Origin of the sequence: Nitratireductor kimnyeongensis (assembly GCF_019891395.1) — a bacterium.
GTDB lineage: Bacteria > Pseudomonadota > Alphaproteobacteria > Rhizobiales > Rhizobiaceae > Nitratireductor > Nitratireductor kimnyeongensis.
Window position 1 is genome coordinate 1,602,283 of the sequence record NZ_CP078143.1, and the last position, 55,416, is coordinate 1,657,698.

58 protein-coding genes, 1 tRNA gene and 1 pseudogene (2 of these 60 cut by a window edge) are annotated in these 55,416 nt (G+C 60.1%); 24 read left to right on the forward strand and 36 right to left on the reverse strand.

Annotated features, from left to right (window positions below; genetic code table 11):
* The 3 genes from KW403_RS07545 to KW403_RS07555 all read right to left on the reverse strand — a co-directional run.
* Positions 1-838 carry the 5' portion of a sugar ABC transporter ATP-binding protein gene (locus tag KW403_RS07545; protein ID WP_223022098.1) on the reverse strand. The gene continues 683 nt to the left of window position 1, outside the view, so 838 of the gene's 1,521 nt are visible here — the first part of the coding sequence; it begins with the start codon at positions 836-838; the stop codon falls past the left edge of the window.
* Positions 839-1,065: 227 nt separating this feature from the next.
* A complete protein-coding gene (locus KW403_RS07550) occupies positions 1,066-3,156 on the reverse strand; it encodes an oxidoreductase (RefSeq protein ID WP_223022099.1) in 2,091 nt (696 codons plus the stop codon).
* Between the two features lie 4 nt (positions 3,157-3,160).
* Positions 3,161-4,171 (reverse strand): Gfo/Idh/MocA family protein, encoded by a 1,011-nt coding sequence (locus tag KW403_RS07555; RefSeq protein ID WP_223022100.1) that lies wholly within the window; start codon positions 4,169-4,171, stop codon positions 3,161-3,163.
* 267 nt (positions 4,172-4,438) lie between these two features.
* Between KW403_RS07555 and KW403_RS07560 the strand changes: the two genes are divergently transcribed.
* Positions 4,439-5,275 carry a sugar phosphate isomerase/epimerase family protein gene (locus tag KW403_RS07560; RefSeq protein WP_223022101.1) on the forward strand — a complete coding sequence of 279 codons (837 nt, stop codon included), beginning with the start codon at positions 4,439-4,441 and terminating at the stop codon, positions 5,273-5,275.
* A 51-nt stretch (positions 5,276-5,326) separates the two neighbouring features.
* Here KW403_RS07560 and KW403_RS07565 read toward each other — a convergent pair whose 3' ends face one another.
* The 6 genes from KW403_RS07565 to KW403_RS07590 are packed head-to-tail and all read right to left on the reverse strand — an operon-like array spanning position 5,327 to position 10,197.
* A complete protein-coding gene (locus tag KW403_RS07565; protein ID WP_223022102.1) occupies positions 5,327-5,734 on the reverse strand; it encodes a GlcG/HbpS family heme-binding protein in 408 nt (135 codons plus the stop codon).
* Positions 5,735-5,752: 18 nt separating this feature from the next.
* A complete protein-coding gene (locus KW403_RS07570) occupies positions 5,753-6,532 on the reverse strand; it encodes a hydroxypyruvate isomerase family protein (protein ID WP_223022103.1) in 780 nt (259 codons plus the stop codon).
* A complete protein-coding gene (gene otnC / locus KW403_RS07575; RefSeq protein ID WP_223022104.1) occupies positions 6,529-7,164 on the reverse strand; it encodes a 3-oxo-tetronate 4-phosphate decarboxylase in 636 nt (211 codons plus the stop codon). Before otnC ends, KW403_RS07570 begins: the two co-directional genes overlap by 4 nt.
* On the reverse strand, positions 7,161-8,420 hold the full coding sequence (gene otnK / locus KW403_RS07580; protein ID WP_223022105.1) for a 3-oxo-tetronate kinase: 1,260 nt from the start codon (positions 8,418-8,420) through the stop codon (positions 7,161-7,163). Before otnK ends, otnC begins: the two co-directional genes overlap by 4 nt.
* 9 nt (positions 8,421-8,429) lie before the next feature.
* Positions 8,430-9,416 carry a D-erythronate dehydrogenase gene (denD, locus tag KW403_RS07585; protein ID WP_223022106.1) on the reverse strand — a complete coding sequence of 329 codons (987 nt, stop codon included), beginning with the start codon at positions 9,414-9,416 and terminating at the stop codon, positions 8,430-8,432.
* Between the two features lies 1 nt (position 9,417).
* Positions 9,418-10,197: a FadR/GntR family transcriptional regulator gene (locus KW403_RS07590; protein ID WP_343224055.1), complete on the reverse strand. Its 780-nt coding sequence runs from the start codon at positions 10,195-10,197 to the stop codon at positions 9,418-9,420.
* 302 nt (positions 10,198-10,499) lie between these two features.
* On the opposite strand from KW403_RS07590, the gene KW403_RS07595 reads away from it, so the two are divergent.
* From KW403_RS07595 to KW403_RS07605, 3 genes and pseudogenes are all read left to right on the forward strand, one after another.
* Entirely contained in the window at positions 10,500-10,679 is a 180-nt protein-coding gene (locus tag KW403_RS07595; protein ID WP_223022107.1) for a hypothetical protein, read from the forward strand.
* Complete coding sequence (locus KW403_RS07600) at positions 10,676-11,071, forward strand: DUF2924 domain-containing protein (protein ID WP_246637924.1); 396 nt, start codon at positions 10,676-10,678, stop codon at positions 11,069-11,071. Before KW403_RS07595 ends, KW403_RS07600 begins: the two co-directional genes overlap by 4 nt.
* A 53-nt stretch (positions 11,072-11,124) precedes the next feature.
* Positions 11,125-11,373 (forward strand): annotated as a pseudogene (locus KW403_RS07605) (recombinase family protein); the annotation flags it as partial.
* A gap of 197 nt (positions 11,374-11,570) precedes the next feature.
* Here KW403_RS07605 and KW403_RS07610 read toward each other — a convergent pair.
* Positions 11,571-11,646, reverse strand: a tRNA-Ala gene (locus KW403_RS07610).
* Positions 11,647-11,895: 249 nt separating this feature from the next.
* Here KW403_RS07610 and KW403_RS07615 point away from each other — a divergent pair.
* Genes KW403_RS07615 through KW403_RS07625 form a run of 3 tightly spaced genes read left to right on the forward strand, consistent with a single transcriptional unit; the run spans position 11,896 to position 13,183 of the window.
* Positions 11,896-12,186, forward strand: a complete 291-nt coding sequence (locus tag KW403_RS07615; RefSeq protein ID WP_223022483.1) for a YggT family protein — start codon at positions 11,896-11,898, stop codon at positions 12,184-12,186.
* A gap of 3 nt (positions 12,187-12,189) precedes the next feature.
* The gene (locus tag KW403_RS07620) at positions 12,190-12,516 is read left to right on the forward strand and encodes a DUF167 family protein (protein WP_378597009.1); all 327 of its coding nucleotides are present in this window, start codon (positions 12,190-12,192) and stop codon (positions 12,514-12,516) included.
* Between the two features lie 55 nt (positions 12,517-12,571).
* Entirely contained in the window at positions 12,572-13,183 is a 612-nt protein-coding gene (locus KW403_RS07625) for a hypothetical protein (RefSeq protein WP_223022109.1), read from the forward strand.
* Between the two features lie 12 nt (positions 13,184-13,195).
* Here the strand turns inward: KW403_RS07625 and ppa are convergent, their stop codons facing one another.
* From ppa to KW403_RS07650, 5 genes are all read right to left on the reverse strand, one after another.
* Positions 13,196-13,729: an inorganic diphosphatase gene (gene ppa / locus KW403_RS07630; protein WP_007010652.1), complete on the reverse strand. Its 534-nt coding sequence runs from the start codon at positions 13,727-13,729 to the stop codon at positions 13,196-13,198.
* Between the two features lie 206 nt (positions 13,730-13,935).
* The gene (locus tag KW403_RS07635) at positions 13,936-14,442 is read right to left on the reverse strand and encodes a GNAT family N-acetyltransferase (RefSeq protein WP_223022110.1); all 507 of its coding nucleotides are present in this window, start codon (positions 14,440-14,442) and stop codon (positions 13,936-13,938) included.
* 88 nt (positions 14,443-14,530) lie between these two features.
* Positions 14,531-15,175: a TPM domain-containing protein gene (locus tag KW403_RS07640; RefSeq protein WP_223022111.1), complete on the reverse strand. Its 645-nt coding sequence runs from the start codon at positions 15,173-15,175 to the stop codon at positions 14,531-14,533.
* Positions 15,176-15,177: 2 nt separating this feature from the next.
* On the reverse strand, positions 15,178-16,011 hold the full coding sequence (locus tag KW403_RS07645) for a TPM domain-containing protein (RefSeq protein ID WP_223022112.1): 834 nt from the start codon (positions 16,009-16,011) through the stop codon (positions 15,178-15,180).
* A 13-nt stretch (positions 16,012-16,024) separates the two neighbouring features.
* Entirely contained in the window at positions 16,025-16,663 is a 639-nt protein-coding gene (locus tag KW403_RS07650) for a LemA family protein (RefSeq protein WP_223022113.1), read from the reverse strand.
* A 386-nt stretch (positions 16,664-17,049) separates the two neighbouring features.
* Here KW403_RS07650 and pdxY point away from each other — a divergent pair, with 386 nt between their 5' ends.
* Both pdxY and KW403_RS07660 read left to right on the forward strand, forming a co-directional pair.
* Positions 17,050-17,934, forward strand: coding sequence for a pyridoxal kinase PdxY (pdxY, locus tag KW403_RS07655; RefSeq protein ID WP_223022114.1), 885 nt, complete (start codon positions 17,050-17,052; stop codon positions 17,932-17,934).
* 163 nt (positions 17,935-18,097) lie between these two features.
* Positions 18,098-18,742 (forward strand): carbonic anhydrase, encoded by a 645-nt coding sequence (locus tag KW403_RS07660; RefSeq protein ID WP_223022115.1) that lies wholly within the window; start codon positions 18,098-18,100, stop codon positions 18,740-18,742.
* A gap of 9 nt (positions 18,743-18,751) precedes the next feature.
* Here KW403_RS07660 and KW403_RS07665 read toward each other — a convergent pair whose 3' ends face one another.
* Both KW403_RS07665 and KW403_RS07670 read right to left on the reverse strand, forming a co-directional pair.
* Positions 18,752-20,014 (reverse strand): multidrug effflux MFS transporter, encoded by a 1,263-nt coding sequence (locus tag KW403_RS07665; RefSeq protein WP_223022116.1) that lies wholly within the window; start codon positions 20,012-20,014, stop codon positions 18,752-18,754.
* The gene (locus tag KW403_RS07670; RefSeq protein WP_223022117.1) at positions 20,011-20,478 is read right to left on the reverse strand and encodes a MarR family winged helix-turn-helix transcriptional regulator; all 468 of its coding nucleotides are present in this window, start codon (positions 20,476-20,478) and stop codon (positions 20,011-20,013) included. The genes KW403_RS07665 and KW403_RS07670 overlap by 4 nt, the downstream gene beginning before the upstream one ends.
* 142 nt (positions 20,479-20,620) lie before the next feature.
* On the opposite strand from KW403_RS07670, the gene KW403_RS07675 reads away from it, so the two are divergent.
* From KW403_RS07675 to KW403_RS07695, 5 genes are all read left to right on the forward strand, one after another.
* Positions 20,621-22,675 carry a M3 family metallopeptidase gene (locus KW403_RS07675; protein WP_223022118.1) on the forward strand — a complete coding sequence of 685 codons (2,055 nt, stop codon included), beginning with the start codon at positions 20,621-20,623 and terminating at the stop codon, positions 22,673-22,675.
* Between the two features lie 103 nt (positions 22,676-22,778).
* Complete coding sequence (locus tag KW403_RS07680) at positions 22,779-24,347, forward strand: alkaline phosphatase D family protein (protein ID WP_223022119.1); 1,569 nt, start codon at positions 22,779-22,781, stop codon at positions 24,345-24,347.
* A gap of 194 nt (positions 24,348-24,541) precedes the next feature.
* The gene (locus KW403_RS07685; protein WP_223022120.1) at positions 24,542-25,471 is read left to right on the forward strand and encodes an MBL fold metallo-hydrolase; all 930 of its coding nucleotides are present in this window, start codon (positions 24,542-24,544) and stop codon (positions 25,469-25,471) included.
* A 127-nt stretch (positions 25,472-25,598) separates the two neighbouring features.
* Positions 25,599-27,422 carry a translational GTPase TypA gene (gene typA / locus KW403_RS07690; RefSeq protein ID WP_223022121.1) on the forward strand — a complete coding sequence of 608 codons (1,824 nt, stop codon included), beginning with the start codon at positions 25,599-25,601 and terminating at the stop codon, positions 27,420-27,422.
* Between the two features lie 198 nt (positions 27,423-27,620).
* Positions 27,621-28,232: a LysE family translocator gene (locus tag KW403_RS07695; RefSeq protein ID WP_223022122.1), complete on the forward strand. Its 612-nt coding sequence runs from the start codon at positions 27,621-27,623 to the stop codon at positions 28,230-28,232.
* A gap of 99 nt (positions 28,233-28,331) precedes the next feature.
* Here KW403_RS07695 and KW403_RS07700 read toward each other — a convergent pair whose 3' ends face one another.
* The 6 genes from KW403_RS07700 to ccmA form a co-directional block, all read right to left on the reverse strand.
* Positions 28,332-29,366 (reverse strand): DUF2332 domain-containing protein, encoded by a 1,035-nt coding sequence (locus tag KW403_RS07700; protein WP_223022123.1) that lies wholly within the window; start codon positions 29,364-29,366, stop codon positions 28,332-28,334.
* Positions 29,367-29,469: 103 nt separating this feature from the next.
* The gene (locus KW403_RS07705) at positions 29,470-30,054 is read right to left on the reverse strand and encodes a DsbE family thiol:disulfide interchange protein (protein ID WP_223022124.1); all 585 of its coding nucleotides are present in this window, start codon (positions 30,052-30,054) and stop codon (positions 29,470-29,472) included.
* Entirely contained in the window at positions 30,051-30,218 is a 168-nt protein-coding gene (ccmD, locus tag KW403_RS07710; protein WP_223022125.1) for a heme exporter protein CcmD, read from the reverse strand. Before ccmD ends, KW403_RS07705 begins: the two co-directional genes overlap by 4 nt.
* Positions 30,215-30,991 carry a heme ABC transporter permease gene (locus KW403_RS07715; protein WP_223022126.1) on the reverse strand — a complete coding sequence of 259 codons (777 nt, stop codon included), beginning with the start codon at positions 30,989-30,991 and terminating at the stop codon, positions 30,215-30,217. The genes ccmD and KW403_RS07715 overlap by 4 nt, the downstream gene beginning before the upstream one ends.
* Positions 30,992-31,045: 54 nt before the next feature.
* Positions 31,046-31,711 (reverse strand): heme exporter protein CcmB, encoded by a 666-nt coding sequence (ccmB, locus tag KW403_RS07720; RefSeq protein WP_223022127.1) that lies wholly within the window; start codon positions 31,709-31,711, stop codon positions 31,046-31,048.
* A 52-nt stretch (positions 31,712-31,763) separates the two neighbouring features.
* Complete coding sequence (ccmA, locus tag KW403_RS07725; protein ID WP_223022484.1) at positions 31,764-32,375, reverse strand: heme ABC exporter ATP-binding protein CcmA; 612 nt, start codon at positions 32,373-32,375, stop codon at positions 31,764-31,766.
* 281 nt (positions 32,376-32,656) lie between these two features.
* On the opposite strand from ccmA, the gene acnA reads away from it, so the two are divergent.
* From acnA to KW403_RS07740, 3 genes are all read left to right on the forward strand, one after another.
* On the forward strand, positions 32,657-35,353 hold the full coding sequence (acnA, locus tag KW403_RS07730; RefSeq protein ID WP_223022128.1) for an aconitate hydratase AcnA: 2,697 nt from the start codon (positions 32,657-32,659) through the stop codon (positions 35,351-35,353).
* Positions 35,354-35,525: 172 nt separating this feature from the next.
* Positions 35,526-36,290 (forward strand): DUF1223 domain-containing protein, encoded by a 765-nt coding sequence (locus KW403_RS07735; RefSeq protein ID WP_223022129.1) that lies wholly within the window; start codon positions 35,526-35,528, stop codon positions 36,288-36,290.
* Positions 36,291-36,832: 542 nt separating this feature from the next.
* Entirely contained in the window at positions 36,833-37,216 is a 384-nt protein-coding gene (locus tag KW403_RS07740) for a DUF2794 domain-containing protein (RefSeq protein ID WP_223022130.1), read from the forward strand.
* 6 nt (positions 37,217-37,222) lie between these two features.
* Here the strand turns inward: KW403_RS07740 and KW403_RS07745 are convergent, their stop codons facing one another.
* The 4 genes from KW403_RS07745 to KW403_RS07760 form a co-directional block, all read right to left on the reverse strand.
* On the reverse strand, positions 37,223-37,795 hold the full coding sequence (locus KW403_RS07745) for a GNAT family N-acetyltransferase (RefSeq protein WP_223022131.1): 573 nt from the start codon (positions 37,793-37,795) through the stop codon (positions 37,223-37,225).
* A gap of 86 nt (positions 37,796-37,881) precedes the next feature.
* The gene (locus KW403_RS07750; protein ID WP_223022132.1) at positions 37,882-38,622 is read right to left on the reverse strand and encodes a Bax inhibitor-1/YccA family protein; all 741 of its coding nucleotides are present in this window, start codon (positions 38,620-38,622) and stop codon (positions 37,882-37,884) included.
* 202 nt (positions 38,623-38,824) lie between these two features.
* Positions 38,825-41,368: an ABC transporter permease gene (locus tag KW403_RS07755; RefSeq protein WP_223022133.1), complete on the reverse strand. Its 2,544-nt coding sequence runs from the start codon at positions 41,366-41,368 to the stop codon at positions 38,825-38,827.
* A gap of 26 nt (positions 41,369-41,394) precedes the next feature.
* Positions 41,395-42,096, reverse strand: coding sequence for an ABC transporter ATP-binding protein (locus KW403_RS07760; protein WP_223022134.1), 702 nt, complete (start codon positions 42,094-42,096; stop codon positions 41,395-41,397).
* 79 nt (positions 42,097-42,175) lie between these two features.
* Here KW403_RS07760 and KW403_RS07765 point away from each other — a divergent pair, with 79 nt between their 5' ends.
* Both KW403_RS07765 and thpR read left to right on the forward strand, forming a co-directional pair.
* Entirely contained in the window at positions 42,176-42,847 is a 672-nt protein-coding gene (locus KW403_RS07765) for an arylesterase (RefSeq protein ID WP_223022135.1), read from the forward strand.
* Positions 42,848-42,926: 79 nt separating this feature from the next.
* The gene (gene thpR / locus KW403_RS07770; RefSeq protein ID WP_223022136.1) at positions 42,927-43,526 is read left to right on the forward strand and encodes an RNA 2',3'-cyclic phosphodiesterase; all 600 of its coding nucleotides are present in this window, start codon (positions 42,927-42,929) and stop codon (positions 43,524-43,526) included.
* Here the strand turns inward: thpR and KW403_RS07775 are convergent.
* The gene (locus tag KW403_RS07775; protein WP_223022137.1) at positions 43,475-43,948 is read right to left on the reverse strand and encodes a low molecular weight protein-tyrosine-phosphatase; all 474 of its coding nucleotides are present in this window, start codon (positions 43,946-43,948) and stop codon (positions 43,475-43,477) included. The genes thpR and KW403_RS07775 overlap by 52 nt on opposite strands.
* A 58-nt stretch (positions 43,949-44,006) precedes the next feature.
* Here KW403_RS07775 and KW403_RS07780 point away from each other — a divergent pair, with 58 nt between their 5' ends.
* From KW403_RS07780 to rlmN, 4 genes are all read left to right on the forward strand, one after another.
* Positions 44,007-44,330, forward strand: coding sequence for a 4a-hydroxytetrahydrobiopterin dehydratase (locus KW403_RS07780; RefSeq protein WP_223022138.1), 324 nt, complete (start codon positions 44,007-44,009; stop codon positions 44,328-44,330).
* 44 nt (positions 44,331-44,374) lie between these two features.
* Entirely contained in the window at positions 44,375-44,755 is a 381-nt protein-coding gene (locus tag KW403_RS07785; RefSeq protein WP_223022139.1) for a YkvA family protein, read from the forward strand.
* A 215-nt stretch (positions 44,756-44,970) separates the two neighbouring features.
* Entirely contained in the window at positions 44,971-45,471 is a 501-nt protein-coding gene (locus KW403_RS07790; protein ID WP_223022140.1) for an invasion associated locus B family protein, read from the forward strand.
* A gap of 139 nt (positions 45,472-45,610) precedes the next feature.
* Positions 45,611-46,837, forward strand: coding sequence for a dual-specificity RNA methyltransferase RlmN (gene rlmN / locus KW403_RS07795; protein WP_223022141.1), 1,227 nt, complete (start codon positions 45,611-45,613; stop codon positions 46,835-46,837).
* A 75-nt stretch (positions 46,838-46,912) separates the two neighbouring features.
* On the opposite strand, the gene KW403_RS07800 is transcribed toward rlmN, so the two are convergent.
* From KW403_RS07800 to KW403_RS07810, 3 genes are all read right to left on the reverse strand, one after another.
* Complete coding sequence (locus KW403_RS07800) at positions 46,913-47,554, reverse strand: LysE family translocator (protein WP_223022142.1); 642 nt, start codon at positions 47,552-47,554, stop codon at positions 46,913-46,915.
* A gap of 94 nt (positions 47,555-47,648) precedes the next feature.
* Positions 47,649-48,680, reverse strand: a complete 1,032-nt coding sequence (locus KW403_RS07805; RefSeq protein WP_223022143.1) for an SIS domain-containing protein — start codon at positions 48,678-48,680, stop codon at positions 47,649-47,651.
* Between the two features lie 39 nt (positions 48,681-48,719).
* A complete protein-coding gene (locus tag KW403_RS07810; RefSeq protein WP_223022144.1) occupies positions 48,720-49,610 on the reverse strand; it encodes an N-acetylmuramic acid 6-phosphate etherase in 891 nt (296 codons plus the stop codon).
* A gap of 238 nt (positions 49,611-49,848) precedes the next feature.
* Here KW403_RS07810 and KW403_RS07815 point away from each other — a divergent pair, with 238 nt between their 5' ends.
* Positions 49,849-50,640 carry a GntR family transcriptional regulator gene (locus tag KW403_RS07815; protein WP_223022145.1) on the forward strand — a complete coding sequence of 264 codons (792 nt, stop codon included), beginning with the start codon at positions 49,849-49,851 and terminating at the stop codon, positions 50,638-50,640.
* On the opposite strand, the gene KW403_RS07820 is transcribed toward KW403_RS07815, so the two are convergent.
* The 5 genes from KW403_RS07820 to KW403_RS07840 all read right to left on the reverse strand — a co-directional run.
* Positions 50,637-52,157, reverse strand: coding sequence for a di-heme oxidoreductase family protein (locus KW403_RS07820; RefSeq protein WP_223022146.1), 1,521 nt, complete (start codon positions 52,155-52,157; stop codon positions 50,637-50,639). The two genes, KW403_RS07815 and KW403_RS07820, sit on opposite strands and share 4 nt — an antisense overlap.
* Positions 52,158-52,215: 58 nt before the next feature.
* Positions 52,216-53,472: an imelysin family protein gene (locus tag KW403_RS07825; RefSeq protein ID WP_223022147.1), complete on the reverse strand. Its 1,257-nt coding sequence runs from the start codon at positions 53,470-53,472 to the stop codon at positions 52,216-52,218.
* Positions 53,473-53,610: 138 nt separating this feature from the next.
* Positions 53,611-54,825 carry a beta-ketoacyl-[acyl-carrier-protein] synthase family protein gene (locus KW403_RS07830; protein WP_223022148.1) on the reverse strand — a complete coding sequence of 405 codons (1,215 nt, stop codon included), beginning with the start codon at positions 54,823-54,825 and terminating at the stop codon, positions 53,611-53,613.
* A complete protein-coding gene (locus tag KW403_RS07835) occupies positions 54,826-55,101 on the reverse strand; it encodes an acyl carrier protein (RefSeq protein WP_223022149.1) in 276 nt (91 codons plus the stop codon). It abuts the gene before it with no gap.
* Positions 55,102-55,247: 146 nt separating this feature from the next.
* A protein-coding gene (locus tag KW403_RS07840) for a hypothetical protein (protein WP_223022150.1) crosses the window boundary here: on the reverse strand, positions 55,248-55,416 show its 3' portion. It continues 329 nt past the right edge of the window; 169 of the gene's 498 nt are visible here — the last part of the coding sequence; the start codon falls outside the window, past its right edge — the gene reads right to left on this strand; the stop codon is at positions 55,248-55,250.

Genomic DNA, 55,416 nt, shown 5'->3' on the forward strand with positions numbered 1-55,416 from the left:
TGTTTTCGCGATTGAGGTTCTTAACCGAAAGGACGACATCGCCGATCGGGCGCGTTTCCACGACGGTCTCGCGCACCTCACGCCCGACCATCATGCGGATCACCTCGTCATGGTCGAGCTCGGAAATCGGCCGCGTGCCGATGAGCTTGCCGTCGCGAAGCACGGTGACGCGATCGGCTATGGTGAATACCTCTTCCAGCCAGTGCGACACGAAAACGATCCCCAGATCCTTCGCCCGCAACTCGTCCACGACGGAGAACAGCCGGTCGATCTCCGGCGGCGACAGCGACGTCGTCGGCTCGTCCATCACCAGCACCTTGGAATCCTCGGAGATGGCGCGGGCGATCTCGACCAGCTGCTGATCGGCGGGCGACAAGCGTCCGGCCAAGGTGTTGGGGTTGAGATGGGGCGCGACGCGCGCCAGCGCTTCCAGCGCGCGCTGCCTTTGCCGCTCGACGGAAACCATGCCGTAACGCGTCGGCCAGCGGCCGAGCATGATGTTTTCGGCAACCGTCATGGCCGGCACCAGGTGAGCATCCTGATGAATTGTTGCCACGCCGACGCGGTGCGCCTCGGCGGGATCGGCATGAAGGGTCTGGCCGTCGACCGTGATTTCGCCTCGGTCCGGCGCGTAGAAGCCGGCCATCATCTTGATGAGGGTGGACTTGCCCGCGCCGTTCTCGCCCAGCAGCGCGGTGACCTCTCCGGCGCGCACGTCAAAGTCGACATTGTCGAGCGCCAGAACGCCGGGAAAGGATTTGACGATGGAACGGGCAACCAGAACCGTACGCGGTTCGTCGGTGGCCGCGGCTGCGCTGGCGCGCTGAACCGCGTTCACAGGGCTGATCCTTCGGCAAGCGAAGACGGCACCCGTATCTGATCTGCAGGTAACGGCGAACAACGCAATTGGTAGTCTCCTCCCACTGCCGGGGCCTTCTGCCGGTGCCCGAACGCTGCCGGGCTTTCCGGCCTGCTTTCTGCAGGCTCCTGACTGTATGATTATGCTAGTAGCAACTTTGCACACTTGTCAACTGGTTGTGACAGTGGACCAGTTACTTTTTCGTATTATATTTCCAAGCCTGCCGCATGGGCTTCCGCGATGTTGCTCTCGATCAGGCGCGGCGCAACCGCGTCGCCGACACGGCGGACCGTCACCCCGGCCAAAAGCGGCGATTCCCTGCACTGGTGATACAGGTCCTCGCAGGAGCGGCGGCCGATGACGGCGACAACCGCGTCCACGCCGTCGATCACCTGTTCCGCCCCCTCCACGAGCAGGTAGCGGTCGAAGCCCTTGGTGCCGGCGTCGCTGAACACCGGGGAGATGGTGACGCGACCGGGCGCGATGGCTTTCGTCACAAAGCCGTGTCGGATGACGATGCCCTTGATGGCCGCGCGGCGGTAGAACAGCGTCCGCGTACCGTCCTCGATATCGCCGCCGATCATGGCATCAGGCGTAACGACCTCGACGCTGCATCCCTGCTCGGCCAGGTACTCGGCGGTCCCCGCCCCCTCCCAGTGTCCATTGTTGTCAATCACCACCACGCGGCACTTCAGCTTCACCGCGCCCGACATCACCTCATCGCTTGAGTGGACGAAGGGTAGGTCGAGGCCGGGAATGTCCGGCAGAACCTGACGCCCGAGCGCCATGGCCAACGCGGCGTTGCCGGAGGTGCCTGGCAAGTTCGGCTCGGAGCCGGTGGCGATGACGACATGGTCCGGACGCTCGGCCGCCAGCAATTCCACGCTCGCTTCGACCCCGGTCCTCACCGTCACTCCCAGATGACGGATGATTGCCTCCAGATGCGATGCGACGCCGGCAATTATGGCGTGCTCGGGCTGCCTGGCCGCCAGGCGCAGCTGGCCGCCAAGCGCATCGGCGCGTTCTATCACCGTTACCTGGTGGCCGCGCCGCGCCGCGATCTCCGCCGTCTTGAGCCCCGCGGGACCGCCGCCGACGACGACGACCTTTCCCGGCCGCGCCGCGTGTCCGATGCCAGGTTCGTCGATCTCCAGTTCGCGACCAGCCGCCGGATTGTGGACGCAGCGGATGCCCTTCTCCTGTCCGACCTGGTAGATGCAGGCATCGTTGCAGGCGATGCAGGAGCGCACCAGATGCGCTTCGCCGCGCCGCAGCTTCGCCGCGGTATCGGGATCGGCGACAAGCTGGCGCGCGAAGCCGATGAGATCGGCATCACCGCCGGCAAGCATCTCCTCCGCCAGCGTGGGTGGGGCAATGCGCCCGAAGGCGATAACGGGCAGCCGGCTCTGGCGCTTGAGGGCAGCCGCGTGTCCGCGAAAACTGCCCGCCCCGATTGCCGCCGGTGGTATTTCCATCCAGTAACTGGAAAAGGAGCCGGCGTCGGTATTCATGTAATCGACGCAGCCGCCCGCCTCCAGATGCGCCGCCATGCGCAGCCCGTAATCGAGCCCGTAGCCGAAGGTCGTGAACTCGTCCAAGCAGATGCGCACGCCGACGGGAAAGTCGTCGGATGTCGCACGCTTGATCGCTTCCAGAACCTCGATCGAGAAGCGCATGCGGTTTTCGAAGGAGCCGCCATAGCCGTCGGTCCGGCGGTTGAAATAGGGAGAGGCAAAGGAGCGCAGAAGGCCGTCATGCGCTACTTTGATCTCGATGCCGTCGAAGCCGCCTTCCATGGCGTTGCGAGCACTCGCGGCGAAACCGTCGATGGTCGCTGCGATGTCCTCCAGGTCCATGGCCTTGGTTGAAAAATGGCTCGAAGGTTCCGGCATCTGCGACGGCGCCCACAGGATATGGGGAGGACGTTGCAACGAGGTGTGCCCGCCATGGGTAAGCTGGCCGAATATCTTCGTGCCGTGGGCGTGAACCCGCGAGGTAAGCTCGCGGTAGAACGGGATCACGGCGGCATCCCAGGCGGAAATGAAACGCCGGGACATTTTGCCCGTCGGGTGCACAGCCTGACTTTCGATGATGGTCAGGCCCACCCCGCCCCGTGCCCGGGCCTCGTGATAGGCCACCAGTTCGTCGGAGCCTAACCCATCGAGGTTTCCGAGCGCGGTGAAATGCGGCTGGAAGACAACGCGATTGCGGAGTTCCACCTTGCCGATGGCAAACGGGCTGAACAGCCTCTCGAATGCGGCAGCGGAACGCGTCTGGAAGTTTGTGGCTGCAGTCAACGGATCAGACCTCCTCACGCTTTCCGGAACGCGCCGAGGCGGCAATCGCATCGAGCACCCGCATATTGGCGACCGCATCCTCCGGTGAATTGGGAACGGGATTTCCCGAAAGGACCGCGTCTGCGAAGGCCTCGACCATGAGCCTGTATTGATCGACCGGCTCGAAAGCGGTTTCCTTGCGATGTCCGTCGGCATCGACATGGATCACCAGCGCTTCGGCCGCGCGGCTGCCCATTCCGGGAATGAAGGAGCGCGGCACCTCAAGCAGGCCGGTCGATCCGATGACCTGGTAGAAACCTTGCCCCGACGCCTTGAAGGATGACGAGACCAGCGCGCAGCGCTCACCGGGAAATTCGAGTATGGCCGACGCCGAAAGATCCACGCCGCTTTCCGCGTCGACATCGAAGCGCCCGAACACTGAAACCGGCTCAGCACCTATGATCCGGCGCGCGGCATTGACGCCGTAGCACCCCATGTCGAGCAGGCTGCCGCCGCCGAACGCAGACGAAAACCGAATGTTTCCAGTGGCATGCTCCATGATGTCGACGGAAAGATGCGCCCGCACCTCCAGCACGTCGCCGATCAGGTCGTCCCGAACGCATTCGAGCACGTGCAGGCTCTGCGGATGGAAGCGGTACATGAAGCCTTCCATCAGCGGCACGCCGCGATCGGCGAAATGATCGACCACCCGTCGTGCTTCGAGGGCATTCAGTGCGAGCGGCTTCTCGCAAAGGACCGCCTTGCCGGCATCGGCCGCCCGCATCGCCCACTCGCCATGCAGACTGTTTGGCAACGGAATATAGACGGCATCGACGTCCGGCGAAGCCAACAGCGCATCATGGGTCCCGAATACATTCGCGATAGCAAACTCCGAAGCGAATTGTTCGCAGCGCGACAGGTCCCGGCCGGCAATGGCCGTCACGCGACCGTTCGACGACGCCTGAATGGCGGGAACGACCTGGGTACGGGCGATCCCGGCGGTGCCGAGAACACCCCAGCGCAGTGGTGGCTTCAACGTTTCCTCCCGCTGCCGGCGAAGCCAGCAGCCTCCATTAAGTTAATCGATTACGTCTCCATTCAAACCGCGATAATGCAGAGTTGTCAAACGAAAAGCCGGAGCACTCACCCAACGATGTAATGAGAATTACTATTTATATCATGATATTAATGTATATTCTTTCCTTGGCATCTGGGCATCGCGCTACTTCCAGTAGCCTGAGGAATATTGACACATGCACTTCTATTAGTAATCGTTTACGTAGCTTTTTAGGAGGAGAACGACATGAAATACGCTTTCAATACGTGGGCTTACGGGAGCTTCCCCTCCTGGCTGCCATCCTACGAACTGGACGAGGTCGTGCGGCGGCTCGCGCGGATCGGTTATGACGGTATTGAGATCGGATGCGCCGCCCCCCATGCGTGGCCGGCATATCTGGATGCCGCGCGCAGGCGCGAGTTGAGGAGCCTCATGGAGGGCGAAGGGCTTCCCGCCGTCAGCCTTCTGCCGGCGCCGGGCGGCGGGCCGGGCCACAACCCCGCCTCGCCGCTGGAAGCGGAGCGGAGGGCCACCATGCATCACTATTGCGAGGTCATCGACCTGGCTGCCGATCTCGGTGCCGGGCTCGTTCTCTATATCGCCGGATGGCAGGTTTTTGGCTCGACGCGCGAAGACGCCTATACCCGCAGCGTCGAGTGCCTCAGACAGATTTCCAAACATGCAGAGGATTGTGGCATCGTGATCGCCATAGAGCCGACGGCGGCCGATTCGAACCTGATAGACACCCCGCACGAGGCGCTCAAACTGATGCGCGACAGCGGTGCAGAGAACGTCAAGGTGATGTTCGACACCTATCACGCCATCTACCGCGACGACGTGTCTGCCGATCACGTGCGCATCCTCGGCGATGATCTGGTTCACATCCACTGCGCGGACGCCAACCGCGCCGCTCCCGGCGACGGCGTGGTCGACTGGTTCGGCGTGTTGCAGGCCGCCAGGGATATCGGTTTTGCCGGGTATCTGACGATGGAGATTGGCTTCCATACGCGCGAAGCCGATCCCGACAATTATGCGCGGCGCGCGCTGTCCTACCTCAAGGGCGTGGAAACGCAGCTTTCCTGATTTGGCTGCCGCGCGGCGAAGCCGCCGGTCCCGGCGCGGACATCATCCGTTCTACACCAGGACGGCGGCTCCGATACGGCCGATATCGCCGTCCTCCTCGTCGCTTTCACCGGAAACGCCGATCGCACCAATGATCTCATCGCCGGCCTTGAGCAGCACGCCCCCATCGAGCGGAATGCCATTGGGGATGCAAAGCAGCGCATAGCGCCCCTCCCCCTCGACCACGTCCTGGAACGCCTTGGTCGGACGCTGGAACAGGACGGCGGTGCGCGCCTTTAACGTGGCAATTTCCACGCTGCCTACCTGCGCTCCGTCATCGCGGTGCAGCAACATCAGATGACCACCGTCATCGACAATCGCGATGACCAGCTTGAGCTTGTCCTTCTTCGCTGCCGCCTCGCAAGCCTCGGCGATCTTCTTGGCGGCTTCAATGGTCAGGGTCGTCTTGGTTGCGAGCATGATCTTCTCCATCAGGGTTCAAAGAGAGACGCCAAGGGCATCGAGCCAGCCGAGGCCTTCGTCGGTGCCGGCGCGCGGCTTGTATTCGCATCCGATCCAGCCAGAATAACCAAGCCGCTCGAGCGCCGTGAAGATGGCGCCGTAAGCGATTTCTCCCTCGTCGGGTTCGCAACGGCTCGGGACCGCAGCGATCTGCACATGCCCGATTTGTGGCAGGTGCCGTTGCACGCGCGTCAACACGTCACCCTCGCTGACCGCCACATGATAGACGTCGAACATGATCCGCACATTGGACGCACCGACCTCGGCGATGATGTCGGCGGCGGTGGAAATATCGGAGTAGAAATAGCCGGGCTTGTCGCGCTGGTTGATCGGCTCGAGCAGGAGGGTGAGATCGGCCGCTGCCTCCACCGCAAAGGCGAGGTTCTCGATAAAGACCGCCTTGGCTCGCTCCCGGACATCGGGGGAAACCACCCCGGCCATGACGTGGATCGAAGAGGCGCCGGCCTCTCGCGCATAGTCGGCGGACCGCACGAAGGTATCGCGGAACTCAGCCTCGCGGCCGGCCTGTGCCCCGAGACCGAAATCCCCCTTCTCCGCATTGCCGAGCGGCGTATTGACGCCGAGCAGTTCGCAGCCATTCGCGCTGCAGCACTCCCACACCTTCGCGGCATCGACATCGTAGGGCCAATGCATCTCAACGGCCTTGAATCCTGCTCGGGCGGCAGCCTCTATACGCTGGATCAAGGGACGGTCCGGCCAAAGGAAGCCGAGATTGGCGGAAAATCTGAGTGTCATGTCAGCCTGAAATGCGTGTTGAGTTCGGCGATGTTTTCAGCGGTTAGGTGGCGTGCGGTCATGCCACGCAGAATGACGGAAAGCTTGGCGCCCTCCTCCAGCTCCTCGATCGCGAAGGCAGCCGCTTCGAGCGAGGCACCGGCAACGACGGGGCCGTGGTTAGCAAGCAGAATGGCGGGGTGTCCTCCCGCCAGCGCCTGAATACGGTCCCTCACGCTCTCGGCGCCGGGGCGCGAATAGGGAATGACGGGCACGCGGCCGACACGCATGACGACATAGGGCGTGAGCGGCGGTATCGCGTCCATCGGATCCGTGTCGGCAAGGCACGACACCGCCGTCGCATAGGTAGAATGAAGGTGAATCACCGCACGCGCATTCGGACGTCGGTCGTAGAAGCCGAAATGCAGCGGCAATTCCTTGGTCGGGGGCGCGCCGGAAACATGCTTGCCCGACGCATCGACCTTCGACAGCCGCTCTGCCTCCAGGAAGCCGAGACAGGAGTTGGTCGGCGTAAACAGATAACCGTCTTCGAGCCTGACCGAGATGTTACCCGACGAACCGCCGGTCAGCCCCCTCTGGAAGAAGGAGCGGCCCCATTTGACGATCTCGTCGCGGATGACGCCCTCGTTCATGGCCTGCCGATCAGCCCCGCCGCCTTTGCGAAAAAATCGTCCGCACCAAAATTGCCGCTTTTCAGGGCGAGGCCCAGCGCGCCGTCGCGTTCTGCCACCAGAGCCGGCACACCCGGATCGATTTCATCTCCGACGACCATGCTGGACAGGCCCAGCGCTTCGACAACCGCGCCCGATGTCTCACCACCGCCGACGACGATGCGCCGGAACCCCGCATCGGCAAGCCGGCAGGCGAGATCGGCGAAGAGCGCCTCGATGCCGGCCGCGAGCTTCTCGCGGCCAAGTTCACGCTGCGCGCGGGCGACAGCCGCAGGGTTCACCGTCGAGTAGACGATGGGGATGAAGTCGGTGTGTTGTTCCATCACCCACGACGCCGCCTTGTCGGCGGTCATGGTGCCCGACATGACCGCCTCCGGATCGAGGGCGAGACCGGGATGCGATGAGAGATGCGCGGCGACCTGACGCTGCGAGGCCGCGGAACATGAACCGCACAAGGCAACGACGGGACCGGCGGCCACCGCGCCGGAACTGCGTGCGCCCGAAAGAAGGCCGGCATCGCGGAAGTTCGCGGGAAGGCCGAGCGCGATCCCTGAACCGCCGGTGATCAGCCTGAGCCCGGCGAGCGCCTTGCCGAGGATTTTCAGATCCTCGTCATCGACCGCATCGGCAACGACGAGCCTGCATCCCTCCTTGCGCCGGGCTTCGAAGGCTTCCGCCAGGGCTTGTGGTCCCGCCCGAACGACATCCAGCGCGACGGATCCGACTTCGCCTTTCGTTTGTCGGCGCAGCCAGCGGCGAATGTCCGGATCGGTCATTGGCGTAAGGGGATGGTTCTCCATGCCCGATTCCGACAACAGCCGGTCACCAACGAACAGGTGGCCCATGAAAAGCCTGCGTCCCGTCGCCGGAAAGGCCGGGCATACCGCCGCCATACCGGCACCGGTCCGCTCCAGCAACGCCTCCGCCACCGGGCCGATATTTCCCTGCGGCGTTGAATCGAACGTCGAACAGTATTTGAAAAGGAATTGCTCGCATCCTTGCGCCTCGAGCCAGTCGACCGCTGCAAGCGACTGCCTGACGGCCTCGTCGGGAGCGATGGAACGGGTCTTCAGCGAGACGACCCCGGCCTCGCAGTCGTAGCGCTCGGAGCCGGTCGGCACGCCGACGAACTGCGTTGTCGCCATCCCGCCCTTTGCGAGCGTATTGGCAAGATCGCTGGCGCCGGTGAAATCGTCGGCTATCGCTCCAAGAAGCATGGAGCGCGCCTATACCGGCAACGTGTTTTGGAGTTCATCCTCGATGTGAACGCGAATGATCTCGTCAAACGAGGTTTCGGCTCGGAAGCCGAGAGCCGATGCTCGCCGTGCGTTGAACGTCTGCGGCCAGCCGGCGATGATCTTGGCAACGGCCGGGTTCGGTTCGCGGCGGATGAGCTTCACCGCCTTCTCACCGACGACACGGCGCAGCGCCTCTATCTCCTCTCCGACGGTCGCGGCAAGGCCGGGCATGGTCAACGAGCGACGGAAGCCGAGCGGCGCGGTGTCGATCTCGGCGGCATGCAGCAGGAACCCTGTCGCCGCGCGCGGGCTGGCGAACCAGTGCCGCACGCTCTCCTCGACCGGCAAGACCGCCTCCTGGCCGATAAGCGGCTCGCGCAGGATGGAGGAAAAGAAGCCGGATGCCGCCTGATTGGGCTTACCCGGCCTGATGGAAATGGTCGGCAGCCGGATGCCGATGCCGTCGAAAAAGCCACGCCGCGAATAGTCCGCGAGCAGCAATTCGCCAATCGCTTTTTGTGTGCCGTAGCTGGTCAGTGGCGTGAGGAAATAGGTGTCCTCGATGGTTTCCGGCAGCGGCTCTCCATATACAACGATGGAGGAAGTGAACACCACCTTGGGGCAATAGGGTTCCCGAACCCCTTCGAGGCGGATCGCGTCGAAAAGAGCGCGCGTGCCGTCGAGATTGACGCGGTAGCCCTTCTCAAACTCGGCCTCTGCCTCGCCCGACACGACCGCCGCGAGATGAAAGATGAGGTCGGGACGCCGGGCAACCAGGCCCGCCGCGACGTTCTCGCCGGAAAGGTCCGCGGCGACGGTCTCGACCGTGCCGCCGAACTCGGGTGCCGGCGGGGCAACGATGTCGGCAAGCGTCAGCGTTTCGATCGGCCGGCCGCCAAGCTCTCCGTTGGCGACCAGCGCCGCAACCAGCTTGCGCCCGATCATGCCCGCCGCGCCTATGACCATTATGTGCATGTCAGGCATTTTCCCTATTGCTGTCGGGAGATCCGTTTTTGGCTTCATGCGCCGTCGCGTGGTTCGTCTCTTTCCCGGTCTCATCTATCTCGCGCGTGGTGTCGCGGATGCGCAGGATATGCTTGGCAAACGCCGCCGAGACGGCCTCCGGATTCCGCATCTTCAGAGCGTTGACGATGAAGCGGTGATCTTCGAGGCTTTTGGCGATCGCCCCCGGCTTGCCCATGGCGATGCGACGGTGGTCAAGCAGATAAGTGTAGAGGTCGACCACGAAATCGGCGAGCAGCTTGTTGCTGGAAGCGTAGTAGATCGTCAGATGAAACTCGCGGTCGCAGATGAGGAAGCGCACGGGATCGTCGCAGGCCGCCTCCTGCGCCGTGATCGAATCCTCCAGCCGGCCGATATCCTCGGCGCTGAGATTGTTGGCCGCGTCGGCCACCACGGCGGTCTCGACCAGCAGGCGGGCCGCGTGAACCTCCTGCAGCGCGTAGCCGTTGATTGATGTCGGGTTGGTGACGCCGATGCGCTGCGTGTCGACCTCGACATTCACGTTCGCGATCCGAGTACGCGCGCCTTGGGAGACCTGGACGATGCCCTCGCCTGCCAGCCGTTGGACCGCGCCGCGAACGGTCTCGCGGCTCACCATCAGCATGGTGGCGAGCTCGCGCTCGCTTGGGAGTTCGTCACCGACCTGCAAAATGCCAGAGGCAATCATCGAAACGATCTTGTCCCGAATCATTTCCTTGGCGGTCTGCTTATGGATGGCTTCGCCGAGCGGCAAACGTGGTGTGATCATACTGGATACGCCGACAACTGGTCCGATATGTAGTCCAGTATAGTATTCTTTCTTGAATGTCACGTGTTAATTTACGCTGGTTGTTGATTTCCGCTGAGAACTGCGCCGGTAAGGCGCTATTTTTTTCACTGTGAATTGACCCAAGTTTAACCCCACCCCTTCGTGATTGGGGAGGGTAACGGGAAGTGATAGAGATGGTGTTGTTCAGCGTTATCACACCCTGGCATTTACGTGATCAGCTTTCGATCCGGGATATGTCCTGCCGCGGCGGATTGTGCCAAAACACAATGAACAAGCATCTGCGCATCGATGCTGTTGAGCCCCCAGTTAAGGTTCTCGAACAGCCCATCAAACTCGAAGCCTTTGCCGACAAGCTGTCGGCCTGGCAGCACGCGACGCGCCTGTTGATCGCTGGCGCAAGATCTATGGCTCCCGGCCACCGAAAGGCGTTCGCCAGGACCTTTTGAAAAGGGCGATCCTCTGGCACACCAAACACTTTGGTGGTGTTCCGGACGAGACGCGCCGCCTGTTAAGCGCCGCTGTAAGAAGGGTCGAGCAGTCATTGCTTTCCCGCCACCAATGTAGAAGCACTGCGGCAGCTGATGAGGAGCGGAGCGCCAGGATCGGAGCGGCAGGGGTGGCTGGCGACTGTTTAGCGCAAGATGCGCGACCTCAATGTCAACGACGAACACTTGCTCCCGGAGCGCGGCTAATCCGGGAATGGAATGGTCAGACCCATACCGTTGATGTGATCGAAGGTGGCTATGTCTTCGAAGCCAGGGTCTATCGCTCCCTTACTGCGATAGCCGGCAAGATCACAGGCACCCACTGGTCCGGGCCGAGGTTCTTCGGGTTATGAGGCGTGTTCAACCGGCATCGACTTCTGTCGACCTGTCGCCACAGCCGCAGGGCATGAGCAACAATGGAGCTCGTTCTGCGCAGCGGCGCCTTCGCTGCGCGGTCTACACCCCTAAATCAAAGGACGAAGGGCTTGATCAGGAGTTCAATTCGCTCGACGCCCATCGAGAAGCCTGTGCCTCCTTCGTCGCCTCACCGACCAGTCTTGGTTGGAAGCTGGTACCGGAGCGCTATGACGATGGTGGCCTGTCGGGCGGTACGATGGATCGCCCCGCTTTGCAGCGGCTGCTTCACCATATCCGTGACAAGATTGCGGCATCGGGGAAGAAGGGCATGTGAATGGGAGCCCCCCAACCGAGACGACAGGTCGAATATCGACCAAATACCCCTAATCAGCGGGCCTTGAATGTAGAGGATGATGCACAAGTATTGGCCAAGCTACGGAAAACACGCCGCTATGCGGATCGAGACTTGTGGGCTGAGTTTAACCGGCGGACGGTTGGTGGAGCTGAGGGGAATCGAACCCCTGACCTCGTCATTGCGAACGACGCGCTCTCCCATCTGAGCTACAGCCCCATTCGCCGGTGACCCGCATTTATGTCCGGTAAAGCCAGACTGTCAAGAATCCAGATTCCCCACTTCAATCTCTCCATGAGAGCAAACATTTCACCCCATTTTTCCATCCCCGACCGGCAAATGGCCGCGTCAGACTTGCCGCATCCATCGGCAATGGCTACATGTCGCAAAATTCGCGGTATTGGAAGCAAGCGTCGTTATCGTTCCCGCTTGCCGACGACCGCGCTTAACACGGCCCAGGAGACCGGCATGCTCGCGCTTATCCAGACCATCATCATGGCGCTCGACATTTATTGGTGGCTGATTATCGGCTCAGCCGTTTTCTCCTGGCTCTATGCATTTAACGTAGTCAACCCTCGCAATCAGTTCGTTGGCTCGGTCGGCAATTTTCTTTTTCGTGTCACTGAGCCCGCGCTACGGCCAATACGGAACCTTTTGCCCGATCTCGGCGGGATCGACATCTCGCCAATCATCCTGCTGCTGATTTTGTTTTTCGTTCGGCAGTTTATCCTGACGACCATCGCGCCCGCCCTTATCTGAACCGTGGTCGACGTCCCGCCCTTCTGTCGGTTGTCTGACGAGGGCCTCGCTTTGTTCGTCCGGTTGACGCCCAAATCTGCACGCGACGCCATCGAAGGCGCGGTAAAGACAGCAGACGGGCGCAGTCATCTGAAAGCGCGCGTGCGCGCCGTACCAGAGAATGGCAAAGCCAACGCCGCACTGGAGAAATTGCTCGCCAAAGAGTTCGGGGTCCCCCCAACCTCGGTTTCAGTCACCGGTGGAGCCACCGCGCGGCTCAAGACAGTGGAGATCAGGGGTGTACCCAAGGAGCTCCTCACGCATCTTGGCACGATCTTCGCACACCAATAGGCGTTGTCACAAAATCCGTTTATGCTCGCCTCTCCTGAAGGAAGGAGCATGGCTTATGCGACTGGCAATGGCGGGAATTCTGGTGGCAACGCTTGGTGGTCTTGCACAAGCCAGCGAGATCGAGAGCGCCTATACCGAAATCAACACGCAAGAGAATTGCGCGGCATTTGCCGCCCCTGCTGCCGATGACCCCGGTGAATGGATGAATTTCGTCTGCGAGGGTTGGCGGGGCTACCCGGTGCTCATTTACTATGGTGATGCGCGGGAATCGATCTTTTACGGCTTCCCACCAGATGGCGATCTCGCGCCGGAATGGGAAAGCTTTGCCGGCTTCAACTCTACCGGATCGACCATCGAATGGCGCATCATGAGCGATGGTGACCGTAAGTGGCCCTTCGCAACGATCCACCGATGGTTCGTCGACGATGGTGAGGGCGCGGGCGACAAGATTGAAGTACTTGCCGTGGAAAAGGTCGGGCAGGTTTTCGGTCGGGAGGGTTGCGTCATCGGGTATGTCGTCGCGACCGGCAACGGGAATGCCAACGAAAAAGCCCGCCGCATCGCCGATGGGCAGGCTTTCGATTTCGCGTGTGGCGCGGATCAGCCGGTGATCGACGCCGGCGATGTGCCGCTGCCCATGACGACGGGCAGCGAGGGCGGCGGTTGAGCGCCGCCCCTCTTACTTGCTCGCCTTGGCCCGCTCGACGGCCTCGACGATCAGCTTTCGGGCCGCCGCTGCATCCATCCAGTCGCCTATCTTCACCCACTTGCCGGGTTCCAGATCCTTGTAGTGCTCAAAGAAGTGCTGGATCTGCTGGAGCGTGATTTCCGGCAGGTCTGTGTAGTTCGTCACGTTTTCATAGCGGCGCGTCAGGTGCGGCGATGGTACGGCAATGATCTTCTCGTCCTGGCCGGAATTGTCTTCCATGATGAGCACGCCGATCGGCCGCACGTTGATAACGCAGCCGGGGATGAGCTGGCGTGTGTTGCAGACCAGCACATCGATTGGATCGCCATCATCGGACAGCGTGTGGGGCACGAAGCCGTAATTGCCCGGATAGGTCATCGGCGTGTAGAGGAACCGGTCAACGACCAGCGTCCCGGAGTTCTTGTCCATCTCGTATTTGATAGGCTGACCGCCGACCGGCACTTCGATGATGACGTTCACGTCTTCTGGCGGATTGTCACCGGTGGAGATGGCGTCTATGCGCATGGGAAAAGCAACCTCTGTTCTGACAGTTATGGCTGCCGCATACCGGCATGGTGACAGTGGAGCCAGCCAGACGGAGCAGCCCGGAAACGGATGGCTGCCGCTTTATCGCGTCATAAGCCGCATGGCAATGCAGCGAATGGTGCAGTGCGAAAGTTTTGCCGCTCAGGATGAGCTACTTGAATGCGTTGAAAACGCGAGGCTAGGCCTTAATCCCAGACGAAAGCCAGCTTGCGGAGCGCACGGTGCTCAAACACTTCGACACCCTCTGCGATATCTCGTCCGCCAGCACCCGAATAAAATGCGAGAGCCGGTTCATTGTCCTCCAACGCCCAGACGACCAACCCTTGGAGGCCATGGGCTTCCAGCATATCGCGCGCAGCCTGGAAGAGCCGGCGACCAAGCCCGACGCCCTGATACTCAGGCCGAAGGTAGAGCTCGTAGATCTCGCCTTCTTGAGCGAGTTCGCGAGCACGGTTCCGCCCGAGTGTTGCATAGCCAGCAATCTCGCCGCCTATCTCAATCACCAGAACGGTAGCGGAGCGGCGTATCGCGTTGGCCCACCAGCGCGGCCCGCGACGGCCAATCATGCGTCCAAGGGCCTGATAGGGGATGATGCCGGTATAAGCCCCGCGCCATGCGCTGTCATGAACCTCGGCGATGGCCTCGGCGTCGTACGGCTCTGCTCGTCTGATGTCGATCGTCAGCGTGTTCATAATTGTTTAACCATAGCTGCGTCGGGTCGACATGCGCAAGCATTAGAGCGCTCATCTTTGCAGTCACACACAAATCGCCGAAAAGCGCTCAGATCTCGGTCAAACGGTCCGCGATTTCGTTGGAATTACGTCGTCCTGCGGGAAAATGCCGAGAAAGCACCTCGCCTGCAAATGCGATCGTTTCCGCGAAGCCGTCAGCCAGCGTACCACGCCGCGCGTGCTCCAGCATCAGCGCGACGCTCTCGTTCCAGACTGTCTGCTCCACGCGAGCATCGATCTCGGAATCAGCGACAATCTCCACATAGCGTTCCGCCAACGAAACGAAAATGAGAACGCCGGTTCGTCCTTTGGTTACATGAATGTTGTGAGCAAGGAACTGGTTCTGCGCATTGGCGTGTGCACGTCTGTATTTCAGCGCTTTGGGTACCAGCGCGACACGTAGCCTTTCAAACACGGCTACCAGACCTGCCGCTGCGCCGAAAGCAGCGAGCTGGGCCACCGCAAAGTGCACAGGATCGATCGAGATCCACCAATGCCTGAGAAGAAAGGCAAGGAACGGCCCGAGGATGAAGATGGCGAGCGCCACAATCAGGCAAGCAGGATAAAGATAGGCATCACTCGAACGCGCAAGCACACAGTAGATCTCACCCGATGTCTTTTTCTCGGCCTCAGCGATTGCACGGGCGATTTGTTCGTGTTCCGCGTCCGAAAGCCGTTTCATGCGTCCTGTCATCTCTACCAGCTCCCCGAAGCACCGCCGCCGCCCGACGAGCCACCGCCGCCGGAAAAGCCGCCACCGCCGGAAGACCAGCCTCCCGATGACCGTCCCCCGGAGGAACCGCCACGCGACTTTGTGTAGTCCACCGTCATGCCGAGCCATTTGTAACGTCCAGGCCCAATCTTGCGGCCGAACATCGGCGGCAGGAACGCCATGGCGAAACCACCGAAAAAGAACGTACCCCAAACGATGAAGAACAGGATGACCGGCCAGGCAGGCTCTCCGTCATTCTGCTGGTTGCGTCTGGCACGCGCTTCGAGCTCGGCTGCATTGCCTTCCAAAACCATGATGATGTCATCGACCGCATCACTGATGCCCGCCGAAAAATCGCCAGCACGAAAGGCCGGCACCATGGTGTTTTCGATAATAAGTTTTGAATGCAGGTCGGTCAGCGTTCCCTCAAGACCGTAACCCACCTCAATGCGCATCTTGCGGTCATCAAGCGCAACGAGGAGCAGGACACCATTGTCTTCGCCGGCCTGCCCTAGCCCCCAGGCGCGAAACAATTGGTTAGCAAAAGGTTCCAACGCCTCTCCATCCAGGCTCCTGATTGTGGCAACCACGATCTGATCCGACGATCTCGCCTGGAAAGCTTCGAGCCGCGAACTCAGGGCCGCTTCGGTGGCTGCATCGACGATCCCCGCATTGTCGACCACCCGCCCGGTAAGCCTTGGCAACTCGACAGCAGCGATCGGGGACGTCGCCACGAGCCAGATCAATCCCGCCACAATTGCAGGCCAGATGTTGCGGTGACCAAACGCGATCAGCGTCCGCCAAGCAGCCTCCCCCATGGATCAGTCTCCGTCAGCCGCCGCTGCTGGTGCCGAAATTCACAGACGGCACATCCATCTTCTCTTCTGAGATCGTGAAGGTCTCATAGGGTTCATTGCCGGTGAACCAGAACATCGCCCAAAGCATGGAGGGAAGCGTTTTCAACGAGGTGTTGTAGAGCCGGACCGCCTCGATATAGTCACGTCGCGCCACGGCAATACGGTTTTCCGTTCCCTCGAGCTGCGCCTGCAAAGCAAGAAAGTTCTGGCTCGATTTCAGATCCGGATAATTCTCGACCACAGCAAGAAGACGAGAGAGCGCACCGGAGAGACCGGCCTGACTTTCCTGAAATGCCTTGAAGGCCTCGGGATCAGTCAGCATATCGGGCGAGACCTGAACCTGGGTCGCTTTCGCGCGCGCCTCGACAACGCCTTCCAGAACCTCGCGCTCCTGCGCCGCATAGCCCTTCACCGTCTCAACCAGATTGGGAATCAGATCGGCGCGGCGCTGATACTGGTTCAGGACTTCGCTCCAGGCCGCTTTCGCTTGTTCCTCGCGTGTTGGAATGGTGTTGAAACCGCAAGCTGACAACAGCGGCAGCATCAGGCAAAGCACCAGCAAGGATAAATGACCGCGCACAGGCGTGGCGGCGAGCGGTTTGGCAATCGACATGAAGGAACACCTCCGGAAAATTGGTTCTCTCGACATTAGAACATGGTCCACTGATAGGAAACCAATTCCGAACTACGGATCCATGATGTACGGTCGGGTTTGAATAAGGGCAACGGGTTTTTTTGCGCAGTGTCAGCACAGAAGCGGGATAAGCAGGCAGAAGCGGAATCGCGGCGGATCCTCGACCGGGTTAGCCGCGAAAGCGAAGGCAGCTCCATGATGACCCGCGCGCGCGATCACATTTCGGCCAGGGACGCAGAACAAGACGACCCGATCGAACTATGGGGAACGCGGATCGGCAGAGGCATCGCTGTAACCACCCTAACTGCGCTCATCCTTTGGATTCTCCTCTACGTTTTCGGTATCATCGGCGGATGAATGACAGCATGACCAAAGAAGAACACCGGTGCGAAGCCGGCGCCGTCATTGTCATATCCAGCCATGTAGCGCGCGGGAGCGTTGGAAATCGCGCTGCCGTATTTACATTGGAGGCGCTCGGTTTTCCGGTCTGGGCGGTCCCGACTGTCATCCTGCCTTGGCACCCGGGCCACGGGCCTGCCACACGCATCGTGCCGGACCCCGGCCAGTTCGCGCGTTTTATCAAAGACCTCGAGAACGCGCCTTGGCTCGGCGAAGTCTCAGCGGTTCTGTCCGGCTATCTCGGCGGTCCTGAACAGGCGCATGCGATAGCTGGCTTGGTGGAAACCCTCAAAACGCGCAATCCAGAGGCGCGCTACGTCTGCGATCCCGTGCTTGGAGATCGGGGCGGACTTTATGTCCCTGAGACAACAGCTGCAGCCATTCGTGATCGGCTGATGCCACTGGCCGATATTGCAACCCCAAACCGCTATGAACTGGCTTGGCTCACGGGCGTCGATATTGACGGTACCGATTCTGCGATCCGTGCTGCCCGAAAGTCACCCCCTGCCGAAGTGATGGTGACATCCGCTCCCGCGAGCAGCCCCGACCGCCTGGCAAATCTGCTGGTCGGGGAGACGGAAGTCCTGCGCGCGGCCCATGACAGCATTCCCAAAGCTCCAAACGGTACCGGCGATCTCACCGCGGCACTTTACCTTGCCCGATTGCTCGCGGGCGAGAAGCAGGAAGAAGCTCTCGCCAAGACCACAGGCTCGGTAGTCGCAATCCTCAACAGGGCGACCGAACGCGGGTCTGATGAGCTGATGCTGGAAACAGACCGGCAAATTCTAACAAGGCCCCAGACGACGATAGAGATCGAGCACATCGCGGAGCCTGTTTCCACCACACACTGAAGTCGCCGGAGTTACGCAGGGAGGCCAAACGACTGAGGCCACAGGATTGCGGCGGGTTCAATTAATTGAACATGCTTGATGCCATCGAGCACGGTGCACAGCAGTGTTGCAGGCGGATCAAATCGGATTGCACGCTAGGCATTTTCTCGCTATTCGAAAGCCCATGACGCACCTTCCTGAACGCCTTATCTCCGGCTACCGCAATTTTATGGCAGGCCGATACAGCTCCGAGAGTGAGCGCTACCGCAAACTGGCCAACGAAGGCCAGTCGCCGCAGACCATGGTCATTGCATGTTGTGATTCACGTGCGGCGCCGGAAACGATCTTCGATTGCGGCCCGGGTGAGCTTTTCGTTGTACGCAACGTAGCCAATCTTGTGCCGCCTTATGAGCCCGATGACCATCATCACGGCACCTCAGCGGCGCTGGAATTTGCTGTGCAAAGCCTGAAGGTGAAGCACATTGTTGTAATGGGACACGGCCGCTGCGGCGGTATCGGAGCCGCGCTTAACCCCTCGGCCGAGCCGCTTTCGCCGGGCGATTTCATTGGAAAATGGATGAGTCTGGTCGGGCCGGCAGCCGAAGCGGTATCCGGCAATGAATTGATGACACCGGCGGAGCGCCAGACGGCACTGGAACGTATTTCGATCCGCTATCAGGTGCAGAACCTGCGCAGTTTCCCATGCGTGAAAATTCTGGAAGACAAGGGCAAGCTCTCCCTGCACGGCGCCTGGTTCGATATCTCCAGCGGCGAGCTGTGGGTGATGAACCCCCAGTCTGGCGATTTCGAGCGACCGCAGCTCGACTAAAGGGCGTTCTTAAACCGGACCCGGCGGGCTCGGCCGCAGCGCCGTTGCCAATGTCGGCTCCGGTAGCCTGTTCCAGATCAGCCATGAGGTAATCGCGACGGCTCCGAACGTCGGGATGATCAGCACCATCGCCAACACCGGATCGCCGATCAGGGCGGCAATAGTGCCTCCGGCGAGCCCGGTGCCCATTTGCAAAAACCCGGTGAGCGAGGATGCTGAGCCCGCAATCCGCGGAAACGGTGCGAGCCCGGCTGTCATCATCGCCGGCATCACGAAGGCAATACCGAAGGCATAGACTCCCACGGGGCCCATCACCCCGATAAAGCTCGGTTTGAACTGGGTGAGTGAAAGGATCATCAGTACGCTTCCTGCAGCGATAGCAGCAAGACCGATGGGCACCAGCCTGTAGGCACCGAGTGTCTTCATCAGAAACCGCGCCGCGACTGCACCGATAAAATACATGCCCGACTGCGCAAGCATGCCGATTCCGAATTCAGCCGGGGTGAGACCGACCCGGCTCATCAGGATAAAGGGTAATACGGTTGCCTGGGTATAGAGAGCGCCGACCGTACCTGCGATGACCAGGCTTGAAAGCATGAAATAGGCATTGCCGAGCAAAAGACCATAGGAATGGATCAAGGCCTTCGGACTGATCCGCGACAGGTCTCGTTCAACCGTTTCACGCATGCAGAAATGAACCACGAGAGAAATCACGACGCCTGCCACAAGCATCAGGCCGAAGATCGCATGCCAACCCGCGAGTTGCATGGTCAGCCCGCCGAGCGTTGGAGCGAACGCCGGTCCGATTGCAAGGATGATGCCTATAAGATTCATGATCCGGGCAGAGCTCTCATGCGTGAACAGGTCACGCACGACCGCACGCGATACCGCTACACCCACTGCTGCACCGAAGCCCTGCAAAAATCGCGCTGCGATAAGCGTCTCGATGTTGGGCGACATCAGCGCAACAAAGCTTGCCACCACATAGATACCGAGAAAGCCGAAAGTGACCGGCTTGCGCCCCAGTCCATCCGAAAGAGGGCCGCAGAAAAGCTGTGCTAATGCAAAGCCGGCAAAGTAAAGCGATATGGTCATCTTGACCGCCGCTTCCGTCGTGCCGAACGCTTCGACAATCTGTGGCATTGCGGGCGTGAAAAGCGCCATCGAAACCGGCCCTAGCGCCACCAGCATTGCCCCGATGATGCTGACGCGCCGTTCGCTCATGAGCGGCGATGCGACAGCTTCGTCCGATCGTTTCGCGCGCAGATTCATAAACGTGCCTCTGCCGGCTTTTGAGAGAATACAGTGAGGTTGGCGCGAACGAGCTTGAGCTGCTCCAGCAGACTCTCCCATTCCGACTGGCTGAGCGACCCGGCCGCATTCTTTCGCATGTCGGCAGCGACGACACCGATCGCTTTCAGAACGCTATCGGCTGCATCGGTGAGTTCGACCAGTTTGGCACGTCGATCCTTCGGATCGTTCAAACGGCGGATGAGTGCACGCGCTTCAAGCCGGTCGAGATAACCGCTCAATGTCATGGCCTCCACTCCCATTCGCTCGGCCAGAACGTTTTGCCGGACGGCCCCTGCGCGTGCTGCATGAGTCAAGGTTCTTGCCTCTCCGGGCGTTACACCGAGACCGGCATCCGATATTGCACGATCCATCGTGCCGCGGATCAAACGATGGATATCGGCAACCAGAAAGCCGAAGGAATCGGGATTCACCGAATGCGTCACGACATGACCCCTTATTATAAGGTAAGCTTAATATAAGGACTACATACAATCATGCTGGATGATCGTCAACGCTGACCATTGCACCGCTGGCGAGCAACGCTTACATCGCAGGAAGCCTCCACCCCAACGCTCCGGAACCGTCATGCACAAATCCGCTCCGATCGACCTTGCATCCCACCCGCTGACGACCTGGACCGGCCCGCATGGCCTGCCGGATTTCACCGCTTTTGACGATGCGGCTTTTGCCCCCGTGTTCGAGGCTGCGTTGAGAGCGCACGAAGCCGAAATCACTCAAATAGCCTTCAATCCCGAAGCGCCTGACCTTGCAAACACGCTGACAGCGCTGGAATTGGCCGGCGACGCACTTTCAAAGGTCTCCGCAATATTCTGGTGCCGTGCCGGCGCACACACGAATGAGACGATCCAGGATCTGGAACGCAAGATTTCGCCGCGAATGGCACGGCACGTCTCCGCGATCTTCATGAACGAAGCACTCTTTGCCCGCATCGACCGGCTTTATCAGGATCGTGAGATGCTGGGTCTCGATGCCGAAACGAGCCGCGTGCTCGAAAAGACCTGGAAGCGTTTCGTGCGAGGGGGCGCTCTTCTCGATCAGGAGGACAAGAAGCGCCTTGCAGAGATCAACGAGGAACTGGCGGGGCTCGGTGCGCAGTTCGGCCAGAACGTGCTCGCCGATGAAAGTGGCTGGGCGCTGTTTCTCGAGGAACGCGATCTCGACGGTCTCTCAGAGGCTCTCAGGAGCACCATGGCGGAAGCTGCGGAAGCGCGCGGGGAAAGAGGGCGGTACGCAGCGACACTGTCACGTTCCATTGCCGAACCATTTCTCGCTTCATCAGAACGACGCGATCTGCGAGAGAAGGTGTTCAAGGCCTTTTCCAAACGTGGTGAGAATGGCGGGAGCACAGACAATACGGATGTGGTCGCCAGAACCCTGAAGTTGCGCGCGGAGAAAGCAAGGCTGCTTGGCTATGAATCCTACGCAGCGCTGAAACTCGACGACACCATGGCAAAAACGCCCGAGGCCGTACAGGATCTGTTGCAGCCTGTCTGGCAGAAAGCGTGCGAAAAGGCCGCCGAAGACGAACAGGAACTGGCTCGCCTCGCCGCACGGGAAGGGCAGAACCACGCCATCGCCCCTTGGGACTGGCGTTATTATGCCGAAAAGCGGCGCTCAGAGCGGTTTGCATTCGATGAGAGCGCACTCAAACCCTATCTCGCTCTGGAGAACGTCATCGCGGCTTCGTTCGATGTGGCGCACCGGCTATTCGGACTCACTTTCGAGGAATTGAGAGAAGTACCTGCGTGGCAAGAGGATGTGCGCACATTCGCCGTGCGCAATCCCGATGGCACGACGCGAGGCCTTTTCATGGCCGACTACTTCAACCGCCCGTCAAAGCGTTCCGGCGCATGGATGAGCGCGCTTCAATCCGGCTACGGCTTGGGCGAAGGCAAATCACCGATCATCTACAACGTGATGAATTTCGCGAAACCGCCGAAAGGGCGTCCCGCCCTCCTCTCCGTGGACGAGGCGCGCACCCTGTTCCATGAATTCGGCCATGCGCTGCACGGCCTGCTGAGTGATGTGACCTGGCCGTCAATTTCCGGCACTTCCGTCTCCCGCGACTTCGTCGAGCTGCCCTCGCAGCTCTTCGAGCACTGGTTTACCGTGCCTGACGTGCTTCAGAAATTTGCAAAGCACCATGTGACCGGCGCTCCCATGCCTCAGGAATTGGTGGAGAAGATGCGCGCCGCCCGCACGTTCGATGCCGGCTTTGCCACAGTGGAGTTCACCGCATCAGCGCTGGTCGATATGGCCTTTCACAGCCAGGCGGAAGCGCCGAAGGACCCACTGCGCTTTGAAGCGGAAACGCTGGAAAAGCTCGGGATGCCCGATGCCATCGTCATGCGCCACCGCACACCGCATTTCCTGCATGTATTTGCCGGCGATGGATATTCAGCCGGCTACTACTCTTACATGTGGTCGGAAGTTCTCGATGCCGATGCCTTCCGCGCTTTCGAGGAGAAAGGCGACCCCTTCGATCCCGAAACGGCACAGAAGCTGCGTCAGCACATCTATTCTGCGGGCGGATCCGCTGATCCCGAAGATCTCTACAAAGCGTTCCGTGGCCGTATGCCGACTCCGGAAGCCATGATGGAGAAAAAGGGGCTTGCCTGAATAGCTTTTCAAAGTCACGGATCTGTCACCTGAGCAATAACTCACTGCAACATTGAAGCACCAGATTGCCTCCCGAGAATCAACCAGATTGAGGGAGACTGTCATGAAGTCCTTTGCAGTGAGTACCCGCCGCAAATTCCTCCTTGGAACCGGCGCAACCGCACTCGCCACCGCCGCGGGCGGGCTTTCCATGCCCGCCATCTCGCGGGCCTCTTCGCGCCCGATGTTCACCCATGGTGTTCAATCCGGCGATGTCGACACGACGAGCGGCATGATCTGGACGCGGGCTGACCGACCCGCGCGGATAGAGTTCGAGGTCTCCTCCACGGAGAGCTTCGCCAATGCGACCCGCCTGCCCACCATAGATGCCCTGCCTGAGAGCGATTTCGCGGTGAAGCGGCTCCTGACGGAGCTGACGCCGGATCAGGAGATTTTCTATCGCATGCGCGCCGCCGATCTCAGCAACGGCAATGCCAAATCCGAGTGGATCGTAGGCCAGTTCCGCACGGCGCCCTCCGCTCGGCGCAACATTCGTTTCGCCTGGTCCGGCGACACCGCTGGCCAGGGCTGGGGCATCGACGAGACCGGCATGAAGACCTATGCCACCATGGAGAAACACCGCCCGGATTTCTTCCTCCATTCCGGCGACACCATCTATGCTGACGGACCGATGGAAGACGAGGTCACGCTGAAAGACAGCAGCGTCTGGAAAAACACGGTTCTCATCGACGAGAAGCGCAAGGCGGCTGAGACGCTGGACGAGTTCCGTGGCCAGTGGAAATACAACATGATGGATGATCATGTGCGCGCGCTGAACGCCGTCTGCCCGACCTTCTTCCAATGGGACGACCATGAAGTGGTCAACAACTGGTCGGCCTCCAAGGACCTCTCGGAGGACGATCGCTACACCGAAAAATCGGTGGCGCTATTGCAGGCCCGCGCGGCCCGCGCGTTCCACGAGATGACGCCGATCCGCTACACACCGGCAGAGCCCGGCCGGGTCTATCGCAAGATCGCCTACGGGCCGATGCTCGACGTCTTCTTCCTCGACATGCGCTCCTACCGCGCCGCCAATTCGGAAGGCCTGCAGGAAACAGCAGGCGAGGAAACCCGCTTCCTCGGCGATGAACAGATCCGCTGGCTGAAGCGCGAGCTCGCCAACTCCCGCGCCACCTGGAAGGTGATCGCCGCCGACATGCCCATCGGCCTCGTGGTGCCGGACGGCGAGAAGATCGAAGCCATCGCCAATGGCGACGACACCTCTCCGAAAGGTCGTGAGTTCGAGATCGCCGATCTCCTGCGCTATATCAAGAATGCCGGCATCGAAAACACGGTCTGGTTCACCGCCGACGTGCACTACACGGCCGCCCATTACTACAATCCCGACAAGGCTGCCTTCCAGGACTTCAAGCCTTTCTGGGAATTCGTTTCCGGCCCCCTTCATGCCGGCACATTCGGGCCCAATAAGCTCGACGGCACATTCGGGCCCGAACTGAAATATGTAAAGGCCCCGAGCGAGGATCAGGGGGCAAACCTGCCGCCCTCCGCCGGCTTCCAGTTCTTCGGTCTTGTGGACCTCGACGCTACCACAGAGCAGATGACCGTGCGGCTCATGGACCGTGACGACAACGAGCTTTACAAAGTGACGCTCGATCCTGTTCGCTCTGCCTGAGCGGGTCTGATGATTTATCAACCGGGGCCGCAGGCCCCGGTATTTTGTTGCTTTGTTTCAGAAGAACGAGGCAACCATTGGCGCAATCTACCAATTAATTAGAACCTGATGCCCAATTGGTCGCAGATTGTGAAATTGCATCTTTCGCGCAGCGCATTTATTGATTCTCATCGCACGCATGAACGGAGGCCATGATGGATCAAGCGCGCACGCGTCAGCAGGCTGATACAGCGGTCAAATCTGCCACCGCACGCCCCGATGTGACCGTCTTCTTCGACGAACGCACCTCCTCTGCACAATATGTCGTTGCCGACCCGGCAAGCGGAAAATGTGCAATCATCGACCCGGTGCTGGATTTCGACGAGAAATCGGGCAGCACGTCGCGCGAAAATGCTGACAGGCTGCTGGCCTTCATGTCCGAAAACGGACTCGAGCTCGAGTGGATCCTCGACACACACCCCCATGCCGACCATTTCTCCGCTGCAAGCTATCTGAAGGAAAAGACCGGCAAACCAATCGCCATCGGTGAGAAGGTTGTGGAGGTCCAGAAGCTCTGGAAGGCGATCTACAATTGGCCCGATTTCACGGCAGACGGCTCGCAATGGGACAGGCTGTTTGCCGATGGCGACACCTTCTCCATTGGTACGCTGCCAGTAAAGGTGATGTTCTCGCCCGGTCACACCTTGGCTTCGATTACCTATGTGATTGGCGATGCCGCGTTCGTTCACGACACGCTGTTCATGCCCGATTCCGGAACCGCTCGCTGCGATTTTCCCGGCGGCAGTGCCGAACGGCTCTGGAACTCCATCCAGAAGATTCTCAGCCTGCCAGATGAGACGCGCATCTTCGTCGGACATGACTATCAGCCGGGCGGGCGCGAGCCCCGCTTTGAAAGCACCGTTGCCGAACAACGCGCCACCAACAGCCATATTTCGAAGTGCAAGACGGAAACAGAATTTGTCGCCATGCGTGAAGCACGCGACAAAACGCTGCCCATGCCCAAACTCATCCTGCATGCGTTACAGGTCAACATAAATGCGGGGCAACTGCCGGCACCGGAGGCCAATGGCAAGCGATATCTGAAGTTCCCTCTAAACGCGCTGGAAAGCTCAAGCTGGGGCTAAACGCGGTGGGCTCTCGCCCGGCATTGGCACAGCACACTTTCGCAATTGCGAAAAAACCTGTATGAGCGCGGCAACGCAACTGGCCGCGCCATGCCTTTCGCGCGCCTACCGACCCCAAAGAGCACATATGAAACTGCGCAACATTGCGATCATCGCCCACGTTGACCATGGGAAAACGACACTCGTCGACGAGCTTATGAAGCAGTCCGGCGCCTTCCGCGACAACCAGCGTGTCGCAGAACGGGCCATGGATTCCAACGATCTCGAAAAAGAACGCGGCATCACCATTCTCGCCAAAGCCACCTCGGTGGAATGGAAGGATACCCGCATCAACATCGTCGACACACCCGGCCACGCCGATTTCGGCGGCGAGGTGGAGCGTATCCTCTCCATGGTGGATGGCGCCGTGCTTCTGGTGGACGCAGCCGAAGGCCCGATGCCCCAGACCAAGTTCGTGGTCGGCAAGGCGCTGAAGGTCGGTCTCAAGCCGATCGTCGCCATCAACAAAATCGACCGACCGGACGCCCGCGCCGATGAGGTGATCAACGAGGTGTTTGACCTGTTCGCCGCGCTCGACGCGACGGACGAGCAGCTCGACTTCCCGATCCTCTACGGTTCAGGCCGCGACGGCTGGATGAACTACGAGCCGGAAGGCCCCAAGGATCAGGGTCTAGCCCCGCTCTTCGACCTGGTGCTCAAACATGTGCCCGAGCCGACCACAGAGCCCGGTCCGTTCCGCATGATCGGTACCATTCTGGAAGCCAACCCGTTCCTCGGCCGCATCATCACCGGTCGTATCGCTGCGGGCTCCATCAAGCCGAACCAGGCCGTGAAGGTGCTCCATCACGACGGCACGCTTCTCGAAAACGGACGCATCTCCAAGATTCTCGCCTTCCGGGGCCTTGAGCGTCAGCCCATCGAGGAAGCCCATGCAGGCGACATTGTCGCCATTGCCGGCCTCTCCAAGGGCACCGTCGCCGACACGTTCTGCGATCCCTCGGTCAACCAGCCGATGGAAGCCCAGCCGATTGATCCGCCGACCGTGACCATGAGCTTCATCGTCAACGATTCACCGCTGGCCGGCACTGAGGGCGACAAGGTGACGAGCCGCGTGATCCGCGACCGTCTCCTGAAAGAGGCCGAAGGCAATGTGGCGCTGAAGATCGAGGAAGCCGACGACAAGGACTCCTTCTACGTCTCAGGCCGCGGCGAACTTCAGCTTGCAGTTCTCATCGAAACCATGCGCCGTGAAGGCTTTGAGCTCGCCGTCTCCCGCCCCCGCGTGGTGATGCAGAAAGACGAGAGCGGCCAGCTTCTCGAGCCCATCGAGGAAGTGGTGATCGACGTGGACGAGGAGCATTCCGGCGTCGTCGTACAGAAGATGTCGGAGCGCAAGGCCGAGATGATCGAACTGCGCCCCTCCGGCGGCGACCGCCAGCGCCTCGTCTTCCACGCGCCCACGCGCGGCCTCATCGGCTATCAGTCGGAGCTTTTGACCGACACGCGCGGCACGGCCATCATGAACCGGCTGTTCCACGATTATCAGCCCTATAAGGGCGAGATCGGCGGCCGCGTGAACGGCGTCCTGATCTCCAACGATGACGGCGAAGCGGCAGCGTACGCGCTGTTCAACCTGGAAGATCGCGGTCCTATGGTGATCGATGCCGGCGTGAAGGTTTATCACGGCATGATCATCGGCATTCACTCCCGCGACAACGATCTGGAAGTGAACGTTCTGAAGGGCAAGAAGCTCACCAACGTTCGCGCATCCGGCAAAGATGAAGCGGTGAAGCTTACCCCGCCGATCCGCATGACGCTGGAGCGTGCCCTTTCGTGGATCCAGGATGACGAACTGGTGGAGGTGACGCCGAAGTCCATCCGCCTGCGGAAGCTCTATCTCGACCCGCACGAGCGCAAGCGTTTCGAGAAAAGCCGCGCCGGCGCGGCTTAAGGTCGACTGCAATATGAGCCCGCAACTGTTTTGCGGGCTCATAATTTCTGCGAAGGCTTCGCCCCTGCCCCTAGGGGGCTTCTGATACCGGAATGCCCTGAACGCGCCGACGTTGTTCCCAGGCATTCCCACCATCCCGGTTGACAGTTTCCGAACAGGCCGCCCTAATCTTCCCCTCTTTCGTGGAGGAGTTCCCCAATGGATATTTCCGCCCTTGTCATCTTCGCTGGCGCGTTGCTTGTCGCCGCCGGCTCCCCCGGCCCCAGCATCGCGGCGCTGGTCGCCCGCGTCATCACGCGCGGGTGGCGCGATGTGCTGCCATTTCTGGCCGCCATGTGGATCGGCGAGGCCATCTGGCTTTCCTCGGCCATTTTCGGCCTCGCTTTCGTGGCGGAAACCTTCCACATGGCTTTCGTGGTGATCAAATATGCAGGCGTCGCCTACCTGCTCTATCTCGCATGGAAGATGTGGACTGCGCCCGTGGAAACGGGTGGCGAAGCCCTGCCCAGTGCCGGCTCGCGCCTGCGTCTCTTCTTCACCGGCATGGCCGTGACCCTCGGCAATCCAAAAATCATGATGTTTTATCTGGCGCTTCTGCCCACCATCATCGATGTCGCTTCCGTGACATTGATCGGCTGGGCGGAGCTGACACTTACTATGGTGTTGGTTCTCGTCGCGGTGGATGCCGTGTGGGTGCTTGCCGCCACGCAGGCACGCATGCTGCTCAAAAGCCCGCGCGCCATGCGCAATGCAAACCGCACCAGCGCCTCGATGATGGCCGGCGCGGCGGCGGCCATCGCAACGCGCTAGAGAAATTCCAGGAAAGGTGGGAACCGGATTTCGGAGTATTCCGATGCTCCACGAATAGTCTGGATCGTCCTTTGTGCGTCCGGATGGACGCATGGCGATCTAGAGCAACCACTCGATCCAGCGGCCATGAAAATCGCAGCGCGCAAGATCGCGGCGCTTTCCGGTGGGCCACAGTGTGAGCGAAACCAGCGCGAATGGTTCTTTCGTATCCGAGGGTTCCATGCGCAGCCAGGCGATGGGTGCACCGCCTGCCCGGCCAGCCGTCTCAAGCGCGGTCTCTATACGGGCCCGCGTTTCCTGGCGAAGGTATTGCCACATGATCGAGTGAAAAAGAACCGTGACCCGATCGGGCCGGCGGGCGACAAGCAAGGCATCGACGAAATCGGCTGCGTCCGCTTTCTCAAGAGCGAAAGGCGTCTCGTTTGCCAACTCGATGGCCGCGCGCAAGCGGGAAAGCCGGGCCTCCTGATCGGCCCACACATAGGAGGTCAATCGCAACCTCTGGTCATCCCTCGAGACATCAATGGGCGCAATATCGCTGCCGCGGCGCGTAGTGACATCCAGCACCCCCGACAGGTCCGGTGGTGACCCGCGCATCTCGGGCGCCAGGCTCACGGGAGAAGCGGCTTTGCCCCATACACCGTCGCCATAGCGGTAGTGAAAGCGGTCAAACAGTAGGTTGAGCCCTGCACTCGAGCCGATCTCAAACAGGTCGAGCGGCAGGCCGGTTTCCCGGGCGATTGTGAGGAAACCCGGCATAAGCATCGCCGAACGACCGATCTCATTTGTCTGTGGTGCGCTGTCCAGATTGGCACAAAGACGCTCATCATGGTGCGCGATGGCCGCACTCACCGCCTCTTGAAGCGCCTCGGGCGAAGCCGCGTTTGGTGGATAGACACCCGCAAGCGGGGCATCCGCCCCGGCAAGCACAAGCGCATGGAGCCCGCCACACAAACGCAGCGCCAGCGCATCCTCACCGGGCTCGCCCGGCCAGCCGAGCACACGCGCGCCGGTGTCAGTCTCGCGATCCAGAGTTCCGGACAGGAGGCGGCATAACTGCGCCGTAAAGGGAGAACCCATGCAGTCACAAGCCTGCGCCTGCTTCTCAAAATGAGCACTGATACGGGTCGTCATGCATCCCTCCTGTTCGTTGGGAGGAAAACCCTAGCATGCGTTTCACGACGCCTTTGCTGCAGCGCAGCATTTCATCTGGGCCAGAAGGAAATTGCGTGATCTGTCAGCCCGTCGGGCGATCCGCCAGCGCCTTTTCGATCTCGGGCATCAGATCGTTGCGAATGCTCTCGGGCGTAAACGGCCCGACATGCTTGTAGCGGATCGTACCATCAGGCCCGACGAGAAAGGTTTCGGGAACCCCATAAACACCCCAGTCGATCGCCGCGCGGCCATTCTGATCCACACCGATGGCATCATACGGGTTGCCGAGATCAACCAGAAAACGCCGAGCGTTTTCCGGTTTGTCCTTGTAGTTGAGGCCCACAACGCTGACGCGTTCGTCCATGGCGAGCTGCATGAGAAGCGGATGCTCCTGACGGCAGGGTACACACCAGGATCCCCAGACATTGACCAGTGTCACCTGTCCATCGAATCCCTCCGACGAAAGTCCGGGCAGGTCCATTCCCTCAATCGGCGGCAGATTGGTTTGCGGTGCAGTGCGACCTATCAAGGCTGAAGGCACCAGGGACGTGTCCTTACCGGACATCAACTGCATCAGGAAGACGGCCGACAGCGCCATAAAAAGCAAAAGTGGCAAAAGAACCAGAATGAGCCGCGAGCGGGCCGGCTGTTCGCTCGTTCGGCTCATTTCTTCTGAGCCTTTCGATCCGAACGCCGGCGAATACCGCGCTCTTCCAGCTCCTTGATCTCGCGTTTGCGGCCAGCTTGATCGATCAGGATCCAAAGGCCGAGGCCCGCGATCACCAATGCTGAGATTCCGTAAGCGGCAAAGACATAGGCTGCATGGGTCATCGGGCCGCCCTTTCTGCCGCCCGCGCCGAAAGCCGGCGCATGGCAACCACACGGCGGCGCCAGATATCCGCGCGCATCGCCATCAGATGCAGCGTGACAAAAAGCAGCGTGAAGCCCAGCGCGCAGATAAGCAGTGGCCAGAGCAGAGAGGCATGGATCGTGGGGCCATCAAGGCGGAAAACCGATGCCGGCTGATGCAATGTGTTCCACCAGTCCACCGAGAACTTGATGATCGGGATGTTGATGAAGCCGACAAGTGTGAGGATCGCCGCAGCCCGCGCTGAGCGGCCCGGATCGTCCATGGCCCGCGTCAGGGCAATGATGCCGAGATACATCAGGAACAGGATGAAGACGGAGGTCAACCGCGCATCCCAGACCCACCACGTGCCCCACATCGGCTTGCCCCAGACGGACCCGGTGAAAAGCGCCAGCGCCGTGAAGGCAGCACCGATGGGCGCGGCAGCTTTCAGCGCCACATCTGCGAGAGGGTGCTTCCAAACCAGTGTTCCAAGCGCGGAAATGGCCATCAGCGAATAGCAGAGCATGGCGAGCCAGGCGAACGGCACATGGATATACATGATCCGCACCGTGATGCCCTGCTGATAGTCCTCCGGCGCGGAAAACGCCATGTAGAAGCCGGCAGCGAGAACGGCCAGCGAGAGGCCGCCGAGCCATGGAACGAGTGTATCTGCCAACGCGAGAAAACGCGTGGGATTGGCGAGCGCCGTCAGGCGACCGGAGAGTGTTGAGGCTTGCGGCGTGGCATTTGTCATGATGAACCCATAGCGCTGCGACTTCCCTTCCGCAATCACGTCGATTGCCGCACATCAGTCGCCACCCCAGCGCAGTGCCAGCGAAGCGGCCAGCGGCCCGATGACGGCAAAGAACAACATCAGCGCGGCAAGAATGAGGAAAGGCGGCAAAAATGGACCCGGATTTGCAACCGCTCCACGCGCCGCCGCCACCCCGAAAATAAGCACCGGAATGGTGAGCGGCAGGACCAGCACCGAGACCAGAAGCCCGCCACGCGGCAGCGCGACGGCAAGAGCCGCGCCAACTGCGCCGATGAAGGTGATGGCGGGAGTGCCGACAGCCAGCGTCGCGGTGGCCGCGAGAATGCCAAGCGGCTCGACATTCATGAAAAGGCCGAGCAAGGGCGTCACCACCACCAGCGGCAAAACATTGACGGTCCAGTGCGCGCAGCATTTCACGAACACGGTCACCGCCGTCATGTGCCGGCTGTCGGCCAGGAGCAACAGGTCCAGAGAACCGTCCTCACGATCAGCCTGGAACAGACGCTCAAGCCCGAGAAGGCCGGCAAGCAACGCGCCGATCCAGAGGATCGCCGGGCCGATGCGTGCAAGGAGGTTCAGATCCGGCCCGACGCCAAAGGGAATGACCGCGACAACGGCAAGAAAGAAGAGAACGCCGGTCAGCGCTCCGTTTCCGGTGCGCACACCGATCTGCAACTCGCGTCGAAACAGCGCTAGCATGGTGCCTGCCGGATTGGTGTCTTTGAGAGGTGCCCCGCGTCTTGGTTCATGGTCAATCCGCAGCCTTCCCCATTCTCAACTCCCGCGCACCCTTCAGGCCAAGCGGCAGATGCGTGGCAGCCACGATCATTCCGCCGTCTTCGAGGTGTACGGCCATCAGGTCGGCGAACTGCGCTTCCGATGCCTTGTCGAGACCCGAGGTAGGCTCGTCAAGCAGCCAGATGGGCCGATAACTCACCAGAAGCCGAGCGATGGAAGCACGCCGTCTTTGCCCCGTGGACAAATAGCCGAACGGCAAATGGCCGATATCGCCGAGCCCCACCATCTCCAGCGCCTCAAAAGGAGGCAAATGGGGCTCCCCCAAAAAGTCCTGCCAGAACCGCAAGTTTTCTTCGACGCCGAGTTCGGCCTTCATCGCGTTCCGATGACCGAGATAGTGGCAGGCGGAAGCGACATCAGGAAAAGCTTCGCCGCCACCGGAGAACCCAACCGTGCCCTGCGAAGCCGGTAAAAGGCCACAGATAACGCGCAATAGCGTCGACTTCCCGATGCCATTCGGACCGGTCACCGTAAGCGCCTCACCTTCACCCAGCATGAAGGAAATGCCCGAGAACACGGTCTCGCCGCCGCGCTCACCGCCAAGCCCGTCGGCAGCAAGCCGCATCATGTGGTCGTCCTTCGTCAAGGATATGGTCCTGAATTTTTCACGACATGGCAGATTTGCCGTTTCTCACTCTAGAACTCTTCTACAAAATTCTCTATATCCGCCTCAACCACGCCAGCGGTCGGCGTGTAACTCTTTGTGCCGATACCCGCGCGCGCGCCGCCTTGAACGGCCGGGACGCTGGGGGCGGACAGCGGAAATGACCGTACCCGCACCTTTTGCGCGTGATGCCACGAGGAGTCCGTTCCCGTTTCGGATAGCAGAACAGGATAGGATCGCCCGTGACCAAATCACTTGATAGTTTCAATTGCCGTCGCACCCTTCAGGTAGGGGATGCGGACTATGTTTATTTCGACCTCAAGGAGGCCGAGAAGAACGGTCTTGAAGGCATTTCTCGCCTGCCCTTCTCCATGAAGGTGCTGCTCGAAAACCTGCTGCGCAACGAAGACGGACGCTCGGTCACCAAGTCCGATATCGAAGCGGTGGCCGCGTGGCTCGATGACCGCGGCACGGCCGGCCACGAAATCGCCTATCGCCCGGCCCGCGTGCTGATGCAGGACTTCACCGGTGTTCCCGCCGTGGTGGATCTGGCAGCCATGCGCGATGCCATGGTGTCGCTCGGCGGCGACCCGCAAAAGATCAACCCACTTGTTCCGGTTGACCTCGTGATCGATCACTCGGTCATCGTCGATGAATTCGGCACCCCGAAAGCCTTCGCGCGCAATGTCGAGCTGGAGTACCAGCGCAATGGCGAGCGTTACCGCTTCCTGAAATGGGGCCAGAAAGCGTTTAAGAACTTCCGCGTCGTTCCCCCCGGCACCGGCATCTGCCACCAGGTGAACCTCGAATATCTCGGTCAGGCCGTCTGGACGAAGGATGAGGACGGCAAGACGATCGCCTATCCGGACACCTGCGTCGGCACCGATTCGCACACGACCATGATCAATGGTCTTGGCGTTCTGGGCTGGGGCGTTGGCGGCATCGAGGCCGAAGCGGCAATGCTCGGCCAGCCGATCTCCATGCTCCTGCCGGAAGTCATCGGTTTCAAGCTCACCGGCAAGCTGAAAGAAGGCGTGACGGCCACCGACCTGGTGCTCACCGTCGTACAGATGCTGCGCAAGAAGGGCGTTGTCGGCAAGTTCGTCGAGTTCTTCGGCGAAGGTCTCGACCATCTGACGCTCGCGGACGCTGCCACGATCGGCAATATGGGTCCGGAATACGGCGCGACCTGCGGCTTCTTCCCGGTCGATTCGGAAACACTGAATTATCTCAACGTCTCCGGCCGCTCCAAGGACCGCATCGCGCTGGTGGAAGCCTATTGCAAGGCGCAGGGCATGTTCCGCGAGACGGGGACCGAGCATCCGGTTTTCACCGACACGCTCGAACTCGACCTCGGCGACGTGGTTCCCTCCATGGCCGGCCCGAAACGTCCGGAAGGCCGCATTCCGCTCGACAACATCGCAGCCGGCTTCGCCGAATCGCTCGAGAAGGAATACAAGAAGGATCCGTCCACGCTGGAACAGCGCTGGCAGGTTGAGGGCGAGGATTACGATCTCGGCCATGGTGACGTGGCGATTGCCGCCATAACCTCCTGCACCAACACCTCGAACCCAAGCGTGCTCATCGGCGCGGGCCTGCTGGCCCGCAACGCCAACCGTCTCGGCCTCAAGCAGAAGCCATGGGTGAAGACGTCGCTCGCACCCGGTTCCCAGGTGGTTGCGGAATATCTTGAGAATTCCGGCCTCCAGAAGGAGCTCGACCAGATCGGCTTCAACCTCGTCGGCTTTGGCTGCACGACCTGCATCGGCAACTCCGGCCCGCTTCCGGCACCAGTCTCCAAGACCATCAACGACAAGGGCCTGATCGCTGCCGGCGTTCTCTCCGGGAACCGCAACTTCGAAGGCCGTATCTCGCCGGATGTGCAGGCCAACTACCTTGCCTCTCCGCCGCTGGTTGTCGCCTACGCGCTCGCCGGTTCGGTGACCAAGGACCTGACCAAGGAACCGATTGGTCAGGACAAGGACGGCAACGACGTCTATCTGAAGGACATCTGGCCCTCCAACCAGGAGATCCAGGAGTTCATCCAGAAGAACGTTACCCGCGATCTCTTCGAAAAGAAGTATGCAGAGGTCTTCAAGGGTGACGAGAACTGGCAGGCCGTGCAGGTGCCGGAAGGCGAGACCTATGCATGGGACGACAAGTCGACCTATGTGCAGAACCCGCCCTACTTTGTCGGCATGAAGAAGACGACCGGCAATGTGAGCGACATCAAGGGTGCGCGCATCCTCGGCCTGTTCGGCGACAAGATCACCACCGATCACATTTCGCCGGCCGGCTCCATCAAGGCACAGTCGCCAGCCGGCAAATACCTGATGGACAATGGCGTGGGCGTTGCCGACTTCAACCAGTACGGCACGCGTCGCGGCAACCATGAGGTGATGATGCGCGGCACCTTCGCCAACATCCGCATCCGCAACCACATGCTGGGCGAAAACGGCACCGAAGGCGGCTACACGATCCACTATCCTTCCAAGGAAGAGATGTCGATCTACGACGCGGCCATGGAATACCGCAAGGAAGGCGTGCCGCTCGTGGTGTTCGCCGGCGGCGAATACGGCAATGGCTCCTCGCGCGACTGGGCTGCAAAAGGCACCAATCTTCTGGGCGTCCGCGCCGTCATCTCGGAAAGCTACGAGCGTATCCACCGCTCAAACCTGGTTGGTATGGGTGTCATCCCGTTTGTCTTTGCCGACGAAGGAACGAGCTGGGCAAGCCTAGGCCTGAAGGGCGATGAGACCGTCACCATCGACGGGCTCGAGACCATCAAGCCCCGCGCCACAGTGAACGCGAAGATCACTTTTGCCGATGGTGCGGTGAAAGAGGTTCCACTTCTGTGCCGCATCGATACGCTGGATGAGCTTGAATACTTCAAGAATGGCGGCATCCTGCAATACGTGCTGCGCGATCTGGCCGCCTGACTGAGCCACGCCAACGCATGAACCAGACCGCCGGCGGAAACGCCGGCGGCTTTTTTTAGCCGCAGACGCTTGGCCAATAGGCTCACCGGAACGTGACTTCTTGTTGAGGTGCACTGGCTCATATAGTTCTGAAACAAAGCAATGATCGCTTCAATTTCCGAACGGAGAGCGCATGTTCCGGCTCTGGACACCGGGCCTTATCCTGGCCTCGGCATTAGGCTTACTTGCCCCGATGGGCCCTGCGGAGGCAGAGAACACTGGTCGCCCGATCGGCGTTGTAGAGCTATTTACGAGCCAGGGGTGCAACTCCTGCCCTCCAGCCGATGCGATTTTCGATGAGCTCGCTTCCCGCAAGGACGTCATAGCCCTTGCCTATCATATCGACTACTGGGATTACCTGGGCTGGCGTGACGCACTTGCACGCCCCGCCAATTCCGAACGGCAAAGAAAGTATGCCGGGGCCCTACAGAAGAGTTCGGTTTACACCCCTCAGGCGATCATCAACGGTCGCCGTGATATGAACGGCGCCAACCGCGCCAAGGTCGTGTCGACACTTGAGGCGTTGGCGGGGACCGCCGCCGGACTACAGGTGGAGCTATCTCTGGAAGACAGGGGTGACAGCATCATCGTAAGCGTTGGCTCGCTGCCCGAAGGCCTTGATGGTCAAGACATCAGCGCGCATCTGGTCTTTGTGGACTACATCCCGCAAAGCAATGTGGAAATTCGCGGTGGCGAGAACCGCGGCCGTACAATCCACTATCGAAATGCGGTCAACCGGATTCAGACCATCGGCATGTGGGACGGCACTGCGAAGAAATTCGAAATGCCCAGATCGGAGCTCATCCAGGAGGGCAATGGCTGCGCCTTGTTGCTTCAGAGCGTCGATGACAGCGGTTTGCCTGGTGCCATACTCGGCGCCATTGCGCTCGACCCATAGGATCCAGTTCAGATTTCCCCGTAGGATCCATCTCGGTTTTCATTTTTAAAAGGCTGGTCCCAAAAGAAAAACCGGTGCCGACTCATTCAGCACCGGTTGTATTCTTTTGGGACCGTTGCCTTACTCGGGCGTCCGAGAGTTGGTTCGATCCGGTCAAGACCCCGAGGGCGGGGGGGCTTGGGGTTTTCGGGATCCGTGTCCGGACCGAACCGTCTCAGGCAACGTCCGGATCGTTGCGGGACAATGGGGCGTGAGCTTGAAAAAAATGCGGCAAGAAAAAGGCACGTCATCACCAATTCCGACAAGCGGTCCCGATTTGTGACTACCGGCTAAGTGATGCGACTTGCAGAGCTCGAATACATACGTCGGCAAAAGATGTGGATGGATGTAATCACTCTGATCCCCACAACATCAAGAAGGATGAGGCATAGCTGCGGCTCCTCCTGGCAGCGACCAAGAACGGGTTGCGGCAATGCGGGCTTGCAATTCCTCCTATGGCAGGCGAACCTTCCCTCGTCATAAGATCGTCATGAGGACAGCCAATGACCGATTACGGCAGCCCCGGGGAGGATAGGGATGGATCCGGCATACTGATCCCGCTGCACGAGGCACGCAGGGTACGTTCGGACCTTCCCGTAACCTTCGAGCGGCGCGAACTGGATCAGATTCTGCGTATTTATGGTCGCATGGTTGCTGCGGGCGAATGGCGGGACTATGCCATCGATCATCTAAGGGACCGAGCAGTCTTCTCCGTTTTCAGGCGGACCAGCGAAGTTCCACTGTTTCAGATCGTCAAGGACCCCAAGCTGACACGAAAACAGGGAGCCTACAGCGTCATCGCCGCGACCGGAGCGATCCTGAAACGTGGCCACGAGTTGGCACGCGTACTAGCGGTATTCGACAAAAAACTGAAACTCGTTCCGTAGGCAGATTTAGCGGAAGCTCTCGCCACGAAACAAGCGTTCGGGGACAGAATTTGGGTCGGGGTCAGCCGCGTCCCCCTCGTTCAAGGCCAGTTGCATAAACACTGTGTCGAGCCAGCGACCATGCTTGAAGCCGCTGCCACGAAGAATGCCGGCATCACGAAAACCTGCGGCTCGGTGCAGTTTCACTGAAGCGCTTTGCTCTGAACCATCCCCGATAACGGCCACGAGCTGTCGAAATCCACACCGCTCACACGCTTCCACCAGCGCCCGAAGCAGAAGCCTTCCGATCCCGCGCCCCTGCGCATCCGGTGCCAGATAAACAGAATCCTCGACCATGAATCGATAAGCCCGCCGCGCGCGAAATGGTCCCGCATAGGCGTAGCCGAGAATGTTGTTCTGTTCCTCGGCAACGATATAGGGATAACCATTGCAAACAAGTGCTTCCATGCGTTCAAGCATTCCTGCCTCGCTTGGCGGTTCGAGCTCATAGCTCGCCGCACCTTCGGTCACTGCATGGGCATAGATGCGGGTGATCGCGGGAATGTCTTCCGGATCGGCGGGGCGGATGGTGGCTGTCATGAAAACCCGGTCAGGTTGGTCGATGCAATGAAAAGGGCGGCTCGAAAGCCGCCCTCTCAATAACATGTTTTCTGATTCCGCTCGCCCTACTCGCGATTGCCGAGGAACTGCAGCAGGAACATGAACAGGTTGATGAAGTCGAGATAGAGACGCAGCGCACCCATGATCGCCTTGCGGCCGGACACGGTGGCATCGTCACCCTCGTAATACATCTCCTTGATCTGCTGCGTGTCGTAGGCCGTGAGCCCAGCAAACACCAACACACCGATCACCGAAATGGCGAACTGCAGCGCCGAAGAGCCAAGGAAGATGTTCACGATCGAGGCAATGATAATGCCGATCAGCCCCATGAACAGGAACGACCCCATGCCCGAAAGGTCACGTTTGGTCGTGTAGCCCCAGAGCGACAGCGCGCCGAACGAAGCGGCGGTGATGAAGAAGGTGCGAACGATGCTCTCGCCCGTGTAAACAAGGAAGATCGTCGACAGGGAGAGGCCAACCAGGCCTGAGTAGACCCAGAACGTGGTCTGTGCAGCAGCGACACTCATGCTCTGAATGCGGAAGCTCAGGAAGAACACCAGCGCCAGCGGCGCGAGAATGACAACCCAGCGGAAAGCGCTGGCATAGATGAGCTGGCCAAACGCGGTCAGCTGGCCATCTGCGATGGCGAGATTGAATGCACCAAAGGCTGCAAGGCCGGTAATAGCCAAGCCGAGCGCCATAAGGTTGTAGACGCGAATCATGTAGGCGCGCAGGCCCTCGTCGATGGCCGCGTCCGCGCGCACGCCGTGCGTTGCGCGGGCCTGATAGTTGCGAAGGTCAGCCATAATTACCCCTTTCTGGCTTTAATCCCGTCCGGTGACGGCCAAAAGACCGTGCGCCGCTGGCGGGATACCAGCATGCGTACATCAAATATGATGTCAGTTTGTGTTCAGGACAAGACCTCTCACCGCCGGAAATGCCTCTGCGGCAACAGTTCGCGGCCAAAATCGCACCTCTCCGAACCCAGGGTTAATGCTTTTTGACGCTTCACAGGTTGCGCAGAACCGGCGCTGCCTTATGCCCCAAGACCCGCCAGGTCCCGACCAACCCGAAGCCGACGGTCATGATCAGGGCCACCACCACGGTTGTCAGCGCGACCTTTGGCAGAAACGCCGACGGCAGACCCATCACCTGCGACACGACAAACCAGGCGGCAATGCCGCCGGCCAGCAATGCAAAACTGGCCGTGGCCAGCCCGATCAGCAGGTATTCGAGCGAAAAGGCAGCGATCAACGTGCGACGCGTGGCGCCGAGCGTCTTCAGAACCACCGCATCGTGGACACGCGCCCGATTGCCGGCTGCCAGCGCCCCGGAAAGAACCAGAACCGAGGCAATCAGCGCAACGGCGGCTGCCGCGCGAATGGCGGTGGCCAATTGTTCGACAAGCCGATTCACCACATCGAGTGCATCCTTCACGCGAACAGTGGTCACTGTCGGGAAGCTACGCGTGACAGCGTTCAGAATCTGCGATTCGTCGGCCTGTGTGGCATCCGCATCAGTCAATGTCGCCAGCCAGGCATGCGGTGCGCCGGCAAAAGTGTTGGGCGAAAACACCATCACGAAGTTGATGGCGAGCGATTCCCATTCCACGGCGCGGAAATTCGCAATTCTGGCCGTAACCTCGCGCCCGAGCACATTGACAGTGATCGTGTCGCCTATTTTCAGGCCAAGTTCTCCGCCCTCTTCCGCGGCGAACGAAACGAGCGGTTCTCCTTCATAATGCGCATCCCACCACTCACCCTGCGTCAGCGTCGCGTTTTCAGGTGCATTGCGCGCATAAGTGATGCCCCGGTCGCCACGCAGAACCCAGCCGCCCTCAGGCGGGATTTCCATGTCGCGTACATTCACGTCATTGAGCGCAGTGATGCGCCCGCGCAGCATTGGCACCTGTATCAGCTTGCCGCCGGGTGCTTCGCGATTCACCAGATCAGCGAAGGCCTCCACCTCCCCACTCTGGATGTCCACAAAGAAGAAATTCGGCGCGACCTCCGGCAGATTGCCCGTGATCTGGCGACGCAGGTTCCCGTCGATGAGAGCGAGCGTTGCGAGCAGCGTGAGGCCAAGCCCCAATGACAGCACCACCGAAGGTGTCAAAGCACCGGGACGATGAATATTGCCTAGCGCCAGGCGCAGCGGCGTGGACGCAACGCGCGGGCTGCGGCGGGCCAGCCACTCGATGCCAAGAGCAACAACCCTGAGCACTATGAACGCGAACACGGTGGCGCCGACAAAAATTGCAGCCATGCGTCGATCGTCGGAAAACCAGATGGCGAAACCGGCAAGGCCGGCGGCGATGGCAACCGAAAGCGCGATGTAGATCGCGCGCGGCCACCCGCGTCCGTCGACACCCATTTCCCGGAAAAGCGCTGTCGCCGGCACATCCCTTGCGCGGCCGAGAGGGATCAACGCGAACACGAGCGTGATCATCACGCCAAACAATGCGGCCACCAGAAGCGCTGCCGGATAGATGCCGCCTGTCGCGGGAACCGGCAGGACACTTGCCAGTACGGCCGATGCGCCAAACGGCATCAGGGCGCCGATCACGAGGCCGGCAAGAATGCCGATCCCGGCAATCATCAGAATCTGCACGAGGTAGACGGTGAACACGAACCCTCCAGAAGCACCAAGGCTCTTGAAGGTCGCAATCACGGCGCGCTTGCTGTCGAGATAGGCGCGCACCGCATTGGCTACACCAACGCCGCCCACCACAAGGGCCGTCAGCCCCACCAATGTCAGAAACTGCGAAAATCGCTCGATATTGCGTGAAAGAGAAGGTGCTGCATTGTTGCGGGTGCGGAGGCTCCATCCGGCCTCCGGAAACTCGGACGCAGCGCGCGCCTGCACAGCTTCAAGATTGCCCGCATCGCCACTCATCCGCACCTTGTAGACGTGCTCGACAAGGCTGCCTGGCTGTATGAGCCCGGTCGCCTGCAGCGCCTCCAGCGAAATCATCAGCCTGGGTGCAAAGCCGAACCCGGCGGAAACGGCATCCGGCTCGCTGACAAGCACGGCGCGCAGCTCGATTGTCTCCCCACCAAGCATGATCCGATCACCAATGCCAACTCCCAGTCGTTCAAAGAGCAGATTCGGTGCTGCCGCACCATGAGCACCATCGACTTTCTCAAACAGTGCATCATGGGAAAGCTGCGGCTCCGTAACCCGCTCCCCATAGAGCGGATAGAGCGCGTCGACTGCCTTGACCTCAACCAATGTCTGGTCGGAGCCGTCCGCAAGGCGGGCCATGGAGCGCATGTTTGCGCTCTCCGAAACATCGCCCAGTTCCGACAGAAAGACCTGCTCCGCTTCGTTCGCGCGGCGTTGATTCAACTCAAAACGCAAATCGGCGGCCAGCAGCGATTGGCCTTCCGCTTCCACCGCTCCGGTAATGGCGGTGGCGACTGAGTTGACGCCGCCAATAGCGCCCACGCCCAGCGCAATGCAGGCCAGAAAAATGAAGAAGCCGGAAAGGCCGCCCCGCATCTCACGCAGAGAGAAACGGAATGCCAATCGGAGCATGCGACCCAAACTCATCCCGGTTGAACTCTTGACACCCACACTCATGCCATTGCGGCCTTCTCCAATGCAGCGTCCTGCTCTATGCGGCCGGACCGCATCGCCACCTGACGCTCGCAGCGCGCCGCAAGAGCTGCATCATGCGTAACGAGCACCAAGGAGGTGCCGCGTTCCTTTGCCTTGGCGAAGAGCATGTCGGAGATCTGCCTGCCGGTCGCCTGATCGAGATTTCCGGTCGGTTCATCGGCGATCAGGATCGCCGGCCCCGGCGCCAGAGCACGGGCAATCGCCACACGCTGCTGTTCGCCGCCAGAAAGCTCTCCCGGATAGTGCGTCAGACGCTGCGAGAGACCAACGGCTGCCAGTTCCTGCTCGGCGGCGCGGAAAGGATCGGCGTGGCCGGCCAATTCCAGTGGCACGGCAACATTTTCCAGGGCCGTCATGTTGGGGATGAGATGGAAGGACTGGAAAACAATGCCTATGGAGCGCCCACGAAAGGCGGCAATCGCATCCTCGCTCAACCCGTTGATCTGCGTACCGCCAACCCGAACAACGCCGTCGTCCACGCGCTCGAGTCCGGCAATCACCATCAGAAGCGTGGACTTGCCCGAACCGGACGGGCCCACGATTGCCGTCGAGCGACCGCGCTCAACCGAAAGGCTGACGCCTTTGAGAACATGCACCGAGGACGCACCCTCACCAAGTGTCAGTGACACGTTCTCAAGTTCGATCACGGCTTCTGTCACGGAAAAGACATCCTATATTGGGAAGAAACGACGCTGGGATCGTACAATCGCACGATTTCGCAAATATGGGTTATCCCGCATGGCATTCAAATTTTTTCGTCCGTCCGGCCACTTCACAAATATTTCATTCGCTGCCACAGCGCTCGCTCTGGCGGTTTGCATGGCCGTGACAGCCAGGGCGGATACGATCGATATCGTTGGTTTCGGCGACAGCCTCATGGCCGGCTACAACCTTGGTCCAGATGAAGGGTTTCCCGAGCAGCTCGAGGATGCGCTCAGGGCGGAGGGCTATGATGTCGCCATCGCCAATGCCGGCGTTTCCGGCGACACTTCCAGCGGCGGGCTTTCACGCCTTGAATGGTCCGTTCCGGAAACTGCGGACATCGTTCTTGTTGAACTTGGCGCAAACGACATGCTGCGCGGCATTCCGCCCGCCTCCACCGAACAGAATCTCGACCGGATGATCGCCATGCTGAAAGAACGCGGGCAGCACGTGATTCTGGCGGGCATGTTGGCCGCACCCAATCTCGGCGAGGATTATGCCGCCGCCTTCAACCCGATTTTCCCCGCTCTGGCAGAGAAACACGAGATCCCGCTCATTCCCTTCTTCCTCGACGTCGTGGCCGCGGAACCGGCTTTGCTGCTCGAAGATGGCATGCATCCCAATGCCGCGGGGGTCGCGCGCATGGTGGAGCGTATCCTGCCCATCGTTCGCGAGGTTATCGATGAGCATCAAAAGGAAGACACCTGACTCCTGATAAAGAAACCGCTTGCTCACATTGGCAATCGGTGATTCGCTTGGATTGACACTGCGATTCGAGGAGGTTGCCATGCCGCGACTTTTCACCGCCCTCGAGATCCCGCGTGACGCCGCCCTGTCGTTGTCACTTCTGCGCGGGGGCCTCCCAGGAGCTCGTTGGATCGATGTCGAAAACTATCATCTCACATTGCGATTCTTCGGCGACGTGGAAGGACACACGGCAGACGAGATCGCCAATGCGCTCGATAGGGTTCGGCGACCAGCTTTTTCGATGAAGCTGTCCGGCGTGGGGGCATTCGGGCAGAAGAAGCCCCATTCCATCTGGGCTGGCGTATCCGCTTCGCCTGATCTCTACGCCCTGCAGGGCGAGATCGAAAGCATTTGCCGACGTTTACGCCTGCCGCCAGATCCCCGGAAGTTCACACCGCATGTGACCTTGGCCCGTCTGAAGAATTCCAACCCGCGCGACATCGCAGGCTATCTTTCGGCGCGCGGAAATTTCGCCTCGGTGCCCTTCTCCATAGGCCGTTTCGTGTTGATGTCGTCGCGCGCTTCTTTCGGTGGCGGGCCGTACATCATTGAGGAAGCCTGGCCTCTGGTGAGCGCGGAATATGATCGTCAGTCGAGCTTCGAAAGCAATGCTTCTGAAGCCTCGCGGATCGTCTGGTAAACCGAGGCAAAGCCATCCGCACCCCCGTAATAAGGGTCGGGAATGTCCACCATCCTGCCGTTCGCATAATCGAGAAAGAGGTGAATCTTCCCGGACATGTCACGGGGAGCGCGCTCGCGCAGTGTCTGCACGTTGTTGCGATCCATGCCCAGAAGCAAATCGTAGCGGTCGAAGTCCGCTGACCCCACCTGTTGTGCCCGCTGGTGAGAAATATCGACACCGAACCTGTGGGCGATTTCGATCGAACGCGGGTCAGGTGGATTGCCCACATGCCACGCACCGGTTCCAGCCGAACCAATCACGAAATCCGCCAGTCGCCCGCGCTCCGCCACAACGCTACGAAATACCCCCTCCGCGAGCGGGGAACGGCAGATATTACCCAGACAGACGAAGAGAATGGAGGTACGAGGCTTTGCGTTCATGGCCGGTGCGCTATCATCCTTGTGAGGTTTCCGACAGGCGATACCATGGAGAGACGCGATGGCAAGGGCAAAGCTCGATCCTGCTGCACTGGAACAGGCGCTCAAGACACTTGACGGATGGGATCTCGCGGAAGATGGGGGCTCCATCCAGCGGCGCTTCACCTTCGCCGATTTTTCCGAAGCATTCGCCTTCATGATGCGTTCAGCGCTTATGGCTGAAAAACTGAACCATCATCCTGACTGGTCGAATGTCTACAAGACGGTGGATGTCAGCCTTTCAACCCATGATGCGGACGGGGTGACTGAACTCGATCTCAAGCTCGCACTGGCGATGAATGGATTTGTCGGCGATGAACCTGCTCGGGTTCCGCTCAAATATTGAATTTTGATGGCTGGCTCCCACATCTTTGTAAGCAGGAGCAGACCATGGACGATGTCAAAATCGGTGAAATTCTCGAACCGGTCGGTCCCCGTGAGACACGGGATCGCGAAGAGCGTGTACGTGCGAGGTTTTGGCGCACGATGAAAAAGGCGGCCCGTCAGGTTCCGTTCATGGAGGATCTGGTGGCCGGCTATTTTTGCGCGCTCGACAATGACACCCCGCCAAAGGTGCGCGGTGTGCTGCTTGCCGCTCTCGCTTATTTTGTACTCCCTCTCGACGTGGTACCGGATTTTCTCCTTGGTTTCGGCTTTACAGACGATATCGCCGTACTGGCGGCCGCGCTGAACGCGGTGCGCCGCCATATTACGCCGGCCCACCGCTTTGCGGCCAGACAGGCCCTTACCGAAACCGCCCCGGACCACTGACCAGTCAAAATCTTGCCTCTTTCATTCGTTTCAACCGCTAATGAAGGGGTGTTCGGAAGTTGACGTATTTGATTGCGGCAACGAACATCGGGGTTGAACGCATGAAGAATCCGTCGATTAGCTTCACGCTTTGGTAACCCAGATTAAATAAAAATGAAGTGATCTAGAGGGACCAGCCGGTCTCCAAACACTGGCAAAAAAAGACGGTCAAGACGATGCGCGTACTGATTTCGACACTGATGCTCATTTGCGGAATGGCGGCGGCAAGCCCCGCGCTGGCCCAGGCAACGGCGGTGGGACAGCATCGCGACTGGGGTGTCTACAGCTACCAGTCCGGTAACGGCAAGGTATGTTATGCCATGAGCGTGCCAAAGGAAAAGCAGCCGGCCAGCCTCGACCATGGCGATATTTTCTTCTTTGTCAGCCAAAAGCCCGGTCAGAACGTTGCTTCAGAACCGCAGTTTATCGCCGCATACAATTTCCAGACGAATTCCAAGGTAATTGTGACGGTGGGCAACAAGAGCTTCACCATGTTCACGCAGGGCAAGTCTGCCTGGCTTGAGAACGCAGCTGAAGAGCCTCAGTTAATCGCAGCGATGAAGGGCGGTTCAGACATGAAGGTTGCTGCTAAATCTGGTCGTGGCAACGACACCAGCTACACATTCTCTCTCAGCGGCGTCACAGCTGCGATCGACGCCACCCAGAACTGCAAGTAGAGTGTGCAAAACCCGGCTGCCGGCTGCAGCAGGTGACGGCAGCCTTCAGGCGTGGTATGAGCGCGGCAAATGAAGGGTAAACGCGGAATTCGGGACACGAATTCGCAATGCGTTACCTGCAACGCACTTCAAGAACGCCATGGCACTGACACTCGACCTATCGACGCCTGAGGGGCGCGCTGATCTGCGCCCCGCCACCAAAGCCGAAAAGCAGTCGCTGATCGGACTTTCGCGTGATGAACTCGCAGAAGCGCTGCTTGCACTCGGTGTGCCGGAGCGGCAGGCGCGCATGCGTGTGCGCCAGCTGTGGCACTGGCTTTACGTGCGCGGCGTTTCCGATTTTTCGCAGATGTTCAACATCTCGAAGGATCTGCGGGCCCAGCTCGATCAGCACTTCACGATTGCCCGTCCGGAAATCATCGAAGAGCAAATTTCCAAGGACGGCACCTGCAAGTGGCTGATGCGTTTTCCGGCGCGTGGCGCGGGCCGCCCGGTGGATGTGGAAACCGTCTACATTCCCGAGGAAGGCCGCGGCACACTATGCATTTCCAGCCAGGTGGGCTGCACGCTGACCTGCACCTTCTGCCACACCGGTACACAAAAATTGGTTCGCAACCTGACGCCGGGCGAAATACTCGACCAGCTTCTCGTGGCGCGGGATCGGCTTGGTGATTTCCCCGATGCCGATACGCCCGACGGGGCCATCGTGCCGGCGGAAGGCCGCAAGGTCACCAATATCGTGATGATGGGTATGGGAGAGCCGCTCTACAATTTCGAAAATGTAAAGCAAGCGCTTCTCATCGCCTCCGATGGCGAAGGCCTTTCGCTCTCAAAGCGCCGCATCACACTTTCAACCTCCGGCGTGGTTCCGGAAATCTATCGCACCGGCGAGGAAATTGGCGTCATGCTGGCGATCTCGCTGCACGCCGTGCGCGACGAACTGCGCAACGAGCTTGTGCCGATCAATAAGAAATATCCGCTGAAAGAGCTGCTCGACGCCTGCCGCGCCTATCCGGGCCTTTCGAACGCGCGGCGTATCACCTTTGAGTATGTGATGCTGAAGGGTGTCAACGATTCGCTCGACGATGCCCGCGAACTGGTGCGGCTGCTGAAGGGCATCCCCGCGAAGATCAACCTGATCCCTTTCAATCCATGGCCGGGCAGCGATTACGAATGCTCCGACTGGGAGCAGATCGAGGAATTTGCTGATCTCGTCAACAAGGCCGGATACGCCTCGCCCATCCGAACCCCGCGCGGACGCGACATCCTGGCGGCATGCGGTCAGCTCAAATCTGCTTCGGAGCGGATGAAGAAAGCTGATCGGCTGAAGCTGGAAGCCATGATGATCGCCGGCCACGGTGAATAAAAGGCGACCTGATTGAGAAACAATCGCCGGCCCGCTCGCTGCGCGCCGGCGATTTTTTTGCGGCTACCAGCCCGATCAACGCGCCTGAGCGGTCAGGATTTTCAAGGCAAACGCCGAGAAGACGCCGGCAAAAAGATAATCGACCACCCGCGTGACACGCGGGCTCTTCTTCAAGAGCTGCGAAAAACTGTCCGCTGCAATGACCATTGGCGCGACGATGGGCAACGCCAGAGGGATAAACAAGAGCCCGAGAAAGAAGAGTTTCCCCGGTGCGTGGGGATCACTGGCGGACACGAACTGCGGCAGGAATGTCATGAAGAACAGGATGATCTTCGGGTTCAGAAGATTGATGGCGAGCCCCGTGGCCCAGTTCTTCAACAGGGACCGCCCCGCGCTACCCTTCTTTTCCGGCGAGAACGCGGAGCCTTTGCGGATCGCCTGGATTGCCAGCCAGATCAGATAGCCCGCACCGAACACCTTGAGTGCAAGAAATGCCTCGGGAGACGCGACGATCAGGGCCGAAAGCCCCAGCGCCACCAGCGCCGTGTGGATCATGATTCCGGTCATCGCGCCAAACATGCAGGCGAAGCCGGCCGCCCTGCCCTGGCTCAGCGCCCGGCCGACAAACAGCGTCATATCCGGGCCCGGCGTAATCGAGATCACGAAGGTGGCGAGGGCAAACTGTAGAATGGTGGCGAAGTCGGGAATGAAGGTCATGGAAGTGCTTCCGGCACAGTGTTGATCTGCCGGAAGCTAACGCAGGATCAGACCCGACGCCAGCGGCATGATCGGGCGGCCGCTGGTGCAGGCGTCAGATCGTTTCGGTCACCTTCTTGAGCTTGTCCGGTGTGTCCGGATTGAGCCCACGTTCCCGCGCGACTCGCTCGATCAGACGATAGTAACCGACGAGCGAGACAAGCGGATCCACCTGGCCATGGCCGGTGGATGGGGTTTTGATGGTGCGTTCCCCCAGATCACGCGAGGAGAAGCTCGCAATCTGGGCACCGAAGCCGCGCAGCTTTTCGAGCGACTGCGCGCTTGAAGCAAGCGCTGCGTCTTCCGGCACAAAGGCAAGAATGGGAAAGCCCTTGTCGACCAGCTGCATGGGCCCGTGCATTAGCTCGGCGAGGGAGAACGCTTCCGCATGAAGCTGGGCCGTCTCTTTTGCCTTCAGGGCCGCTTCCAGCGCAATGGCGAAGCCAGGACCACGACCGGCAGTGTAGATCGACCCGGCATTTGTCAGGAGTGGCAGCGCCGGCTCCCAGTCCACGTCGCAGGCGGCGGCCAGCGCCCCGGGCAGCCGACCGAGCGCGTCCTTAAGCGCTGCATCACCCGAAGCTGCCTGCGTGACGCCGGCGAGTGCTGCTGCAGACGCGATGAAGCTCTTGGTCGCCGCGACGCTCCGCTCCGTTCCGGCATGGATCGGCAAGACGATGTCGGCCGCCTTCGCAAGCGGGCTGTCCGCAACGTTGACCACTGCAAGCGTAACCGCGCCGCCCTTCTTGGCCGATGCCTGCGCGGCGACAATGTCAGGGCTCCCTCCGGACTGGGAAATGGTGATGTGCAGCGCGCGCTCCAGTTTTAGCGACGCGTCATAGACGGACGCCACCGAAGGGCCGATGGAGGCCACGGGAATGCCCGTGTGGATCTCGAACAGATATTTGAAGAAGCTCGCGGCATGATCCGACGAGCCCCGCGCCGACATGCTCACCACGGCGGGTCCGCGCTCGGCAATCACCCGGCCAAGTTCGGCGAAGGTCTTTGCCTCTTGCGCAAAAAGCCGCTCTACCGCCTCGGCGGCCTCGGCGGTTTCCTGAAACATCAGGGAAGGCGTGTTAGTCATCTCAGTCTTTCCGTCGTTGATGTTGAGAAACGGGTTTGTTCAACCCAGTTCGGCGATTGCACGATGCAGGTCGTCGCCGTTCCGCTCGAGCGCGACGTGCGCTTCCTCGGCCGAGAGCCCCCGCACGACGAGAACCGCCGGCTTGACATGAAAATCCGTTTTCTCGAGTGCGGCTCGCGCAGACCCTTCATCACAGTCCGCGACCTCTGTCAGCATCTCAACGGCGCGTTGAACGAGCTTCCTGTTGGAGGGCTTCATATCCACCATGCGGCCGCGATAGACTTTGCCGAGCCGCATCATCACTGCTGTCGAGAAAAGGTTGATCGCGATCTTCTGGCTTGTACCAGCCCCCATGCGCGTGGAGCCGGCAAGCACCTCCGCTCCCGTTGCGAGAAGCACGGGGCAATCGGCGCTTTCGAGAAGCGCGCTGCCGGGATTGTTGGCGATGCCGATGGTCAGCGCACCCCGCGCCTTGGCGGCCTCGATTGCCGCCAATGTATAAGGTGTACTGCCGCTCGCCGCGAGCCCGATCACCACATCGAGAGGCCCGCAAGCCAGCGCATCAATCTCGTCTCGACCCGCAGCCTCATCATCTTCGGCACTCTCGCGTGCTTCAGCCACGCTGATGCTGCCTCCGGCCAGCAAAAACAGGCTACGCTCCTCCGGCCATCCAAACGTGGGGTAAAGCTCGACCGCATCCAACATTGCCACACGGCCCGAAGTTCCTGCTCCCGCATAGATGAGCCGGCTCTCGGGATTCGCAAGACGCTGCACTGCCGCTTCAACAGCCTCTTCCAGAGCCGGAAGGGCGGCAGAGGCCGCATCCATTGCAGCGCGCTGACCATCGAGCATGGCATTCAGCATATCCGCGGTCGAAAACCGCTCAATGTCACGATACGCTTGGCTTGCTGTTTCTGTCGCTGTTGTCATGGTCGGCTCTCTGGTTTCGGGTTCGCCGTCTATGATAGACCAATTTAATACCAAATGAATTAGCAGGCATCCTCATGAAAATCCATTCCCGTGGCTCGGAAAATCTCGAAAAGTCTTGATATGCCGAACATCAAGGCGTCGAGCAGTGATCTTGTGCGCGTCGTTCTTGCAAATATCCTAAACCCCATCCATAATTGGACTTAAAATTTAATACCAGTCTAGCGAGCGTGCCTGTACGATGACAGATGCCCTTTCGGGGACGAAGGAAGACCTTTGTGCGCTGCTCGCCCGTGAAAGCCGGTTCGACACGAGGGATGGGACGCCACGATACATCAGGCTCGCAAACACACTGCGAGAGGTGGTGAGGAACCGGGAGCTGAGCTCCGGCGCGGCGCTGCCATCGGAACGTCTGTTGGCGGAAATGACAGGCCTCTCGCGCGTCACCGTGCGGCGTGGCATTGAGCTCCTGGTGCGCGAAGGCATCCTCGAACAGCGCCGGGGCTCGGGCACCTACGTTCTCGCACCGGTCGAGCGTTTCGAGCAGCCGCTGGCCGCGATCACCAGCTTCACCGAGGACATGCTCTCCTTCGGCCGGAAGCCCGAAACGCGCTGGGTGGCACGCGAATATGCAAGCCCTTCTGCACAGGAGGCGATGACATTGGGGCTTTCGCCCGGCGATCGTGTGTTGCGCCTGCATCGCCTGCGGCTTGCCGACGCCCTGCCGCTTGCAGTCGAGCTAGCCATCGTGCCTGCAGATCTGCTGCCGAACCTCTCAATGTTGGGTACCTCGCTTTACACAGCGATGGCGTCCGCCGGAGCGCGGCCGCATAAGGCGCTGCAACGTATGCATGCCTGCGCACTGCCTGAGTTCGAAGCGCGTCTTCTAGGCGCCGAAACCGGGGAACCCGCTTTTTTCCTGGAGCGGATTTCCCGAACCGACACAGGACGAGTCGTGGAGTTCACCCGCTCCCACTTCAAAGGCGACCGGTTCGACTTCGTCGCCGAACTCAATCTGCACCGGGAAACTTAAAGCGATTCCAGGAAACGGATCAGATTGTCCCGATCCTGTTTTGCCATGTCGATCACGCGGTCACGCGCCGCCTGCGCTTCCCCACCATGCCATAAGATGGCTTCAAGCAGCGTCCGCGCGCGACCGTCATGCAGGAAGGTCGCTTCCGCATTCACCGTCGCGGTAAGGCCAATGCCCCAGAGCGGCGGCGTTCGCCATTCATAACCATCGGCGAGACCTTCGCTGCGGCCATCCGCCAGCCCCTCACCCATGTCATGCAACAGCATGTCGGTATACGGCCAGATTAGCTGGAAGCGCAGGGCCGGATCGTCCACATCGCGCCGGGTCACATATTTCGGTCGATGGCACGAGGCGCAGCCGCTCTCGTAGAAGACCTTTTTCCCGGCAAGCACCGAAGGCTCGTCCACGTCGCGCCGAACCGGCACCGCGAGATGGCTCGAGTAAAAGGTCACGAGGTTCAAAAGGTCTTCCGGCACCTCCTCGGCACCCAATCGCTCCTGCGCGCCATGCGGCAGGGCACGGCATTCGACCTGCGCCTCGGTGCAGTCGCCCCAGTGATCCGGCGCAAGCGGGGTTGAAAGCCCCATGTCGCCGGAAAATGCATCCGCCGTCTGTTCAGCGATGCTGGGCGCGATCGCTTTCCAGCCAAAGCGACCGAGTTTCCATTGTCCTGCCGCGTCGCGCACCCTTGCCGCGCGTCCGGAAATGCCGTCACCATCTTCATCGTCGGGATCGGCCCAGGCGAGAATGTCGGCCTCGTGCACGCTCTCCAGAAGGCCGAGCCCGATCATCGGTGGCGCGACGCGCGCTGACATCATCACATCATCACGCATCGGCCCGAAACCGGGATCGGCGATCGCGAGCGTGGGCTTGCGCAGCGTGACCGTTTCGCCGCCAGAGAGCGGAACAGTTACAACATCATAAGCAATGTCGACGCGCCCCTCTGGATTGAGACCCGCCACCACGTGGTCCTGCAACTGCAACCCGTAGACAGGATCAGGTGCTGCAGGCAGACGACCATCAGCAATCGCCGCTTCCTGCTCCTTGTCCGCCGGAACGGACAGTCGCACGAGCAGTGACACCGCCGAATCCCCGGACTTCGCCGGCGCATGACCACGCCCGTCCTTGATATGGCATGACTGGCAGGCCCGTGCATTGAATAGCGGGCCAAGCCCGTCAGAAGCCTGCGTCGAGGAGGGCGAGGAGACCCAATCCTTGCGGAAAAGACCGTTCCCGAGAAGGAAGCGTTCCAGTTCGGCAAATTCCAGATTGGCGGAAGAGTGCGAGAACGCGTCAGCATTGATCAGCTTCATCGACGTGGTCGCGCCTGCGGACATGCGCTCGAAACGTTCAGGCTTGTCAAAAGCGGTCGCGGGCCGGATCACCTTTTCCACCCGCTTGCGATCCTTCTCACTCAGATCATCACGGAAACCTTGCGACAAATTCTCCGCCTGGGCGGACAACGCCACGAAAGAAAACAGGCCGGTGAAAAGCGCGGCGCGGACAGAAACGTTCATGGAAAGGGTCTATACAAATGAACACCGGGCCGACAAGCGGCCCGGTGCAAAATTGATATCACTCAAAAACGGCGTCGGGATCATCGAGGCTGTCAGAGCCTTCCAGCTCGATACCCGAGAGATCGAGCGCCACGACCACCCGTTCAAGAGAACGGGTCTGGTCTACGAGACCATCGATAGCCGCCTGTACAACGGCATTCCCTTCCTCATTGCCTTGACCGATCATCTGATCATAGGCTTCGCCACCCTCCGCGCGCTCCTTCAGCGCCGACATCGCTTCCAGTGTCGCATCGAGTTTCGACTTCATCTCCTCCGCCAGCGCCGGGTCCTTCTCCGACACCAGGTCAGCAAGGCTCGGACCTTCGACCTTGGATCCATCGACGCGCTCATAAGAGCCGAAATAGACATTTCGTATGCCGACAAGATCATAATAATGGCTGTTATGCGTGTTGTCGGAGAAACAGTCATGCTCCTCTTCGGGATCGTTGAGAAGCAGGCCCAGCTTCATGCGCTCGCCGGCCAACTCGCCATAGGAAAGCGAGCCAAGCCCCGTCAGCATGGCCGTCAGGCCGACCTTCGGGTCAGCCGTCACCTCCGCGCGTGCCTCACCATCGGTCTGCCAGTTGGCCACCATTTCTTCCAGATCGGTGACCAGGAGATCTGCAGCGGCCTGTAAATACTGGCCGCGACGGTCGCAATTGTCGCCGGTGCAGTTCTCAGTGTCGAAATCGGTGTGGGCGCGCGCTCCGGCTCCAGCGTCGGTTCCGTTGAGATCCTGCCCCCAGAGAAGAAACTCGATTGCGTGATAGCCCGTCGCCACATTCGCCTCAATGCCGCCGACCTCGTGAAGCGACTGGATAACCTCTGGTGTGATCTCTGAGACATCGATCTCCGTACCGCCGGCGCTCACCTTGTCATTGGCAACCACGTTGACCGTGTAGAATTCGTTGGCATCGGATTCGGTGCCATAGCCGGCATCGACATAGTCGATCAAACCCTCATCCAACGGCCAGGCATTCACCTTGCCTTCCCATTCATCGACAATCGCGTTGCCGAAGCGATAGGCCTCACTCTGCTGATAGGGCTCGCGCGACGCAAGCCAGGCCTCACGGGCAGCTGCCAGCGTCTCCTCGGAAGGGCTTTCCACGAGCTTGTTCACCGCGTCGCGCAGAGCTTTCGCGGTTTCAAGGCTGTCCTCATAAGTGGCCAGCGCGATGTCCGCATAAGCGGAAACGACCTCCTGCGGCTCGGCTGCAAAAGCCGGTGAGGCCATGACGGCCGTCAATGCGGTGCCGATCAATAAGCGACGCTTCATAAGACTTCCCCTCTCGTCCAATCCAGATCACCGACCGCACGAAAAGCACGACCGACCAGCGGTCGACGACCGCCACCAAATAATGTGGATTTAAATTATCAGGTTTATGAAGGCAAGCCCGGCCCGGCGTTTTGCGAGCTACTCCATCGCCTTGACCGCTATTACTGCATTGGTCCCGCCGAATGCGAAACCATTGCTAAGCGCAACTCTTACATCGCGCTTGCGCGCTTCATTCGGCGTTACGTCCAGATCGCAATCGGGGTCATTTTCCCGATAGCCAGCGGTCGGAGGCACGATTCCATCCCGAATTGCCATCACACACGCTATCAGCTCCAGAGCACCGGACGCACCCAGGCAATGCGCGTGCATCGATTTGGTGGACGACACAGAGAGTTTTGGCGCATGTTTCCCAAAAACACGTTTGATCGCTTCCGTTTCGATCTTGTCGTTGGCTTTGGTGCCGGTGCCATGCGCGTTGATGTAATCCACCTCGTCAATCGAGAGACCGGCTTCGCGCAAACAAGATTTCAGGGCTGAGACCGGACCTTCCACCGTGGGAGCCACAATATCGGATGCATCGGCCGACATGCCACCACCGGCGAGTTCGGCTAGGATGGTCGCGCCGCGCGCCTGGGCATGTTCCAAAGTCTCAAGCACCGCAATGCCGGCGCCCTCACCAAGCACCAGACCATTGCGGTCAGCCGAAAAGGGGCGACAGGTCTCGGATGCAAGAACCCGCAGCGCTTCCCACCCTTTCAGAATACCATATATCAAAGGCGCATCAGAACCGCCGGCAAGCATCACGTCGGCACGGCCGAGCCTGATTTGATCGGCAGCGGCCAATATCGCATGGTTGGATGAGGAACAGGCGGATGTGGCGCCGAAAACGGGGCCACGCAGACCGAGTGTCATACTGACCTGCCCGGCAGCGGCTCCTGGCATTACGCGCGGAACGGTGAAAATCCCGGTACGCGGTTTTCCTTCCAGAAGGATGGCGCGGTAACTGTCTTCAATGGCTTCCCAGCCACAAACTCCCGTGCCAACCACGGCACCCACGCGATGCGTGTTCCCGTCATCTACCGTGTAACCGGACTGCGCCAGAGCCTCCTTCGCGGAAATTGCCGCAAGAAGGCTGAAACGGTCCATCGTCACAAGCCGCTTGCGGTCGATCCCGTGCTCGGGCAATTCCTTGATTTCAGCGCCTATGCGTACTTTCAGCTCATGAAGCGGAGCCGTCGTGATCGGTCCAATCGCCTGTTGGCCAGTCTTCATCGAAGACCAGATGGACTGGACGTCGGTTCCAAGCGCGCAGATGCCGCCGATGCCGGTTATGACGATGCGCGGCGCTGTCATCTATTTCTTGGCATCCACCAGTTCACGCACAGCGGCGACGATATCCTTCACCGTTTCCATGCTCTCCCAGGCCTCAGCCGTATTCATCTCAACCTCGATGTTGAACTCATCTTCGACATCGAAAATGATCTCGGTGAGCTCGAGAGAGTGAATGCCGAGATCAGCCAGAGGCGTATCAAGCGTGATTGTCTCGACGTCATCCTGCGCATGGGTCTTGATTTTTTCCAGGATCGTCTTGCCGATTTCATCGGTGCTCAAACTGGCTTCAGCATTCATGCAACTTCTCCTCGGACCACTATTGCGCTGGCTGGCGTGCCATGGGCAAGGCGTCCGCGCTTTACTCTGAACAAATCACATCCATAAGAAACCAAAGCGCGGCGTGCGGCAAGAGTAGGTGGTGCATATCCGCCGGTGCTGCACATTCAGTTTCTGTTGGCGCCGCCCTTCACAAAAATCGTCACGCCGCCACGTTCAGCATATTCAAGGGCAACAACATCCCTAAGCTGGATGGAGCGCGAATCCACAGCATGGAAAAAAAGCGCGCTGCCCTCAATGGCCTCCCGCAGCATGGCGATCTCGTCTTCGTTCTCG

Excerpts from the sequence above, each read along its gene's own strand:
- typA (WP_223022121.1), top strand. The coding sequence starts at position 25,599 with ATGAAACTGCGCAACATTGCGATCATCGCCCACGTTGACCATGGGAAA.
- KW403_RS07835 (WP_223022149.1), bottom strand. The coding sequence starts at position 55,101 with ATGAATGCTGAAGCCAGTTTGAGCACCGATGAAATCGGCAAGACGATC.
- pdxY (WP_223022114.1), top strand. The coding sequence starts at position 17,050 with ATGACCAAAGAAGAACACCGGTGCGAAGCCGGCGCCGTCATTGTCATA.
- KW403_RS07715 (WP_223022126.1), bottom strand. The coding sequence starts at position 30,991 with ATGACAAATGCCACGCCGCAAGCCTCAACACTCTCCGGTCGCCTGACG.
- KW403_RS07785 (WP_223022139.1), top strand. The coding sequence starts at position 44,375 with ATGGACGATGTCAAAATCGGTGAAATTCTCGAACCGGTCGGTCCCCGT.
- otnC (WP_223022104.1), bottom strand. The coding sequence starts at position 7,164 with ATGAACGAGGGCGTCATCCGCGACGAGATCGTCAAATGGGGCCGCTCC.
- KW403_RS07830 (WP_223022148.1), bottom strand. The coding sequence starts at position 54,825 with ATGACAGCGCCGCGCATCGTCATAACCGGCATCGGCGGCATCTGCGCG.
- KW403_RS07625 (WP_223022109.1), top strand. The coding sequence starts at position 12,572 with ATGCGACTGGCAATGGCGGGAATTCTGGTGGCAACGCTTGGTGGTCTT.
- thpR (WP_223022136.1), top strand. The coding sequence starts at position 42,927 with ATGCCGCGACTTTTCACCGCCCTCGAGATCCCGCGTGACGCCGCCCTG.
- otnK (WP_223022105.1), bottom strand. The coding sequence starts at position 8,420 with ATGCTTCTTGGAGCGATAGCCGACGATTTCACCGGCGCCAGCGATCTT.
- KW403_RS07570 (WP_223022103.1), bottom strand. The coding sequence starts at position 6,532 with ATGACACTCAGATTTTCCGCCAATCTCGGCTTCCTTTGGCCGGACCGT.
- KW403_RS07825 (WP_223022147.1), bottom strand. The coding sequence starts at position 53,472 with ATGAAGCGTCGCTTATTGATCGGCACCGCATTGACGGCCGTCATGGCC.
- KW403_RS07775 (WP_223022137.1), bottom strand. The coding sequence starts at position 43,948 with ATGAACGCAAAGCCTCGTACCTCCATTCTCTTCGTCTGTCTGGGTAAT.
- KW403_RS07765 (WP_223022135.1), top strand. The coding sequence starts at position 42,176 with ATGGCATTCAAATTTTTTCGTCCGTCCGGCCACTTCACAAATATTTCA.
- KW403_RS07645 (WP_223022112.1), bottom strand. The coding sequence starts at position 16,011 with ATGGGGGAGGCTGCTTGGCGGACGCTGATCGCGTTTGGTCACCGCAAC.
- KW403_RS07615 (WP_223022483.1), top strand. The coding sequence starts at position 11,896 with ATGCTCGCGCTTATCCAGACCATCATCATGGCGCTCGACATTTATTGG.
- KW403_RS07810 (WP_223022144.1), bottom strand. The coding sequence starts at position 49,610 with ATGACAACAGCGACAGAAACAGCAAGCCAAGCGTATCGTGACATTGAG.
- KW403_RS07675 (WP_223022118.1), top strand. The coding sequence starts at position 20,621 with ATGCACAAATCCGCTCCGATCGACCTTGCATCCCACCCGCTGACGACC.
- KW403_RS07635 (WP_223022110.1), bottom strand. The coding sequence starts at position 14,442 with ATGAACACGCTGACGATCGACATCAGACGAGCAGAGCCGTACGACGCC.
- KW403_RS07780 (WP_223022138.1), top strand. The coding sequence starts at position 44,007 with ATGGCAAGGGCAAAGCTCGATCCTGCTGCACTGGAACAGGCGCTCAAG.
- KW403_RS07560 (WP_223022101.1), top strand. The coding sequence starts at position 4,439 with ATGAAATACGCTTTCAATACGTGGGCTTACGGGAGCTTCCCCTCCTGG.
- rlmN (WP_223022141.1), top strand. The coding sequence starts at position 45,611 with ATGGCACTGACACTCGACCTATCGACGCCTGAGGGGCGCGCTGATCTG.
- KW403_RS07685 (WP_223022120.1), top strand. The coding sequence starts at position 24,542 with ATGGATCAAGCGCGCACGCGTCAGCAGGCTGATACAGCGGTCAAATCT.
- KW403_RS07755 (WP_223022133.1), bottom strand. The coding sequence starts at position 41,368 with ATGAGTTTGGGTCGCATGCTCCGATTGGCATTCCGTTTCTCTCTGCGT.
- ccmD (WP_223022125.1), bottom strand. The coding sequence starts at position 30,218 with ATGACCCATGCAGCCTATGTCTTTGCCGCTTACGGAATCTCAGCATTG.
- KW403_RS07800 (WP_223022142.1), bottom strand. The coding sequence starts at position 47,554 with ATGACCTTCATTCCCGACTTCGCCACCATTCTACAGTTTGCCCTCGCC.
- KW403_RS07705 (WP_223022124.1), bottom strand. The coding sequence starts at position 30,054 with ATGAGCCGAACGAGCGAACAGCCGGCCCGCTCGCGGCTCATTCTGGTT.
- KW403_RS07820 (WP_223022146.1), bottom strand. The coding sequence starts at position 52,157 with ATGAACGTTTCTGTCCGCGCCGCGCTTTTCACCGGCCTGTTTTCTTTC.
- KW403_RS07565 (WP_223022102.1), bottom strand. The coding sequence starts at position 5,734 with ATGCTCGCAACCAAGACGACCCTGACCATTGAAGCCGCCAAGAAGATC.
- denD (WP_223022106.1), bottom strand. The coding sequence starts at position 9,416 with ATGCACATAATGGTCATAGGCGCGGCGGGCATGATCGGGCGCAAGCTG.
- KW403_RS07750 (WP_223022132.1), bottom strand. The coding sequence starts at position 38,622 with ATGGCTGACCTTCGCAACTATCAGGCCCGCGCAACGCACGGCGTGCGC.
- KW403_RS07745 (WP_223022131.1), bottom strand. The coding sequence starts at position 37,795 with ATGACAGCCACCATCCGCCCCGCCGATCCGGAAGACATTCCCGCGATC.
- KW403_RS07665 (WP_223022116.1), bottom strand. The coding sequence starts at position 20,014 with ATGAATCTGCGCGCGAAACGATCGGACGAAGCTGTCGCATCGCCGCTC.
- ccmB (WP_223022127.1), bottom strand. The coding sequence starts at position 31,711 with ATGCTAGCGCTGTTTCGACGCGAGTTGCAGATCGGTGTGCGCACCGGA.
- KW403_RS07700 (WP_223022123.1), bottom strand. The coding sequence starts at position 29,366 with ATGACGACCCGTATCAGTGCTCATTTTGAGAAGCAGGCGCAGGCTTGT.
- KW403_RS07695 (WP_223022122.1), top strand. The coding sequence starts at position 27,621 with ATGGATATTTCCGCCCTTGTCATCTTCGCTGGCGCGTTGCTTGTCGCC.
- ppa (WP_007010652.1), bottom strand. The coding sequence starts at position 13,729 with ATGCGCATAGACGCCATCTCCACCGGTGACAATCCGCCAGAAGACGTG.
- KW403_RS07650 (WP_223022113.1), bottom strand. The coding sequence starts at position 16,663 with ATGTCGATTGCCAAACCGCTCGCCGCCACGCCTGTGCGCGGTCATTTA.
- KW403_RS07595 (WP_223022107.1), top strand. The coding sequence starts at position 10,500 with ATGAACAAGCATCTGCGCATCGATGCTGTTGAGCCCCCAGTTAAGGTT.
- KW403_RS07640 (WP_223022111.1), bottom strand. The coding sequence starts at position 15,175 with ATGACAGGACGCATGAAACGGCTTTCGGACGCGGAACACGAACAAATC.
- KW403_RS07740 (WP_223022130.1), top strand. The coding sequence starts at position 36,833 with ATGACCGATTACGGCAGCCCCGGGGAGGATAGGGATGGATCCGGCATA.
- KW403_RS07735 (WP_223022129.1), top strand. The coding sequence starts at position 35,526 with ATGTTCCGGCTCTGGACACCGGGCCTTATCCTGGCCTCGGCATTAGGC.
- ccmA (WP_223022484.1), bottom strand. The coding sequence starts at position 32,375 with ATGCGGCTTGCTGCCGACGGGCTTGGCGGTGAGCGCGGCGGCGAGACC.
- KW403_RS07660 (WP_223022115.1), top strand. The coding sequence starts at position 18,098 with ATGACGCACCTTCCTGAACGCCTTATCTCCGGCTACCGCAATTTTATG.
- KW403_RS07680 (WP_223022119.1), top strand. The coding sequence starts at position 22,779 with ATGAAGTCCTTTGCAGTGAGTACCCGCCGCAAATTCCTCCTTGGAACC.
- KW403_RS07790 (WP_223022140.1), top strand. The coding sequence starts at position 44,971 with ATGCGCGTACTGATTTCGACACTGATGCTCATTTGCGGAATGGCGGCG.
- KW403_RS07815 (WP_223022145.1), top strand. The coding sequence starts at position 49,849 with ATGACAGATGCCCTTTCGGGGACGAAGGAAGACCTTTGTGCGCTGCTC.
- KW403_RS07805 (WP_223022143.1), bottom strand. The coding sequence starts at position 48,680 with ATGACTAACACGCCTTCCCTGATGTTTCAGGAAACCGCCGAGGCCGCC.